A 46,551-nucleotide genomic window follows, 5' to 3' on the forward strand; every position below is an offset into this window, starting at 1 on the left:
CGACATCCCGCGCATCGGTCTGGCCAGCGCACGGGCCGAAGGATTCCTCACGGCACCCGCCCTGCCGGGGCTGCCCGCTCTTCCGGGACGCCGCAGGTCCACACCCTGCCCGTGACCCGCGCCCTGCCCGTGACCGGGGCGGCCGCCCCGAGCGGTTGCCCGAGCGTCCCGGCTGGGCGTAGGGGTCCGGGAAACAACGCTCTCCGGAAGCAGCGGTCGAAGCCGGACGAGCGGCGGCGCGTCCTCGGCCCGGCCCGCGACCGGCCCACCGCGGGCGCCCCTCAGCTCCCGCCGTGCGCCCGGCCCGCGACGCCGCCGCCCACCGTGAACCCGATCACCGAGCCGCCGCCCTCGCGCCGGAAGGCGAACGCTGATCCGCCGTGCGCCATGGCCACCTCCCGCACGATGGACAGACCGAGACCGGAGCCGGGCAGGGAACGGGCGTCGGCGGCGCGGTAGAAGCGGTCGAAGATACGGATGAGGTCGCCCTCTGCGACGCCGGGACCGCGGTCGAGGACCTCGACCCGGACCATGCCGGACCGGGCGGGACCGGCGAGGCTGACCTCGATGGGGGCCTTGCCGTCGCGGTCGAACTTGGCGGCGTTCTCGACCAGGTTCGACATGGCGCGCTGGAGCATGCCGGAACGGCCGTCGGTCGTCGTGTCGCCGCACGCCCGCAGGACGATGTCGCGGCCGGTACGACGCCGGGCCAGACCCACCACGTCCTCGGCGATGTCGGCCAGGTCCACCCGCTGCGGCGGCTCGTTGTCGGACTGCCCGGCGGCCAGATCGACGAGCTCGTTGACCAGGTCGGTCAGCTCGCGGGCCTCCTGGGTGAGGTCGGCGACGAGATCCTCACGGGTGGCGGGCGGAAGCTCGTCGATGCGGCGCAGGAGCGAGATGTTCGTACGCAGGGAGGTCAGCGGGGTACGCAGTTCGTGGCCCGCGTCCTGGACCAGGCGACGCTGGTCCTCCTCCGACTGGGCGAGGCGGCCCAGCATGCGGTCGAAGGCCCGGCCGAGACGGCCCACCTCGTCGTATCCGGCGACGGGCACCTCGATGCCCAGCTGCCGGGTGCGGGCCACGTCCTCGGCGGCCGAGGTGAGGATCACCAGGCGGCGGGTGATGCGGCGGGCCAGCCACCAGCCGAACAGGCCCGCGGCGACCACGACCGCGGACATCAGCGCCAGCGTCCGCTGCTGGAGCGCCCGCAGCAGGTCCTCGGTGTCGCTGAACTCCTGCGCCACCTGCACCGCGCCCCGCCCGTCGCCGAGCGCGACGGTCGCGATACGGAAGAGGTCCTCGCCGACCCGGACGTCCTTGTGTTCCACCAGCTTCCCGGCCGCCGCCGCGCCCGCGGTGCTCCGGTCGCGGGCGGTGACGGGCAGTACGGGGCTGCCGTGGTCGACGATCTCGCCCTCGGCGCCGAGCACCTGGACGTCGGTGCGGGCCGGCCGCACGACGTCGTGACCGGGCCGGGACGAGGAGAAGTCGTCCGGCACCATGTCGTGCTGCCGCACCTCGTCCTGCACGTCCTGCACGACCTGCGTGAACACCGACTGCTGGTCGACGCGGACCAGGCGGGCGGCGGCACCGTAGGACAGGATCCCGACGAGGATCGTGACGGCCGCGGTGACGGCCGCGAAGGACACGGCGAAGGTGGTGCGCAGCGACACCAGCTTGGGCCGGCGCCGGGCCAGCAGCCGCCCGAGGCGGCCCACTCAGTCCTCCCGCAGCACGTAACCGACGCCCCGGACGGTGTGGATGAGCTGCGGCGCGCCGGGCTCGTCGAGCTTGCGGCGCAGGTAGCCGACGTAGACGGCGAGGTTCTTGGAGCCGGGGCCGAAGTCGTAGCCCCAGATGCGGTCGTAGATGGTGGAGTGGTCGAGGACGATGCCCGCGTTGCGGACGAGCAGTTCCAGCAGCTCGAACTCGGTCCGGGTCAGCTCCAGCTCGCGCCTGCCCCGCCAGACCCGGCGGGCCTGGAGGTCCATGCGCAGTCCGGCGGCCTCGATCTGCCGGTCGGAGATCTGGGGGTCGGACTTGCTCACCTCGGGGGCGCCGCCGTTGCCGCCGACGGTGCCCGCGGCGCCCGCGGTCACCGGGCTGGTACGGCGGAGCAGGGCACGCAGGCGGGCGAAGACCTCCTCGACGTCGAAGGGCTTGACCACGTAGTCGTCGGCGCCGGCGTCCAGGCCCGCGATGCGGTCGGCGGTCTCCACCAGCGCGGTGAGCATCAGGATCGGCGTACGGTCGCCCTCGGCGCGCAGCACCCGGCAGACCTGGAGGCCGTCGATGCCCGGCATCATCACGTCCAGGAGGAGGACGTCCGGCGGGGTCCGGTGCGCCTGCGCGAGCGCTTCGACGCCGTCGGCGACCGCCGTGACCTCGTAGCCCTCCAGGCTCAGGGCACGCTCCAGGGCATGACGGATGGCACGGTCGTCTTCGGCGAGCAGCACAGTCTGGGGCACGCCACCAGTCTGCCAAGGCCTCCGGCGGTTCGGCGGGGGCGAGTGGGCGTACGATCACCCTTTTTACCTGGCTCTCACCGTCCGCGAGGCAACCGCCTGGGGGCTGCCGCCCCCAGACCCCCGCTTCGGCCCTGAATGGGCCTCGTCCTCGAACGCCGGACGGGCTGAGCAATCCGGACCCCTCGGGTCAGCCCCGCAGCGCCGCCAGCTGCTCCTCGAACGGCACCACCGCGAGGCCGCCGTCGTCCTCGGCCTCGGCCGGACCGACCCCCGACAGCCCCGCCATCAGCGCGGCCAGCTCCCCGCCGGCCCGTTCGATCCGCTCGGCCAGCCCTTCCGCACCCCAGTCCTCCGAGGCCGCGTACACGGCGGTCGGCACGACCACGGCCCGCAGGTAGGCGAACAGCGGACGCAGCGCGTGCTCCAGGACGAGCGAGTGCCGCGCCGTCCCGCCCGTCGCCGCGATCAGCACCGGCTTCCCCACCAGCGTGTCCTTGTCGAGCACGTCGAAGAAGGACTTGAACAGCCCGCTGTAGGAGGCGGTGAACACGGGGCTGACGACGATCAGACCGTCGGCCGAGGCCACCGCGTCCAGCGCGTCCGCCAGCGCCCGCCCGGGAAACCCGCTGGTGAAGTTGTGCGCGATCTCCACCGCGAGGTCCCGCAGCTCGATCACCCGTACCTCCGCCGAGGTCCGCTCGGCGGTGGCGTTCGCCAGCCGGTCGGCCAGCAGCCGGGTGGAGGACGGGACGCTCAGTCCCGCCGAGACGACTACGAGCTTCATGCGGCGGTCACCTCTTCCGAAGCGGCGGCGAGCAGGGACTGGTGGGTGGGCGCCTCGGGCACCTCGGCCGGGCGGCCGACGGCGAACTCCTTGCGCAGCACCGGCACGACCTCCTCGCCGAGCATGTCGAGCTGCTCCAGCACGGTCTTCAGGGGCAGCCCGGCGTGGTCCATCAGGAACAGCTGGCGCTGGTAGTCACCGGCGTACTCGCGGAAGGACAGGGTCTTCTCGATCACCTGCTGCGGCGAGCCGACGGTCAGCGGGGTCTGCTCGGTGAAGTCCTCCAGCGACGGCCCGTGTCCGTACACGGGGGCGTTGTCGAAGTACGGCCGGAACTCGCGCACCGCGTCCTGCGAGTTCTTCCGCATGAACACCTGGCCGCCGAGGCCGACGATCGCCTGCTCGGGCGTGCCGTGGCCGTAGTGGGCGTACCGGGTGCGGTACAGCTCGACCATCTGCTTGGTGTGGTCGGCCGGCCAGAAGATGTTGTTGTGGAAGAAGCCGTCGCCGTAGTACGCGGCCTGCTCGGCGATCTCCGGGGAGCGGATGGAGCCGTGCCAGACGAAGGGCGGGACGCCGTCCAGCGGACGGGGGGTGGAGGTGAAGCCCTGGAGCGGGCTGCGGAACTTGCCCTCCCAGTTCACCACGTCCTCGCGCCACAGGCGGTGCACCAGGGCGTAGTTCTCGATGGCGAGGTTGATGCCCTGGCGGATGTCCTGGCCGAACCAGGGGTAGACCGGGCCGGTGTTGCCGCGGCCCATCATCAGGTCCACCCGGCCGTCGGCCAGGTGCTGGAGCATCGCGAAGTCCTCGGCGATCTTCACCGGGTCGTTGGTGGTGATGAGGGTCGTGGAGGTGGAGAGGACGAGCTTCTCCGTCCGCGCGGCTATGTAGCCGAGCATCGTGGTCGGGGACGAGGGCACGAACGGCGGGTTGTGGTGCTCGCCGGTCGCGAAGACGTCCAGGCCGACCTCCTCCGCCTTCAGCGCGATGGCGACCATGGCCTTGATGCGCTCGCGCTCGGTCGGCGTACGCCCCGTGGTCGGGTCCGGCGTGACATCGCCGACGCTGAAGATCCCGAACTGCATGGTCGCTCAACCTCCAAGTTGTTGACCGTTCAACTATAACCCTCCAACGAGTCCCAGTGTCCGTGTATTCCTCATGGTCCGGCGGGTCCCCGCGTGCACATCCGGGGGGATCAGACCCGGCCCTCCCGAAGCCGGGCGATCTGCTCCCCGCTCAGCTCCACCGTCCGCCGCATGTGCCGGACGATCAGCGCGAGTTCGGCGTCGTCCAGGTCGTCGAAGAGCGTCTCCCAGGTGCCGCTGAGGCGGTCCCACATCCGCCCGAACTCGGCGACCTTCTCCGGCACGGTGGCCACCAGCACCCGCCGCCGGTCCACCGCGTCCCGCTCCCGGACGACGTACCCCGCCTTCTCCAGCCGGTCCACCAGCCGCGTCGCCGACCCCGTGGTCAGCCCCGTCAGCTCCGCGATACGGCCGGTGGTGACCGGGGCCTCCTCCAGCGTGAGCAGATTCAGGCACTGGAGATCGGTGGGGTGCAGGCCGAGGTGGTCGGCGACGGCCTGGTTGAACAGGGCGTACGACGCCATGTACCGGCGGGAGACCGTGGACAGCTCCGCCAGCAGCCGCGACCGGCCGCCCCCCGCACCGTTCCCGGACATGACCGCCCCTTTCGTCTGCGCCGTGCAGATAGCGTACGGCGCAGCGGCCGCGCCGGCCCGAGCCCGCGGCTCAGAACGCGTAGGTGTCCCCCGTGGCCAGCACCAGCACCCGCGCCACGTCGTGCGCCTTGCCCGCGTCGGCGGCGCCGCCGTTCCACGCCGTCCCGACCTCCATCGTCACCTCCGACGGCTGCCCCTTCAGGCGCACCGAGAGGGCGATCGGCTCACCCAGTCCGTGCGCGGCCAGCGCGCCCGTGCGGCACACCACCGCCCGCTCGTCCGTACGCGCGCACCCCGCCGGGAACTGCTGCACATCGGCGAGCGCCGCCGACCAGTGCAGCCGCACACTCGCGTCCGGGACGGCGGACGGCCCGTCGTTGCGCGGGGTCAGCCACACGTCCACCTGGTCGCCGGTCAGCACCGCGGAACCGTGATAGGCCAGCCCGGCCGAGGGCTCACCGGAACCGGCTCGGGCGGCCCCACCCCCCGCGACCACGGCCAGCCCGGCCAGCCCGGACACGGTGACGCTCCACAGACCCCGTCGACCCCACAGACCCCGCACACCTCGCATGACACCCACTCCTCACATATACGTATCTATGGGATGTATGCCACGAGGAGCGGACGACAGGCGCCGTCCATCAGGTGACGCGGCCGTGCGAAGCTGCCCCCATGCTCGTCCTCCGCTCCGCCGCCCTCTTCGTGGTCGCCGCCCTCTTCGAGATCGGCGGCGCCTGGCTGGTCTGGCAGGGCGTGCGCGAGCACCGGGGCTGGCTCTGGGCGGCGGGCGGTGTGCTCGCCCTCGGCGCCTACGGATTCGTCGCCACCTTCCAGCCCGACGCCCACTTCGGCCGCGTCCTCGCCGCCTACGGCGGGATCTTCATCGCCGGTTCCCTGCTGTGGGGCGTGATCGCCGACGGCTACCGCCCCGACCGCTGGGACATCACCGGCGCGCTCATCTGCCTCACCGGAATGGCCGTCCTCATGTGGGCGCCGCGCGGCGGGGGCTGACCGTTCGGAGGGCGGACGGCCCCGCCGTGGGCGCACCGCGGTCACCTACCCTTGGGCACAGACCGATCATCGTACGCCCGAGGAGCCGCCCCATGGCCACCGCAGCCCCGTCCGCCGCCTCCCGCATCGCCGTCGTCACAGGTGCGAGCAGCGGAATCGGCGCCGCCACGGCCCGGCAGCTCGCCGCGGCCGGGTACCGCGTCGTCCTCACCGCCCGCCGCAAGGACCGCATCGAGGCGCTCGCGGAAGAACTGACGGCGGCCGGCCACTCCGCGACCGCGTACCAGCTCGACGTCACCGACCGCGCGGCCGTCGACGAGTTCGCCACCGCCTTCAAGACCATCGGCGTCCTCGTCAACAACGCCGGCGGCGCACTCGGCGCCGACCCCGTCGCCACCGGCGACCCCGCGGACTGGCGCACGATGTACGAGACCAACGTCATCGGCACCCTGAACCTGACCCAGGCCCTCCTGCCGAAGCTCGTCGCGAGCGGCGACGGCACCGTCGTGGTCGTCTCCTCCACCGCCGGCCACGGCACCTACGAGGGCGGCGGGGGCTACGTCGCCGCCAAGCACGGCACGCACGTCCTCGCCGAGACCCTGCGCCTGGAGATCGTCGGACAGCCGGTCCGCGTCATCGAGGTCGCGCCCGGCATGGTCCGCACCGACGAGTTCGCCCTCACCCGCTTCGGCGGCGACCAGGACAAGGCGGCCAAGGTGTACGAGGGCGTCGCCGAACCCCTCACCGCCGAGGACGTCGCCGACACCATCAGCTGGGCGGTGACCCGCCCCAGCCACGTCAACGTGGACCTCCTGGTCCTCCGCCCCCGCGCCCAGGCCTCCAACAGCAAGGTCCACCGCGAACCGTGACCCCCGACGACGACAGGACACTGGAACGCCGCCGCCTGGCCCAGGAGACCAAGGACGAGCGCAAGGTCTGGTACTTCCTCGCCTACTTCCTCTTCGGCATCCACATCGTGGCCTTCGTCATGATCTACGCGGTGCGGCACGCCCACTGAACGCGGTCGGTTCAGCCCTTCACGCACACGACCTGCTTCAGCTTCGCCACGACCTCGACCAGGTCCCGCTGCTGGTCGATGACCTGCTCGATCGGCTTGTAGGCGCCGGGGATCTCGTCGACGACGCCGGAGTCCTTGCGGCACTCCACGCCCTGCGTCTGCTCTTCGAGGTCCCTGGTCGAGAAGCGGCGCTTGGCCGCGTTGCGGCTCATGCGCCGACCGGCGCCGTGCGAGGCGGAGTTGAAGGACTTCTCGTTGCCGAGACCCTTCACGATGTACGAACCCGTGCCCATGGAGCCGGGGATGATCCCGTACTCGCCGGAGCCCGCGCGGATCGCGCCCTTGCGGGTGACGAGGAGGTCCATGCCCTCGTAGCGCTCGCGACTGACGTAGTTGTGATGGCAGCTCACCTCGGGTTCGAAGGTGACCTTTGCCTTCTTGAACTCCTTGCGGACGACGTCCTTGAGCAGGGCCATCATGATCGACCGGTTGTGCTTGGCGTACTCCTGGGCCCAGTAGAGATCGTGTTCGTACGCCGACATCTGCGGAGTGTCCGCCACGAAGACCGCGAGGTCGCGGTCGACCAGTCCCTGGTTGTGCGAGAGCTTCTGGGCGACGCCGATGTGGTGCTCGGCGAGTTCCTTGCCGATGTTCCTCGATCCGGAGTGAAGCATGAGCCACACCGAACCGGACACATCTATGCACACTTCCACAAAATGGTTTCCCCCGCCGAGGGTTCCCATCTGCGCAGCCGCCCGCTCCCGCCGGAACTTCACAGCATCGGCAACCCCGTCGAACCGCCCCCAGAAGTCCTCCCACCCCGCGGTGGCCAGCCCATGGAACCGCCCCGGCTCGACGGGACTGTCATGCATCCCCCGCCCCACCGGAATGGCCTGCTCGATCTTCGACCGCAGCCGGGACAGGTCCCCCGGCAGGTCGTTCGCCGTCAGTGACGTCTTCACCGCCGACATCCCGCAGCCGATGTCGACGCCGACGGCCGCGGGGCACACCGCGCCCCGCATGGCGATGACCGAGCCGACCGTCGCGCCCTTGCCGTAGTGGACGTCCGGCATGACGGCCAGGCCCTTGATCCACGGGAGGGTGGCGACGTTGCGGAGCTGCTGGAGGGCCACGTCCTCGACCGTCGCGGGGTCGGTCCACATACGGATCGGCACCTTCGCGCCGGGCATTTCCACGTACGACATGTCTTCCTCATTCCCCCGGGGATGCAACAAAAGTCTTAAGAAGTGCAAAACGCAAAAGCAGCGCCAAGGTCGGCGAAAAGGGACGACGGACCGGCGTTCACAGCAGTGCGTGCGATACACATTGTCTCCAGGGGGCTCCCCGCCGCGGCAAGCGAATTACCAGCGGGGACACTGGATGACCGACCTCCCAGGACACCGTCGAGAGGAGCCTGACCGTGCAGCGGAAGGCGTATGTAACCGGCACCGCCGCCCTCCTCGCGGCGCTGCTGGCCGGCTGCACGAGCGGCTCCGGCGACAAGGGCTCGACGGACGACGCGAACCCGGGCGACGCCGGCACGGCGACGGCGGTGGCGCAGCCCGGCAAGTACCGCACGCTCCCCGAGCCCTGCGGCGCGATCGACCGCAGCACGCTCGACTCGCTCCTGCCAGGTGTCAAGCAGATCGCCGACCAGGACCAGCGGGACAAGGCGTACCAGGGCGAGGCGACGCTCACGTATGACACGGATCGCAAGGTCGGTTGCCGCTGGAAGGTCGATTCCACGGACGCGACCGATCATCTCCTGGTCGATTTCGAGCGGGTGGTGTCGTACGACAACTCGGTGAGCGACGACACCCAGGCGGAGAGTCTCTTCGGGGAGCAGCAGACCGCGGCCGACCTTCCGGAGCCGCAGGTCTCGGCGTCGGGGTCCGCGTCGGAGCCGGCCTCCGGGTCCCCTTCCGCCTCGTCGTCCGCGTCGGCCGCCGGCGGGGAGTCGAAGACCACGGTGGCGCCTTCGGCGAGCGCTTCCTCCAGCACCAAACCGTCCGATTCGTCCGGTAATTCGTCCGGTAACCCCTCCGACAGTTCCTCCGGCAGTCCCTCGGGTGACGCCTCGGCCGACCTCCAGCCCCGCGTTCTCGACGATCTCGGCGACGAGGCGTTCCTCGACGACCAGCTGACGAGCTCCGGCTCGACGGCGGAACAGCGAACGGTGACTGTGGTGTTCCGCACGTCCAACGTGATCGTGACCATCGAGTACGCGGAGCAGCCGACCGCGATCGGCGTCGCCCCGGACAGCAAGGAAATGCAGGACAGGGCCCGTAATCTGGCGGCCGAGCTGGATGACGTGCTCAACGGTTAGGGGTGCCGTGCGGACCCCGGGGGGCCGTACGCAAAGCCCGCGAAGGGAAGCCGCACAGCTCGCTCAACGCGTACCGTGACCCATCGGACCCGATCCGACCGCAGGAAACACGAGCGTCATGAGTGAAGGAACCATGCAGCGAGCAGCCCAGCGAGACGACCAGCGTGCCCAGCGAGTCCAGCTCCTCCCCCGCCTTCTTGTCTGTGCGGCGGCGGTCCCCGTGATGCTGGTGGCGGCCGGCTGTTCGTCGGACTCCGGGTCCGGCGATGGCGCGAAGGGGTCGCAGCAGACCGCCCCGGCCGGTGAGGACGCGGGCAGCGCCTCGGCGAGTTCCTCGCCGACGGTGCAGGCGGCCGCGTACGCGAAGTTGCCGGAGCCGTGTGCGGTGCTGTCGAAGTCGACTCTGGGTGAAATGGTGCCGAAGAGTTCGAAGTCGGGCAAGGAGGGCACGTCGAGTGACACCTCGTCCCGGTCCAGCTGCTCCTGGAGCAGCCTCGACAACAACGGGGTGAAGGGCTCGCAGTTCCGCTGGCTCAACGTCTCGCTGCTCCGCTTCGACTCGGACGCCAACCGCGGCACGGGTGAGAAGCAGGCGCAGGTGTACTTCGCGGACCAGGTCAAGGCCGCGCAGTCGGTGTCGGGTGCGAAGAACGCCAAGACGGAGCCGGTCGCCGGGACGGGTGACGAGGCGTCGGTGGTGCACTACGACCTGAAGAAGAAGGAAGGCGGCTTCAAGCAGCAGACGGTGGTCGCGCGGGTGGAGAACGTCGTCGTCACCCTCGACTACAACGGTGCGGGTCTGGCGGGCGAGAAGACCCCGGACGCGAGCGCCCTGACGAAGGCGGCGGAGAAGGCGGCCAAGGAGGCGGTGGCCGCGGTGCCGAAGGCCAACGGCCAGGGTGCGGGCGGCAGTTCGGGCTCGGGCTCCGGCGGGGCGAACTCCTCGCCGTCGAAGTCGGCGTCCAAGTCGGCGTCCCCGTCGTCGTCGGCCTCGGCTTCCAAGAAGGCGTCCGCGAGTGCCTCTCCGTCGAAGTCGTCGGCCTCGAAGGGCTGACCGGCACCACGTTTGCCGTACAGGTGTGCCACCCTATGCGCGCAACAACACGCACTGGGAGGGGAGTAACGAGTGGCCGCGCCACTTCAGCTGACTCGGATGCACCGCGTTCTCATCGGCGTGGTCGTGGCCGGCGCGCTGATCATCGCCGGCATCGGCTTCGCCGGTTCGTACGCGGCCGTCCGTGAGTTGGCCATCAAGAAGGGCTTCGGGAATTTCTCCTACGTCTTCCCGATCGGCATCGACGCGGGTATCTGTGTCCTGCTGGCCCTGGATCTGCTGCTGACGTGGATCCGTATCCCCTTCCCGTTGCTGCGTCAGACGGCGTGGCTGCTGACGGTGGCGACGATCGCCTTCAACGGTGCCGCGGCCTGGCCGGACCCGCTGGGTGTGGGCATGCACGCGGTGATCCCGGTGCTGTTCGTGGTCGCGGTCGAGGCGGCCCGGCACGCGATCGGCCGGATCGCCGACATCACGGCGGACAAGCACATGGAGGGCGTGCGTCTGACGCGCTGGCTGCTCTCCCCGGTGCCGACCTTCCTGCTGTGGCGTCGTATGAAGCTGTGGGAGCTGCGCTCCTACGACCAGGTGATCAAGCTGGAGCAGGAACGTCTCGTCTACCAGGCGCGGCTGCGTTCCCGGTTCGGCCGGGCGTGGCGGCGGAAGGCTCCGGTGGAGTCGCTGATGCCGCTGCGGCTGGCGCGGTACGGGGTGCCGCTGGCGGAGACGGCTCCGGAGGGTCTGGCCGCGGCGGGCATCGAGCCGCCGGTGCTGCCCGCGGCGCGTGCGGTGGAGGTTTCCGCGTCTCCGCGGGCCGTCGAGGCCGCGCCCACGCCCGTACCTCGACAGGCGGCGCCTGCCGAGGAGCACTACCGGCCCGAGCCGGCGGAGGAGCAGAGTCCCTGGTTCAACGTCCCTCAGCAGGTCGAGTACCACGGCGGCTACGACCCCGCGTACGACCCGGCGGAGCAGTACGCCCAGTGGTACGCGGAGCAGCAGGAGGCCGAGCAGTACCAGCAGCAGCAGCAGCAGTTCCAGCAGCTCCAGTACGACGAGCCCTCTCCGGAGGAGACCGGCAGCTTTCCCATCCCGGTGAGCCCCGGCCGTACCCGTGAGCTCGGCGAGGGCGGCGGCACGCCGGAGCCGGACGAGGACGCGTACTACCAGGTCTTCAAGCAGTCGATCAACGGCAGCTACCCGACGCCGCGTGAGTTCGGCGAGAACGTCGAGGCCGAGTTCAGCATCGGCCTCGCGCCGGACGACGCCAAGCGCATGGTCAACCGCTTCACCAACCGCTACAACGCGGAGCTGGAAGAGGACCACATCGCCTAGTCCGCGGCCCGGGGCCCGCCGCCCGACCTCGTGCCGGGTGTCACCGAGAGGATGTCACCGACCTGGATCCGGGCGTAGAACCACTGCGCGTCCTTGGTGCCGAGGCCGATCCAGCCGCCCGTGACGTCGTGGGCGGTGGAGGCGGGGACGGTCCTGGAGCCGTTCAGCAGGGCGAAGGCGGACGAGCCGCTGCGCACACTGCTGAAGAAGGCGGCACCGACCCCGCTGAACATGGCGTCGGCGTACGCGACGGTCGCCGCGGACGGCAGGTACGCCGCCCCGTACACCGTCGCACGCATCACCCGGGACGGCCGCACCGTCTACCGGGCGCGTCCCGACGTGCGGCGCGCGCTGGGCGAGAGGGAGGCGACCCTGGCGGGCGCTCGTATGGGGGCCGGGCGGACGTCTGCCGCCGACGGCTCGGCCGAGTCGGAGGTGTTCACCACCGGCGGGGCGGGGGGCGGGACCACCCGGCGGACCGTGTGGAGCACCGGGTACGACGGCCGACTCGCCCTGACGGTGGCCCTGTTCGCCGACCGGCCGGGGGGCAGGAAGGGCACCACGGTGCCCGCGCAGCTGCCGAACGTGCCGTCACCGACCGAGTTCGCCCAGAGCGCGGCGGCGGGGATCTGGGAGGCGGCGACGAAGAGCGTGCCGGAGAGTGCCGGGAAGAGGTGACGGGCGGCGATGTCCGCGAAAGGCGCCCGGTGCTGGAAAGCACCGGGCGCCTTTCGCCTCACGGCCTGACGGACTCACGGCCTGACGGACTCACGGCCTGACGGACTTACAGCCTTACGGCCTTACTCCCCGAGCAGGGCCCGCACCCTCTCCTGGCCCACCGCCAGCAGCAGCGTGGGCAGCCGCGGGCCGGTGTCGCGGCCGACGAGCAGGTGGTAGAGCAGGGCGAAGAACGACCGCTGGGCGGTCTTGATCTCCGGCGGCAGCTCCTTGGGCGTGGCGTCGGCGGAGAACCCGGCCTGGACCTTGGGCACGCCGTAGACGAGGTGGGTCAGTCCGTCGAGGGACCAGTGGTCGGCGAGCCCGTCGAGGAGCAGCCGGATCGACTGCTGGGAGGACTCGTCGAGGGACTTCAGCAGCTCGGCGTCGGGTTCGTCGCGGACGATGGTGCGCTGGTCGGCCGGGACGTGGGTGTTGATCCAGGCCTCGGCCTTGTCGTACCGGGGCCGGGCCTCGTCCAGGGAGCCGAGCGGGTCGGCCGGGTCGAGCTCGGACAGGATGCGCAGGGCCTGGTCCTGGTGGCCGGCGGTGATGTCGGCGACGGAGGCGAGGGTGCGGTAGGGCAGCGGGCGCGGGGTCTTGGGCAGCTCGCCGGCGGCGATGCCCGTGGCCCGGGTGTACGCGGCGACGTCGCCCGGCAGGGCGGAGCCGTCGGCCACCTTGCCCGCGAGCTTGTCCCACTCGTCGTACAGCCGCTGGATCTCCTGGTCGAAGGCGATCTTGAAGGACTGGTTGGGCCGGCGCCGGGCGTACAGCCAGCGCAGCAGCTGCGGCTCCATGATCTGGAGCGCGTCGGCCGGCGTGGGCACGCCACCGCGCGACGACGACATCTTCGCCATGCCGCTGATGCCGACGAAGGCGTACATCGGGCCGATGGGCTGCTTCCCGCCGAAGATCCCGACGATCTGCCCGCCGACCTGGAAGGAGGACCCCGGCGAGGAGTGGTCGACACCGCTCGGCTCGAAGATCACACCCTCGTACGCCCACCGCATCGGCCAGTCGACCTTCCAGACCAGCTTGCCGCGGTTGAACTCGCTGAGCCGGACGGTCTCGGCGAAGCCGCACTCGTCGCAGGTGTACGACAGCTCGGTGGTGTCGTCGTCGTACGAGGTGACCGTGGTGAGGTCCTTGCCGCAGCCGCCGCAGTACGGCTTGTACGGGAAGTACCCGGCGGAGCTGCTGCCGTCGTCCTCGGCCGCGGCGCCGGAACCCTCCTCGGCCTCCAGTTCGGCCTCGTCCACGGGCTTCTGCTGCTGCTTCTTGGCGGCGGGCTTGGCCTTGGTGCGGTACTGGGCGAGGATCGCGTCGATGTCGCCGCGGTGCTTCATGGCGTGCAGGACCTGCTCGCGGTACACGCCGGAGGTGTACTGCTCGGTCTGGCTGATCCCGTCGAACTCGACGCCCAGCTCGGCCAGCGACTCGGTCATCGCGGCCTTGAAGTGCTCGGCCCAGTTCGGGTACGCGGAGCCCTCGGGGGCGGGCACGGAGGTCAGCGGCTTGCCGATGTGCTGCTTGTAGCCGTCCTCGTCGACCCCGGGGATGCCCTTGGGCACCTTCCGGTAGCGGTCGTAGTCGTCCCAGGAGATCAGGTGCCGGACCTGGTGCCCGCGGCGGCGGATCTCGTCGGCGACCAGGTGCGGGGTCATGACCTCGCGGAGGTTGCCGAGGTGGATCGGGCCCGAGGGGGAGAGCCCGGACGCGACGACGACCACCGGTTTGCCCGGGGCCCGACGCTCCGATTCCTCGATGACCTCATCCGCGAAACGGGAGACCCAGTCGGTGGTCTCGGTGCTCTGAGCCACGATCGGCACGTCCTTCTTTCTGAACGGGGTGACACCCCATTCTCACAGACCCGCTCGCGCCCGGGAAAACGGCTTTACCCACCGTGGGATACTGGCTGGGTCTATCCATCCCCACGAGGAGAACGGCACCCATACCTATGGCCTCGGTCACGTCCCTCAGCGACTCCGTCCAGCAGCAGCTCGCGTCCGCCCTCTCGGCCACCCTGCCGGAGGCCGCCGGCGCGGACCCGCTGCTGCGACGAAGCGACCGGGCCGACTTCCAGGCCAACGGGATCCTGGCGCTCGCCAAGAAGGCCAAGGCGAACCCGCGGGAGCTGGCGACGCAGGTCGTCTCCCAGCTCGTCACCGGTGACGTGATCGAGGACATCGAGGTCTCCGGGCCCGGCTTCCTGAACATCAGGATCGCCGACAAGGCGATCACGCGGAACCTGGCCGCGCGGTACGCGGACGACTCCGGCCGCCTCGGCGTGCCGCACGCCGCGAACCCCGGCACCACGGTGATCGACTACGCCCAGCCGAACGTGGCGAAGGAGATGCACGTCGGCCATCTGCGGTCGGCGGTGATCGGCGACGCGGCGGGCCGGCTCCTGGAGTTCACCGGCGAGAACGTGGTCCGCCGCCACCACATCGGTGACTGGGGCACCCAGTTCGGCATGCTCATCCAGTACCTGGACGAGCACCCGCACGAGCTGGACCACGGGCAGGCCCAGGTCAGCGGCGAGGAGGCGATGTCGAACCTCGACCGCCTCTACAAGGCGGCGCGCAAGCTGTTCGACTCGGACGAGGAGTTCAAGACGCGGGCCCGCCGCCGGGTCGTGGACCTCCAGGCCGGTGAGCCGCACACCCTCGCCATGTGGCAGAAGTTCGTGGACGAGTCGAAGATCTACTTCTTCTCCGTCTTCGACAAGCTGGACATGGAGATCCAGGACCCCGACATCGTCGGCGAGTCGGGTTACAACGACATGCTCGCCGAGACCTGCCGCCTCCTGGAGGAGTCCGGCGCGGCCGTCCGCTCCGAGGGCGCCCTCTGCGTCTTCTTCGACGACGTCAAGGGCCCGGACGGCAACCCGGTCCCGCTGATCGTGCAGAAGTCCGACGGCGGCTACGGCTACGCGGCCACCGACCTCTCCGCGATCCGCGACCGTGTCTTCAACCTGAAGGCGAACACCCTGCTGTACGTGGTGGACGCACGGCAGTCCCTGCACTTCAAGATGGTCTTCGAGACCGCGCGCCGGGCGGGCTGGCTGGGCGAGGACGTCACGGCGCACCACCTGGCCTTCGGCACGGTCCTCGGCAAGGACGGCAAGCCGTTCAAGACGCGTGCGGGCGAGACGGTCAAGCTCCAGGACCTCCTCGACGAGGCCGTCGACCGGGCCACCGCGGTCGTCCGGGAGAAGGCCGAGAAGGTGGGCCTGACCGAGCAGGAGATCACCGAGAACGGCCGGTACGTGGGCATCGGCGCCGTGAAGTACGCGGACCTGTCCACTTCGGCGGTACGGGACTACAAGTTCGACCTGGACCAGATGGTCTCGCTGAACGGCGACACCTCCGTCTACCTCCAGTACGCGTACGCCCGTATCCAGTCGATCCTCCGCAAGGCGGGCGAGGCGAGCCCGGCGGCCCACCCGGAGCTGGCACTGGCCCCGGCCGAGCGGGCCCTCGGCCTGCACCTGGACCAGTTCGCCGAGACGGTGCTGGAGGTCGCGGCGACGTACGAGCCGCACAAGCTGGCCGCGTACCTCTACCAGTTGGCCACGCTGCTCACGTCGTTCTACGACCAGTGCCCGGTCCTGAAGGCCGAGACGCCGGAGCAGATGGAGAACCGCCTGTTCCTGGTCGACGTGACGGCCCGCACGCTGCACCAGGGCATGGCGCTGCTGGGCATCCGGACGCCGGACAAGTTGTGACGGGTACGGCCGGCCCTCATCCCGGGGGCCGGCCGGAACTCGCGCGCGGGTCGTACCCCGGCCGGTCGTACCCCGGCGGCGGGTCGTCGCGGTTGCGCAGCGAGTCGCCCTCGGCCAGGACGTGGCCCAGTACCGCGACGGAGTGTTCGAGGGCGGCCTGATCCGTTGCCAGGCTGTGCAGGTAGTCGTGCACCTGCTCCGGGCTGTATCCCCGGGCCGTCCTGGGAAACGACGGCTTGACCGGCCCCACCCGCGTCTTTTCCGGGAAGATGACGTTCGGGCTCCTGGCCCAGGCCTCGTCCTCCACGGCTTGCAGCGCCTTCCTGCTCCAGGTGCGCGCGCGTGCGTCGGTTTGGTCCGCCAAGCCGGAGACAGTCGTGCTGATGAGTCTCTCCATCCCCCGGATCAGGCTGCGGATCCGGTACTGCTCGGCGAGCAGCCCGCGGACGTGCTGCTGCACGACCTGCGGGTGATAGCCGTCCTCGACCATGGTGAACTGGCTGCGCGTCGCATGGGTTGCGTCCGGTAGCCGCCGGTCTGCGTTCGCGGACCGTTTCCGTGTCTGTGCCAGCAGCTCTCGCGCTGCGCCTTCCGCCTGCGCACGGATCCGCCTGGCCTCCTCGACGGCCTGCTCCCGGGTCCGCTCGGCCTCCTCGGCGGCTTGCCTGCGCAGGCGCTCGGCCTCCTCGGCCTTCGCGGCGCAGTCCGCCTGCGTTTGCCGCCATACCTGCCACGCCTTGGCCACGATCCGTTCGGCGATGCTCCCGGTCTGCGCCAGCTGGGCCACGTCGAACACGTCACTGCCCGCCACGGTGACGGCTTGGTTGACGAGGATGGTGGCCAGGCTGTCGGAGATCGCGGCGGCGTCGGCCGGGCGATCGTCGGGGTGCTTGGCGAGGAGCCGCAGGATGAGGTCGTTCAGTGCGGTGGGGAGTTCGGAGACCAGGGTGTTCGGGGCCGCCGGTGTCGCCTCCGCCTGCATGCGCAGGACGCCGAGGTGGCTGGCGCTGACGAACGGCGGGCGGCCGGTCACCGCGTGGTAGAGGACGCAGCCCAGCGAGTACAGGTCACTGCGGTGGTCGATCTGCCCCGCGTCCTCGGCTTGTTCCGGGGACATGTACGGCGGCGAGCCGAGCAGCGCCCCCTTCGCGGTGTGCTCGTGGATGCTGAGCGTGTCGCCCACGAACTTGGCGACGCCGAAGTCGAGGATCTTCGCCGTGCCCTCGGGCGTCAGCAGGACGTTCGCCGGTGTGATGTCCCGGTGCACCACCCCATGGCAGTGCGCCTCGTCCAGCGCCTGCGCGATCTGCGCCGCCCAGCCCGCCGCCAGCGGCCACGGCGGCCGGCCCTCCTCCAGGCGTCGGCGCAGCGAGACGCCCTGGACGAGCTCCATCACGAGGTAGAAGACCTGCCGCCCACCGACCGACACGTCCCCCCAGTCGTAGGCGGTCACCACGTTCCGGTGGGACAGCCGTGCGGCGAGCTGCACCTCGCGGCGGAACCTGTCCTGTGTCTCCGTCCCCTGCGCCCCGAACGCGGCGTGGACCAGCTTGACCGCGACGTCGCGCCGCATCCGCTCGTCCTGCGCGGACCACACCTCGCCCATGCCCCCGACGCCGAGTCGCGGCCCGATCCGGTACCGCCCGGCCAGCAGTTCGCCCTGCACCGGTCATGTCCCCCCGTTCAGTTCCCACCGTTCAGTTCCCGGCCGAGCTGCCCGAACTGCCGTACGAGCCGCCTGCCAGCCGGCGCAGCCGTCTCGCCTCCTCCTCCAGACGGTGCGCCACCTCCATGCCGTCCGTGAGGCCGCTGGCGGTGAGCTGGGCGGCCAGGGAGGTGAAGTAGTGCGCGGTCGACAGGAGCTGGTCGTTCATGCCGAGCGGGATGCCGTCCGGCGGAAGCGCGTTGAGGTCGTCGAGGACGCGGTTGATCTCCCGGCCGATCTCGTCCCGGGCGTCCTGCGCGAGCGGCACGGCCCGTCCCACCTGGGCGAGGACCGAGTGGCAGGAGCGGACGAGTTCCCGCAGCAGCCGGTCGTCCCGCCGCACCGGACTGATGCCCACCGACGGACCGTTGAACACGTTGCCCTGCACCAGCCGGTCCCGCACCACCACGGGCTCGTACCGGCGCAGGTCGATCGCGCGGGTGGCGCCGAGGGCCTGCCGGAAGCAGGGATGGATGTGGAACTCCGTCTCGTGCGGCTGCACCGGGAGGTGGTCCTGCCAGGCGAACACCACGTCGTGGCCACGTCGTACGCCGAGGAAGCCGACGCCGTACAGGACGTCGACGACTCCGGAGAGAGTCAGCGCGTCGGTGTACGCGGGGAAAAGCTCGTGCAGGGTCTCCTCGGCAGCCTCGAAACGGCTGTGCAGCGCCGCGCGGGACACCACGTACCCGGCGTTCTGGAACAGCGGGAAGAGGTTCTTCAGGAACGGGTGGGCGACGAGGTACTCCGAGGACAGGTCCTTCAGCTTCCACTCGGAGAACTGCCGCTCGGCGTGGAGCACGTCCGCCTCGGTGATCCGGTCCCGGGCGTTCGTCAACCAGGCCGCCTCCTGGCAGGCGTTGAGGAACTGGATGGCGTCCCGCGGCCGGGGCAGACAGCGGCGGAAGACATAGCCCGGCGTCTCCTCTCCGACCACCTCCGGCGGGAAGATCTCCCGCCAGAGCTGCCCGGCGGTCAGCTCCACCCCGGCGGAGGCCCGCGCGCGGGCCAGGGCCAGGTCCCGCAGCGCCGCCTGGGACCAGGTGATCCTCAGTTCGTCGCCGTGGAACTTGTCGCCCTCGCCGAACGACAGCGAGTCGTAGATGTCGGCCCGCAGGAAGAGCAGCAGCCGCACGGAAGGGCCGTAGCGGCTCGTCGCGTACTTGGCCGCGAGCAGCAGTCCGATCACCAGCGAATTACTGTCGGGCTCCGCCGACCAGATCTGCTCCAATTGGTCGACCATGAGCAGCAGCGGTTCGTGCGCACCGTCGCAGCCGAGATCGGCCAGCGCCTGCACCACACCCTGCTCGACGATGCCCAACTGCCGCTGCGCTCGCGCCCCTTCCGACGGCGACTGCGCGAGGTCCATACCCGCTTTGACCCCGAACGCCTCCAGGGACAGCGAGGTCTGCAGGCCCTTGGCACTGGCCGCCAGCCGTTCCCCCAGCCCGTCCCCCGCCAGTTCCCCGTTCTGCTTCAGGAACTTGGCCAGTGCCTTGACCGAGGCGGGTCTGCGGCCGCCGTGCGCACTGCTCCTGGCGTGCGCCACCAGGTGACGGGCCGCGTGCACGGCGAACACGTACCGCCAGATCAGCGCCTTCGCCGAGTCCCCTTGCAGTCCCTGTAACTCGAACCGGCGGATCTCCTCGCCGGCTGCCTCGTCCGGCGTGACCAGCACCCTTCCGGCGCGCTCGCCGCCGTCCGCCCGCAACTGCATGCAGATGGCGCTCTTCCCGGACCCCTTGCGGCCGATGATGAGCATCTTCTTCCCGGCCACCGCGGCCCGGTACGCCGCCGTGGGCTGGAATCCGCCGCGCAGCAGCAAACCGTCGTCGGTCACATCCCGCTCGGCGTCCTCGCGCCCGAAGTGCAGGTGCGCGAGAAGCAGGCCGTCGGCCATCCCGTCCCCCTAGATGTCGCCCGGCAGCCGGGATCCGCAGTACGGATCCCGCTGGTCGACACCGTAGCGGCAAGGCCGGGTCCCGCTCAGCGGATCGGGCCAGAGGCCTGGAGGGCCTTCGCCGCCACGAGGTGACGGCCGCTGTCAGTGGCTCCCCCTACAGTCTGCGGCATGGCGACTCTTCCCAACCCGCTGCCCAAGCTGGCGTCCGACCCTAGCGGACGTTCCCTGGGCCTCCAGCTCCCGCCCGGGAGGCTGGTCGACGCGACGATCGACGGTCCATGGCCGGAGCCGCTGCTGTGGCACGCCGACAAGCAGGCCGCGCCCGGCACTTGGGCCGCGCTCGGCGTGTCCGCCGGCCGGGCGGGCCTGCTGCCCGTGCTCATCGAGGCGCACGGCTCCCAGGGCGGGCCGGAGCGGTGGGAGCTGAGCCCTGACTACGCCTCGTACCCCGGGGACCACGACGCCGAGGAGGTGCTCGCGGAGTACTGGGAGGACGACGGGGCGGAGGAGGACGAGGAGTACGGGCCCGACGAGGAACTCGACGAGCTGCGGGCCCCGTTCGGGCCCGTCTGGCCCGGCCTCGCGCCGGCGGGTTCGCTGACCGTCGAACCCGGCACCTGCGCGGCCCGGCTCGCCGACTCGCTGACCGACGGCTCCGACGCCTGGTTCAAGGATCCGCGGCTCGCGCTCGTCCCGGCCCGGCGGTCCGCCGACATTCCAGCCGCGATCGGCTGGTCCGGCCCGGTGAACCACGACAACGACGTGGCGCGGCTCTGCGCGGTCCTCCGTTCCTGGGAGGACCGCTTCGGCATACGCGTGGTCGGCCTCGGCTTCGACACCCTGGTCGTCTCCGTGGCCGCCCCGCCCACCACCCTCGCCGACGCGGAGGCACTGGCGGCGGAGCACTTCGCGTTCTGCCCGGACAACCTCACGCAGAGCGGACTGGGCGCGCTGGGCGCCTACGCCAAGGAACTGGTCGGCGAGTCCGTCTGGCACTTCTGGTGGGACTGACCCGGAGGCCGGGCCGGCCTCACCCGAGGAGGGTCATGCCCTCCGGGGCGGTGATGCCGAACTCCTCGTCGAGCAGACGGCGTGCCTCGGCCTCGTCCGTCACCTCCCGCTCCGTGACCGTGCCGTCGGCACGCGTCTCGGTCAGGAGGCGGCCGTTGAGCAGCAGATGGCTGTCGCCGGTGACGCGCTGCACGTAGAGGCGCTGGGTGAAGGGGGAGCGCGGGTTGGTGCCGATGTGCCAGTTGATGACCTCGAAGTCGGGCTTCTCGAAGGGCTCCAGGGTGAAGGCGTACTGCCCCACCCAGGACCCTTCCCCGGACGTGCCGCTCTTCGCCTCGTAGGCCTGGAGCACCCACATCTCCAGCGGGCCGTCGTGCGGCACGTGGACGAGGCGGTGGCGGCGCCCCGCGTCGTGGAACTCGACGCCCGTGGTCAGCGGCACGGGTTCCAGCAGCGCACCGATCGCCCCGAAGCCGACGTCCGCCAGATACGGCCGCGGGTCGCCCGGCGCCTCGACCAGCAGCGCCATGTGCGTGCGCGGACGGCTCGCGATGTCGTCCGCGCCCACGACGACGCGCGCCGTCAGCCGGGTCACGCCGTATCCCAGCGCCTCCAGAGCGAGAGCGAGCAGCGTGTTGTGCTCATAGCAGTACCCGCCACGACGGCTGTGCAGGAGCTTGGCCGCGAGATCGGCGGGCTCCAGGGAGGGCGCCGTACGACGCAACGCGTCCAGGTTCTCGAACGGAATCCCCCGCATGTGCGCCAGATGCACCCCCCGCAACGTCTCCGCGTCGGCCCGCCGTTCCCCCTCCCACCCGATCCGCCGAAGGTACGCGTCGAGTTCGAATCCCACATCGGATCCCACTGTGGATCCCACTGTGTCGGCCATGCCCTCACCGTAGACACACCTCTCACGCCCCGTCCTCCCGAACCGTGAGCCGTACATGAATGACCTAGGAGGAAGATGACTCGCACGACCCCGGGCCGGCCGCTGGACATCGAGGCGCGGTTCCCCGAGCTCGTCGGCCACAGGAAGACCTGCACACGGCTGCACCCGCGGCCCGGCGCACCTGATCCCTTCCACAGTTCCGTCGGGGGACCGTTCCTGTGGCCGTCCGACGAGCCGTGGCCCACCTGCCGAGCAGCGCATCCTCGTGACACCGGCCGTCGCATCGAGGACATCCACCAGGAGAGGCGGGTACTCGACGAGGCATGGCGTCGCAGCCCGGAATCGGGTCCTACGGAACAGGAGCGCGAACGGTTGCACGAGCTGCGCCGGGAGTATCATGTTGCCGCGCTCACGGAAACCTCGCCGGTACCCCTCGTCCCGCTCGCCCAGCTGTACGTCCAGGAGGTGCCGGACCTCGTCGCTCCGGAAGGGCCGGAAGGGTACGACCTCCTCCAGGTCCTGTGGTGTCCGTTCAGTGCGCACGGGCGACAAGCGACGCCTGACATCCAGCTTCGCTGGCGCAGGGCAGCCGACTGTGCGCCACTGGCGGATCCGCCCCGGCCGGAAGTGGTGGGCGACGCGGATTATGTGCCGGAGCCTTGTGTTCTCCACCCGGAACAGGTCGTGGAGCATGAATACATCGAGCTGTTGAGTGAAGGCCTCCAAGAACGTATCGAGGAATGGGAAGAGGAGAACGAGGAGGAGGCCGACGGAAGCGACGACTCCCCGACCTATGAAGAGGACTTCTCGATCACGCCGGGCTGGAAGGTCGGTGGCTACGCGACGTGGGGCGTGACGGGCCCTTATGCGATCAGCTGCCCTTCGTGCGGGCAGTCCATGGAACTCCTGTTGGCCATCAACTCCCTTGAGCTGGGTGGAAACACGGGTTGGATTCCGTTGGAGGACCGCGCTCTCATCGGCACGCCCGAGGTGAACACGCCTACACAGGTGAGGGTGGGCAGGGGCGGCTCGCTGAACGTCTTCCGGTGCGCCGCGGACCTCCGGCACGACTACACGGTCGTCCTCCAGTGAGCCGTGCCCGCCTCAGCCACCGAGTCCCCTCCTGAGCCTGCGCAGCCCCTCCGTGATCTCCTCCGGTGTCTGGGTCACGAAGCAGAGGCGGAGGGTCGAGGGGTCGGGGGTGCCGGTGTGGAAGGGGGCGCCGGGGACGTAGGCCACGTCGTGCCGTACGACGTCGGGGAGCAGGGCCGTGGTGTCGTACGGCTCCGGGAGGCGGACCCAGAGGAACATGCCGCCCTCGGGGCGGCTCCAGGTCGAGCCGGCGGGGAGCGCGTGGGGCAGGCCCGCGAGCATGGCGTCGCGGCGGTCGCGGTACGCCCCGGCGACCCGGGCGACGTGGGCGTCCAGGTCGTTGTCGGTCAGGTAGCGGGCCGCGGCGAGCTGGTTGACCGTCGGTGTGTGCAGGTCGGCCGCCTGCTTGGCGATCGCGCAGGCCCGGCGCAGCTCGGCGGGCGCCCGCAGCCAGCCGAGGCGCAGGCCGGGTGCCATGACCTTGGAGAAGCTGCCGAGCAGGACCGTACGGTCCGCGCCGCCGGGGTACGAGGCGATCCACGGCACGCGTTCGCCCTCGAAGCGGAGTTCGCCGTACGGGTCGTCCTCGATGACCCACAGGCCTCGGCGCGCGGCGACGTCCGCGACCGCCGCCCTGCGTGCGGCCGGCATGGTGCGGCCGGTGGGGTTCTGGAAGGTGGGCACGGTGTAGAGCAGCTTGGGGAGTTCGCGTGCCACCAGCTCCTCCAGGGCCTCGGGGTCGACACCGCCGACGTCGGAGGGGACGGGCAGGATCCTCGCGCCCGCGAAGCCGAAGGCCTGAAGTGCCGCGAGGTAGCAGGGGTTCTCGACGAGGATGGTGTCGCCGGGTTCGAGGAGGGCAGTGGCGAGCAGGGACAGCGCCTGCTGGGAGCCGGTGGTGACGAGGATGTCGTCGGGGTCAGTGGGCAGTCCGCGCGCGCTCGTACGGTCGGCGAGCGCGGTCCGCAGCGTGGGCTCGCCTTCCGTGGTGGAGTACTGGAGGGCGCGGGCGGGCAGTTCGGCGAGCACCGCGCGGTACGCCTCCGCGATGCCCTCCGTGTCGAACAGCTCCGGTGCCGGCAGCCCGCCCGCGAAGTTGATGACCTCGGGGCGGGCGGTGACGGCGAGGATGTCCCGTACCGGAGAGCCGCCGATCGAGCGGGCCCGCGCCGCGAGCGGCGGCACGGGGGCGGAGGTGGGGGCGGGGGCGGGCTCGGCGACCGTCATGGCACGGCTCCTTCGGCTGCGGTGACGTCTCGTGCCCGCAGCCTAGGGATGTACGTGCCGTCTACAAGCAGCTTTCCGGGATGCGGACGCGGCGGCGGCCCGTTTCGGGCCTTGTCACCGCCGGCCGGTGCTCAGCGCAGCTTCCGCGCGACCTCGGTCGCCCAGTAGGTGAGGATGTTCCGCGCGCCGGCCCGCTTGATGCCGGTCAGCGTCTCCAGGATCGCCCGGTCGCGGTCGACCCAGCCCTTCTCGGCGGCGGCCTCGATCATCGAGTACTCGCCGGAGATCTGGTAGGCGGCGACGGGCACGTCCACGGCGTCCGCGACGCGGGCGAGGATGTCGAGGTAGGGGCCGGCGGGCTTGACCATCACCATGTCGGCGCCCTCCTGGAGGTCCAGCTCCAGCTCCCGCAGGGACTCGCGCCAGTTGGCGGGGTCCTGCTGGTAGGTCTTGCGGTCGCCCTTGAGGGAGGAGGCGACGGCCTCGCGGAAGGGGCCGTAGAAGGCGGAGGAGTACTTGGCCGTGTAGGCGAGGATCGCGACGTCCTCGCGGCCGATCTGGTCGAGGGCGTCGCGGATGACGCCGATCTGTCCGTCCATCATGCCGCTCGGGCCGACGACATGGGCGCCCGCGTCGGCCTGCACCTGGGCCATCTCGGCGTACCGCTCCAGCGTCGCGTCGTTGTCGACCCGCCCGTGCTCGTCGAGCACCCCGCAGTGCCCGTGGTCGGTCGTCTCGTCGAGGCACAGGTCGGACATCACCAGCAGGTCGTCGCCGACCTCGGCGCGGACGTCACGGATCGCGACCTGGAGGATCCCGTCGGGGTCGGTGCCCGGGGTTCCGAGGGCGTCCTTCTTCGACTCCTCCGGCACCCCGAACAGCATGATCCCGGAGACCCCGGCCTCGACCGCCTCCAGCGCGGCCTTCTTCAGGCTGTCGCGGGTGTGCTGGACGACACCGGGCATGGCGGAGATCGGCACGGGCTCGCTCACGCCTTCCCGGATGAACGCCGGGAGGATGAAGTCGGCGGGGTGCAGCCGCGTCTCGGCGACCATCCGCCGCATGACGGGCGACGTCCGCAGCCGCCGGGGTCGCGTACCGGGGAAGGATCCGTACTTCGTCATGCCCTCTACGCTACGCCCGCCCGGCCCGCGCCTTTGCCGACGGCCTGTCGGGCCAAGCGGGGCATAGCGGAACCCCGATACGAAGTTTTTGCGCGCTCCTGGCCGTACCTGGAATCGCCCGACCACCCACCGTTCTACGCGCGTGGTGTCATGCCCGCGCCACCCCCACCCAAGGCACTCCCAAGGCACCCCCAGGCATCCCCCAGGCACCCCAGGAGACACACATGCTGTGGAAGGTCCTCGGCCGCGCGGGCGTCGCGCTCGCCGCCGGCGCCACCGTCGTCGCCACCGCCCTCCCCGCGAACGCCGCGAGCTACTCCGCGTTCGCCTTCTCCCAGAGCGGCAGCCAGCCCACCATCTACGACTTCATCAACTCGGCCACCAGCACCCTCGACATGACCATGTACGAGCTGGAGGACGCCACCGCCGTCAACGACCTCATAGCCCTGAAGAACAAGGGCGTCACGGTCCGGGTCGTCCTCGACCGCCAGCACCGGAGCGCCAACGGCTCGGCCTACACGTCGCTGACGAACGCGGGCATAGGCGTGGTCTGGTCCTCCTCCGCCTACGTCTACACCCACCAGAAGACGATCACGGTCGACGGCACCAAGTCCCTGGTCCTGACCGGGAACCTCACCGCCCAGTACTACCCGACCGGCCGCGACTACGGCGTCTTCGACGACGACACCCGTGACGTCGCCTCCATCGAGAAGGTCTTCAACGCGGACTACGCGGGCACCTCGATCACCCCGACCGACGGCGACCACCTCCTGTGGTCCCCGACCGACTCCCGCAGCCGCCTGGTGTCCTTCATCAACTCGGCCACCAAGACCCTCGACGTCGAGGAACTGGAGTTCAGCGACAGCACGGTCGTCAACGCCATCGTGGCCCGCGCCAAGGCGGGCGTGGCCGTACGCGTGGTCCTGGAGAGCCCCTCCAGCTACTCCAGCCAGGTCTCGGCCATCAAGGCCGCGGGCGGCAAGGTCGTCGGCTACTCCGACCCGAACGGCTTCTACATCCACGCCAAGGCCATGGTCGCCGACTACGGCCTGACCACCCAGGAGGTGGAGGCGGGCTCGATGAACATCAGCAGCAACTCGCTCAGCAACAACCGCGAGCTGGGCATCATCCTCACGGGCACCGGCGTGGCCCAGCCGGTCACCACCACCATCGAAACGACGTTCAACAGCGACTACGCGGGCGGCACCGCCGCCTGATCGCCGAAGGGCCGGCGGGTGCCCACAGCACCCGCCGGCTCCACTAGCCAGTGCCGTGTCCGCGAACCTTCGCCGAGTTGCTGGGCCGGTGAGACCAATGGGAGGGGTGGATCCTTCCGGTCGCGGTACGGTCCTGCCATGTCCCGATCAGCCGATGTTGACCTCTCCCGGCCCCCCGTCACCGCGGATGACCTCGACCTTGCTGTGCAGCTTGCTGTGAGCGTCCTTCGCGAGGCGCCCCCAGCTGCTTGGGAAGGCAGGGCCGGTTCGCTGGAATGGGACTGCTGGGAAACCGTCGAGCACCTCAGCGACGACCTCTTCGCCTACGCTGCGCAACTGGGCCCCAAAGCACCGCCCTTGGATGGCGAGGTGCCCTTCGTATGCGAGAGCCGACGGCCCGGCGGCCCAGCGAACGCCATTCACGCGGACCGCAAGGCGGGGCCCGCCGGCCTGCTACAGGTGCTGGAGGCAAGCGGCGCGCTGCTGGTCGCCATGGTGCGCACGACGCCTCCGCAAACCCGCGCTCACCACGTCTTCGGCGTTTCGGATCCCGAGGGCTTCGCAGCGATGGGGATCGTGGAGACCCTGGTACACACGCACGACCTGGCACAAGGGCTCGGTCTCGTATGGAGTCCGCCTGCTGATCTGTGCTTTCGAGTGCTCACCCGGCTGTTTCCGGGCGCGCCCTCGTCCACGGATGCCTGGTCGACCCTTTTGTGGGCCACTGGACGCGCCGAACTACCTGGATACCCTCGTCTGACCGCATGGCGCTGGGACGGCACACCCCGGGCATAGGCTCAGGCGTTTCCGCCGAGGTCCAGCTCCGCCCAGACCGTCTTGGCCGGCGGAGGACCGCCGCGTACGCCCCAGCGATCGGCCAGTTCCTCCACCAGCAGCAGGCCGTAGCCGGACTCGCGGGGTGACGCGTCCATCGTCCGCGCGCGCTCCGGCCAGCGGTCACCACGGGTATCGGTGACCTCGATACGGAGCGTGCCCGGCGCGGTGAGCGTGAGGGCGAGTCGGAAGCTCCGGCCGGGGACGCGTCCGTGCAGCGCCGCGTTCGCCGCGAGCTCGGCGACGATCAGCCTGGCCGGGTCCAACGGCATGCCCCATGAGCGCAGTTGCTCCGCTGCCAGCAGCCTGGCCAGCCGGGCTCCGCGTCGGGTTGAGGACAGCGGCACCGAGAAGCGGGGCTCAGTGACCGCGGGCGCGGTAGCGGAAGTGCTGGTTCGGGTGATTTCTTCGACCATGTCACTCAGCGTGTTCACGCATGCCTAATCTGTGAAGAGCTGGCGGCCGTGCGGGGCGTGACCGTCCGGACTCTGTCCGGCTTCCGTCCGGGCTGTCCGTAGTGACGGCGGGCGTGCGGCCGGCGTTGGGCACGAAGGTTCGGTGGAGGGTGGTGACGGGCGTGAACGACTGGTACGCGGAGCCGGAGGACGACGAGGCCGGGGCCGTGATGCGGGCGGTGATCCGGCAGTTGAAGCTGTGGCGGGAGGCCGCCGGGATGACCCAGGTGGAGTTCGGGGCGGCCATCGGGTACGGCGAGGAACTGGTCTCCTCCGTGGAGCGGGGGCGGCGGATTCCTCGGCCCGAGTATCTGGACGCGGCGGACGAAGCCCTGGGTGCGGGCGGCAAGATCGCGGCGATGAAGGGGGACGTGGCGGAGGCGCGGTACCCGAAGAAGGTCCGGGACCTGAAGAAGCTGGAGGGGGAGGCGGTCGAGCTGTGTGCCTACAACAACTCCGTGATCCATGGGTTGTTGCAGACCAAGGAATATGCGCGAGCCGTGTTCAGTGCTCGGCGTCCCCCGTTCACGGCAGAAGAGAGAGAGCAACGAGTAGCAGCTCGCGTGGCCCGTCAGGAGGTTGTTGACGCTACGACCGCTCGGCCCGTCTTCAGCTTTGTCCAGTGCGAGTCGACGCTTCGCCGCCCCATCGGAGGCAAGATGGTCATGCGAGCACAACTCGAACGACTGCTGGAGGTCGCCGAGTTCCTGAACGTTGACCTCCAAGTGCTCCCGCTGGGCCGTGAGGAAAACTCGGGCCTCGCCGGCTCGTTCAGGTTACTCAGGCTCAAGGACGGCACCACGGTCGGGCACGTCGAGGTGCAGCACATCAGCCGTGTGATCGCCGATCCCAAAGAGGTGCAACTGCTTGACATGCGTTATGGAATCATCCGGGCACAGGCTCTCAGCCCACGGGAGTCGATGGCCCTTATCGAGAGAGTGCTTGGAGAGACATGAGCCTCAAGCCCTACGACGCAAAGTGGATAAAAAGCAGCTACAGCACAGACGAAGGCCCAGACTGCGTCGAAGTGGCGGCCATCCCCGACCGCATCCTCATCCGCGACTCCAAGAACCCCCACGGCCCCCGCCTCGCCCTCACCCCCACCGCCTGGGCGACCTTCCTGCCGTACGCCTCCGGACACTGACGGAGCCAACCGGGCGGAAACGCGCGATGGCGGGACGTGCCCACCGGCACATCCCGCCACCCGCTCACGGCGTCACGGCATCACGTCGTCGAGCGACGCCTCCGCGCCCCCGGCCTCCGCTCGCTCGGCCGCGTCACCGGGTCCCCCGCCTCCAGCGCGGCGGTGCGGCGCTTGGTGCCGAAGTCGGCCAGGGCCTCCGCCAGCCTGAGGACGGACGGCTCGGGGGCCATGACGTCGACGCGGAGGCCGTGTTCCTCGGCCGTCTTGGCGGTGGCCGGGCCGATGCAGGCGATGACCGTCACGTTGTGCGGCTTGCCTGCGATGCCGACCAGGTTCCGGACCGTGGAGGAGGAGGTGAAGAGGACCGCGTCGAAGCCGCCGCCCTTGATCGCCTCGCGGGTCTCCGCCGGGGGCGGCGAGGCGCGGACCGTGCGGTAGGCCGTGACGTCGTCGACCTCCCAGCCGAGCTCGATCAGGCCGGCCACGAGGGTCTCCGTGGCGATGTCGGCGCGCGGCAGGAAGACGCGGTCGATCGGGTCGAAGACCGGGTCGTACGGGGGCCAGTCCTCCAGGAGGCCGGCTGCCGACTGCTCGCCGCTCGGGACCAGGTCCGGCTTCACGCCGAAGGCGATCAGGGCCTTGGCCGTCTGCTCGCCCACCGCAGCCACCTTGATACCCGCAAAAGCCCGAGCATCAAGGCCGTACTCCTCGAACTTCTCGCGGACCGCCTTCACGGCGTTCACCGAGGTGAAGGCGATCCACTCGTAGCGGCCGGTCACCAGGCCCTTGACCGCGCGCTCCATCTGCTGGGGCGTGCGCGGCGGTTCCACGGCGATCGTCGGGACCTCGTGCGGGACGGCTCCGTAGGACCGCAGCTGGTCGGAGAGCGACGCCGCCTGCTCCTTGGTGCGCGGCACGAGGACCCGCCAGCCGAACAGCGGCTTGGACTCGAACCACGACAGCTGGTCGCGCTGGGCGGCGGCGGAACGCTCACCGACCACGGCTATCACCGGCCGGCCGCCCTCGGGGGACGGCAGCACCTTGGCCTGCTTCAGCGTCTGCGCGATCGTGCCGAGGGTGGCGGTCCAGGTGCGCTGACGGGTCGTCGTACCGCCGACGGTGACCGTCAGCGGCGTGTCCGGCTTGCGGCCGGCGGCGACCAGTTCACCCGCGGCGGCGGCCACGGAGTCCAGCGTCGTCGACACGACCACCGTGCCGTCGGAGGCGCCGACCTCGGTCCAGCAGCGGTCGGACGCCGTACGGGCGTCCACGAACCGGACGTCCGCGCCCTGCGCGTCCCGCAGCGGCACACCGGCGTACGCGGGCACGCCGACGGCGGTCGCGATGCCGGGGACGACCTCGAAGGGCACCCCGGCGGCGACGCAGGCGAGCATCTCCTCGGCCGCGTACGTATCCAGTCCCGGATCGCCGGGCACCGCACGGACGACCCGCCTGCCGCCCCGCGCAGCCTCCATGACAAGATGAGAGGCATCCCGCAAGGACGGGACGGCCGCGGTTGTTGACGTGCCGTCAACGACCGTCAGCTGGGGCGTGCCTGTGCCCGGATACGGGTCCGCGGAAGGATCCGTGTCCGTACGTAGGACGGAGACGTTTTGCCTGGCGTGTACGCGGATCACGTCGAGCACATCGTGCTCGGCGACCAGGACGTCCGCGTTCGCCAGCGCCTCGACGGCGCGCAGAGTCAGCAGTCCCGGATCCCCGGGTCCGGCACCCAGGAAGGTGACGTGCCCGTGTTCAAGGCCGGTGGGAAGGGTGGTGGGGCTCAATGTGCTCGCTCCCCCATCAGACCGGCCGCGCCCTGGGCAAGCATCTCGGCGGCGAGTTCGCGACCGAGCGCCATCGCCTGGCCGTGTGTCTCGGGCACGGGACCGGTGGTGGACAGCTGCACCATGTGCGTGCCGTCGGTCGTACCGACGACGCCGCGCAGGCGCATTTCGTTGACAATCTGCCCGTCGGCCAGCAAGTCGGCCAGCGCACCCACGGGGGCACTGCAACCGGCTTCCAGGGCGGCGAGCAGTGACCGTTCGGCGGTCACGGCGGCCCGGGTGAAGGGGTCGTCGAGTTCGCCGAGAGCGGCGACCAGCTCCGCGTCGTCCGCGGCGCATTCGATCGCCAGTGCCCCCTGGCCGGGGGCCGGCAGAACTGTGTCGACCGACAGGAAGTCGGTCACCTCGTCGATCCGGCCTATTCGGCTCAGGCCGGCGGCGGCGAGGACGACGGCGTCGAGTTCGCCGCCGTGCACGTACCCGATCCTCGTATCCACGTTGCCGCGGATCGGGACGGTCTCGATGTCCAGCCCGTGGGTGCGCGCGTACGCGTTCAGCTGCGCCATGCGGCGCGGCGAACCCGTGCCGATCCGGGCGCCCCGGGGCAGGTCGGTGAACTTCAGCGCGTCCCGGGCGACGATCACGTCGCGCGGGTCCTCGCGGAGAGGAACGGCGGGCAGCGCCAGTTCCTCGGGCTGCGTGGTCGGCAGGTCCTTCAGCGAGTGCACCGCGAAGTCGACCTCGCCCCTGAGCAGCGCGTCACGCAGCGCGGTGACGAAGACGCCGGTGCCGCCGATCTGCGCGAGGTGCTCGCGGGATACGTCGCCGTACGTGGTGATCTCGACGAGCTCGACCGGCCGTCCGGTCAGCCGGCGTACGGCGTCCGCCACCTGCCCGGACTGGGCCATGGCGAGCTTGCTCCGCCTCGTCCCCAGTCTCAGTGCCCTGGTACTCATGCTGGCCCTCGGTTCCTGGCCTCGTTCTCGGTGCTGTCCCCGGCCCGGGAGACGGCGGCCACCGTCTCGGGGTCGAGGTCGAACAGGGTGCGCAGCGCGTCCGCGTACCCGGCGCCGCCGGGTTCGGCCGCGAGCTGCTTGACCCTGACGGTCGGCGCGTGCAGCAGCTTGTCGACGACGCGGTGCACGGCCTGGCGGATCTCGCCGCGCTGGCGGTCGTCCAGGTCGGGCAGCCGTCCGTCGAGGCGGGCGATCTCACCGGCGACGACATCGGCGGCCATGGTGCGCAGGGCGACCACGGTCGGCGTGATGTGCGCGGCCCGCTGGGCGGCGCCGAAGGCGGCGACCTCGTCGGCGACGATCCGGCGGACCTGGTCGACGTCGGCGGCCATCGGCGCGTCGGCCGAGGCCTCGGCCAGCGACTCGATGTCGACCAGCCGCACCCCGGCCAGGCGGTGCACGGCCGCGTCGATGTCTCGGGGCATGGCCAGGTCGAGGAGGAAGAGGACGGGGGCCGGGCGCGATATCCCGGCCACCGGCTCGGGCTTGCGGCGCTCGGGAACGCGGCCGACGGTGGCGACGGTCGCGGCGAGCGCGGTGATCAGCTCGGCGTCGGCCTCGGGAGTGCGGCGGGCGGCGTCGCGGCGGTCGACGGTGCCGTTGTCCACCCAGGCGCCGTGCTGCTCGAGCGTCGCGGCGTCGATGCCGGCCACGGCGGCCTCGCCCATCACGGAGAAGCCGGTGGCGCCCTGCACGGCGGACACGTCGAGCGGGCAGCCGTCGTCGGTGCCGATGCTGGTGGGCGGCAGCGCGGCGGGGCGTACGCCGGTCCGGGCGGACGTACGGTCGTCGTCGGCCGCTGCCGTGGGCTCGCCGATGCGGCCCTCGACCGCGCCCGCGACGGCGGCGGCCGTCAGGACCAGGCCGGTCGCGCCGGTGCAGGAGACGGCGATGTCGGCACGTGTCAGTTCCAGCGCGACGGCGTCCATCGGCACCGCGCGGGCCCGTACGTCGGTCTCGGCGGCCTCGGTGAGTATCTGGGCCAGGCGCTCGGCGCGGTCCTGGGTGCGGTTGGCGATGACGACCTCGGCGACCCCGGCCCGCGCGAGCGTGGCCGCGGCCAGGGAGGACATCGAGCCGGCGCCGATGACCAGTGCCTTCTTGCGCTTGGCCCAGGCCTGCACGTCCGTGCCCGCGGCCAGCTGCTCCAGGCCGAAGGTGACCAGGGACTGGCCGGCGCGGTCGATGCCGGTCTCGGAGTGGGCGCGCTTGCCGACCCTCAGGGCCTGCTGGAACAGGTCGTTGAGCAGGCGTCCGGCGGTGTGCAGCTCCTGCGCCCTGGCCAGGGAGTCCTTGATCTGGCCGAGGATCTGGCCCTCGCCGACGACCATCGAGTCCAGCCCGCAGGCCACCGAGAAGAGGTGGTGGACGGCCCGGTCCTCGTAGTGCACGTAGAGATAAGGAGTGAGCTCCTCCAGGCCGACGCCGCTGTGCCGGGCGAGCAGCGTGGACAGCTCGGCGACACCGGCGTGGAACTTGTCCACGTCGGCGTACAGCTCGATGCGGTTGCAGGTGGCGAGCACCGCGGCCTCGGTGGCCGGTTCGGCGGCGACCGTGTCCTGCACCAGCTTGGCCTGGGCGTCCGCGGTGAGCGCGGCGCGTTCCAGGACGCTGACCGGGGCGCTGCGGTGGCTCAGCCCCACGACGAGGAGACTCATGCCGGCATCACGGCGGGTACGTCCCCGTCGGGTCCCTGGTCGGCGGACTTCCCGCGGGTGGCGGCGGGCAGCGCGCCGTCGCCGGCGGCGGTCTCCTCGCCGGCCTTGCGCTGCTCGTGGAAGGCGAGGATCTGAAGCTCGATGGAGAGGTCGACCTTGCGCACGTCGACGCCGTCGGGGACGGACAGGACGGTCGGCGCGAAGTTCAGAATGGAGGTGACACCGGCGGCGACCAGGCGGTCGCAGACCTGCTGGGCGGCGCCCGCGGGGGTGGCGATCACACCGATGGACACGCCGTTGTCCTCGATGATCTTCTCGAGTTCGTCGGTGTGCTGCACGGGGATGCCCGCGACGGGCTTGCCGGCCATCGCCGGGTCGGCGTCGATGAGCGCGGCGACGCGGAAGCCACGGGAGGCGAACCCGCCGTAGTTGGCGAGGGCGGCGCCGAGGTTACCGATGCCGACGATGACGACCGGCCAGTCCTGGGTCAGGCCGAGCTCGCGGGAGATCTGGTAGACGAGGTACTCGACGTCGTAGCCGACACCGCGCGTTCCGTAGGAGCCCAGGTAGGAGAAGTCCTTGCGCAGCTTGGCGGAGTTGACTCCCGCGGCGGCGGCCAGTTCCTCGGAGGAGACCGTGGGTACCGAGCGCTCCGACAGAGCGGTCAGGGCTCGGAGGTACAGCGGAAGCCTGGCGACGGTGGCCTCGGGAATCCCTCGGCTGCGGGTCGCCGGTCGGTGAGTTCGGCCAGTTGCCACGGTGCTCCTGCGGGTAGAGCGGGGCTGCGGGCGGTCACACGTCCCCAGACCGCCCCGTCGAATGCAGGCTATGTCTTTGTGAACGCGTGCACAAAGATGGTGTCCGATTTGCCCGCCCAACGTGACCGGGCTCACGCGCCTCAGTGGTGGGGCCACCGGCAGGGGCACTGGTAGGGGCAAAACCGACACACTCCTCAAGAATCCCGCCCCCGAGACCAAGTCGCCGTCGATCCTAAGCCAGGTTCCGCCTGACTTGGACTACTCGGTCAGTTCCTTGCGCAGACGGCCCTCGTCCACGCGCCAGAACGTGTGCTGCCGGCCGTCGACGAGGACCACGGGGATCTGCTCCCAGTACTCGTCGTGGAGCTGCCGGTCCTCGGTGATGTCCTTCTGCTCCCAGGGCACACCGAGATCGCCACAGACTTTCTCCACGACCGCTTGAGCGTCGTCACACAGATGGCAGCCCGGCTTGCGGACGAGTGTGACGAACCGGTCACGCGGGTCGGCCTTACGCCGAAAGAGGGGACTCATGCGGGCCATTCTCGCGCTTCTTTAACGGCCAGGTCGCGGAGAGTTCACAGCCTTCAAACCTCACGACTCCGGAACCACCGAACAAACTGGCTATGCTCACGCCATGGCCGCTCTCGGATGGCTCACTCCCCGTAGGCGCTCCGCCACGGCGCGGAGCGTGTTGGCAGGCGAGGCCTCGGCTGAGGCTGCGCGCAAGTCCTCGCAGGACGCCCAGGACGCACACGACACTCCGGACGCCCAGGACGCTGCGGACCGGGAACCGGAGTTCCCGGTGCTCGGCGACGACAAGGCCGCCGCGTTCTTCGACCTGGACAACACCGTGATGCAGGGTGCCGCGCTGTTCCACTTCGGGCGCGGCCTGTACAAGCGGAAGTTCTTCGAGACCCGGGACCTGGCGAAGTTCGCCTGGCAGCAGGCCTGGTTCCGGCTGGCCGGCGTCGAGGACCCCGAGCACATGCAGGACGCGCGCGACTCGGCGCTGTCCATCGTCAAGGGTCACCGGGTCGCCGAACTGGAGTCGATCGGCGAGGAGATCTACGACGAGTACATGGCCGACCGCATCTGGCCGGGCACCCGGGCGCTGGCCCAGGCCCACCTGGACGCGGGCCAGAAGGTCTGGCTGGTCACGGCGGCCCCGGTGGAGATCGCGCAGGTCATCGCCCGTCGGCTGGGCCTGACGGGTGCGCTGGGCACGGTGGCGGAGTCGGTCGACGGGGTCTACACCGGCAAGCTGGTCGGCGAGCCCCTGCACGGCCCCGCCAAGGCGGAGGCGGTGCGGGCGCTGGCCGCGGCGGAGGGCCTGGACCTGACCCGCTGCGCCGCCTACAGCGACTCCCACAACGACATCCCGATGCTCTCCCTCGTGGGCCACCCGTACGCCATCAACCCCGACGCCAAGCTGCGCAAGCACGCCCGGGACAAGGACTGGCGCCTGCGGGACTACCGCACCGGCCGCAAGGCGGCGAAGGTCGGCATCCCGGCGGCGGCGGGCGTGGGCGCCGTGGCGGGCGGCACCGCGGCGGCGATCGCCCTGCACCGGCGCCGCCGGTAGTCACGCACCTCGGAACACACCTCGGAACACGGCCCGGCACGCGGGTCGAACACGGGTCGGACATGAATACCCGACCCGCACCCCAACACGCCCGCAGTTCGCCGCAACACGCACTTTTCCGATCAACAAGCGTTCAGACTTCGGCACTTGAACGGGCGTCAAACGATTACGTAAGCGACGTAATCGATGTTTTGAGCAACTGGGTGTAGCAGTGCCTGCACGAAGCGTTATTCTCCTGGGACGCAAACCGGCACCCTTCCGTCGCTACGACGGGTGAAAGGTCCGGCACTGCACGTGATGGAAGCTCTGCCTCTGGGAGTCCCGTGTACCCACACGTCGGGGTTGACGCCTCGGGCCTGGCTACGCTCCGGGCGACGGTCGCGACGGTCAAGGCGACGTTGCGCGGCTTCGCCCCCACCGCGTACGCCGTCCCCGCCTTCGCCACGGCCGCGCCCGTAGGCCCGTGCTACGCACTCGCCGAGGGCGGTGCCGCGGTCGGCAGACGGGGGCGCTCGGCGGGCTCGGCCGGCGCGCGCCGGCCGGCCGCGGACAGTGACAGCGCCCGGATGATGGATCTCGTGGAGCGGGCCCAGGCCGGCGAGGCCGAGGCCTTCGGCCGGCTCTACGACCAGTACAGCGACACGGTCTACCGGTACATCTACTACCGGGTGGGCGGCCGGGCGACCGCCGAGGACCTCACCAGTGAGACCTTTCTGCGCGCCCTGCGCCGGATCGGGACCTTCACCTGGCAGGGCCGCGACTTCGGCGCCTGGCTCGTCACCATCGCCCGCAACCTGGTCGCCGACCACTTCAAGTCCAGCCGCTTCCGCCTCGAGGTCACCACCGGCGAGATGCTCGACGCCAACGAGGTCGAGCGCTCCCCGGAGGACTCCGTCCTGGAGTCCCTCTCCAACGCCGCCCTGCTGGACGCCGTACGGCGGCTCAACCCGCAGCAGCAGGAGTGCGTGACGCTCCGCTTCCTCCAGGGTCTGTCGGTCGCCGAGACCGCCCGGGTCATGGGCAAGAACGAGGGCGCCATCAAGACCCTCCAGTACCGGGCCGTGCGCACGCTCGCCCGGCTCCTGCCGGACGACGCGCGCTGACGCCGCTCGCTGACGGCGGTCACCGCGCGGGCACGCTGGGCGACACCCAACTCACGCCCGGTAAAGGCGCGTTGACTTTCCGATCCGGGTGCCCGTCGTCCGTAACCCAAGTGCCGCGCCAGTCGTTGTGCGGGATACAGGCTCCCTGTGGTCACGTCCTGGTCGACCCTGATCACTCGATCAGGTGGATCGGTCGAGGGCGTGCAACCCTCAGGACCCCCTGGGGAGTCGACCGTCATGACGAGAGGAGGTGCCGCCAGTGATCGCGAACGTATCGGCGCACCGGCGGGCGAACGCCTTCGCCCAGGCCCTGGAGGAGCAGTCCGACCGGGACACGGTGGCCGAGCAGACCGAGGGTCCGGCACTGCCGGGCCCGGCCGCCGCGGAACAGACCGAGCAGGGCCGAATGACGGCCCTCGCGGGATGTCTCGGCGTACTGCCCAAGCCGCAGCTCGACCCCGACGTCAAGGTCGTCCAGCGGGCTCAGCTGGTGGCCGCGATGGAGGCCATGCTGCGGGAGGGCACCGCGGGCGAGGCGGCTGACCCTTCGGTTCCCGGTCAGCGTTCCCAGCGGAGCCGTGGGGCCCACCGGGCGAGCCCGCTGGGGAGGCTGCGACCGCGTTCACGGCTGACCAAGGGACTCGCCGCCGGCGGGCTCAGCGTCGGTGTGGCCGCGGGGGCGTTCGGCGGAGTCGCCGCCGCGAGTTCCGACGCCCTGCCCGGCGACTCGCTGTACGGCCTCAAGCGCGGCATCGAGGACTTCAAGCTGAACTACCTGGCCGACGGGGACAACGAGCGCGGCCAGGGCTATCTCGACCAGGCCTCGACCCGGCTGAACGAAGCACGGCGGCTGATGGAGCGCGGCCGCGGCGGCCATCTCGACCACGAGTCGATCGGCGAGATCCGCCGCACGCTGTCCGGCATGCAGCACGACGTCTCCGAGGGCCACCGGCTGCTGCACGCGGTGTACGAGCGCGACCCCGACTCGCTGGGCCCCATCCAGGCCCTCTCCACCTTCTCGCGGTCCCACCGCGAGGCCTGGGGCGCGCTCCGCGACAAGCTGCCCGTCCAGCTCGGGGACGTCAGTCAGCAGGTCTCGTCGGTGTTCGACGCCATAGACGAAGAGGTCGCCCCGCTCCAGTCCCTGCTGCCGCAGCCCGCCCAGCCCGGCGACGGCAAGCGGCACAGCTCCGGCACCACGCCCAGCGGCCCCTCCGGCACGCACCGGTCGACCGCGCCCGGCACCGGCGACGGCTCCGCCTCCGGCCACCAGTCGAGCAGCGGCAGCCCCAGCGGCTCCGCCTCCGGCAGCACCGGCGACGGCCTGCTCGGCGGCAGCACGGGCGGCCTGCTCGACCCCCCGAAGAGCAGCGGCAGCGCCTCCCCGTCCACCAGCAAGTCCCCCACCACCGCCCCGGACGTCACCCTCCCGCCCCTCCTCCCGGGCCTCCTCCCCGGCCTGGGCATCGACGGCGAGGAGAACAACGGCTAGCGGCCAGGCACGAGCACGTCGGCGGGGGCGCCCCTTACACAAGGAGCGCCCCCGCTGCCGTGCACCTCAGAAGGACACCGGCCTCCGCTGCACGAGCAGTCTGGCCCCTCCTGCCGGCTGCACTCGCGCTGCTCCGCAGGCTTCGCGACCGCTGTGCCGGACTCCGTCCGACGGCTCAACACGGCCGGAACCCGGCGCCCTCCGGCGGCCCGTCCCCGAAACCGCCGCCGGCCTCCTCAGAAGAACACCGACCGCCGCTGCACCAGCAGCTTGTAGAGGGTGTGCTGGATCTGTTCCCTGACCTGGTCGGTCAGGTTGAACATCAGCATCGGGTCCTCGGCGGCCTCCGGCGGATAGCCGTCCGTGGGGATCGGCTCGCCGAACTGGATCGTCCACTTGGTGGGCAGCGGGACCGCGCCCAGGGGGCCCAGCCAGGGGAAGGTGGGCGTGAGCGGGAAGTACGGGAAGCCGAGGAGGCGGGCCAACGTCTTGGCGTTGCCGAGCATCGGGTAGATCTCCTCCGCCCCGACGATCGAGCAGGGGATGATCGGAGCGCCCTTGCGCAGGGCCGTGGACACGAAACCGCCCCGGCCGAACCGCTGGAGCTTGTAGCGCTCGCTGAAGGGCTTCCCGATGCCCTTGAAGCCCTCCGGCATCACCCCGACCAGCTCGCCCTGCCCGAGGAGCCCCTCCGCGTCCTCGGCGCACGCCAGGGTGTGGCCCAGTTTGCGGGCGAGTTCGTTGACCACCGGCAGTACGAAGACCAGGTCGGCGGCGAGCAGGCGCAGATGCCGGCCCGCCGGGTGGTGGTCGTGCACGGCGACCTGCATCATCAGGCCGTCCAGCGGCAGCGTCCCGGAGTGGTTGGCGACGATCAGCGCACCGCCCTCCGCCGGGATGTTCTCGACGCCCTTCACCTCGACCCGGAAGTACTTCTCGTACACCGGACGCAGCAGGGACATCAGGACCTGGTCGGTGAGCTCCTCGTCGTAGCCGAAGTCGTCGACCTCGTAGTCCCCGGTGAGCCGGCGGCGCAGAAAGGACAGCCCGCCGGCGATCCGCCGCTCCAGACCGCCGTCACCGCCCTCGGCCCGCGGCTTCTCGAGCGGCGTCTCCTCGCTGGTCACGGGAACATCATCCTGCGCGGGTGCCCGGTTGGGCAGGGTCTGCACCTCGCGGACCAGGCCTCCTTCCCCGTTCTTCAGCCTGTTCCCCGCGCTCCGGCGCCGCGGCGGCCGCTGCACGGCGCCCCCGCGGGACCGGTCGTCGTCGAACGGAATGACCTTGGCGTCAGCCATCGTTGCTGCGCTCCTCAGTTGGCGCTCTGCGTCGGGAGGTGGCCGCTGCCCCGCAGGGTCAGCGCGGCGATCCGGTCGACGGCCCCTTCGAGGGCCTCCGGCGGCAGCAGCCCGGGGCCATGGCTGCGGGCGAAGTCAGCAAACGTTTCCGCAGTCGTGTACTTGGGCTGGAATCCGAGCGTCTCGCGCATCTGGTCGGTCGCCACCACCCGTCCGTGGGTGAGCAGCCGGATCTGCTCGGGTGAGAAGTCCGTCATTCCCAGCGTACGCACCAGGGAGCCGGCCCACGTCACGGCGGGCAGCAGCAGCGGCACCGTGGGGCGGCCCAGCCTCCTGGAGCACTGCGAGAGCAGCAGGACGCCGTCCCCGGCGATGTTGAAGGTGCCGCTGTTGAGCGTGCCGCGGTGCGGCTCGTGCGAGGCGATCCGCAGCACCTCGATCACATCGTCCTCGTGCACGAACTGGAGCCGGGGGTCGTAGCCGAACACGGTCGGCAGGACCGGCAGCGCGAAGTACGAGGCGAGCGGGGTGTCCGCGGTCGGCCCCAGGATGTTGGCGAACCTCAGCACGCACACGGCGACGTCCGGCCGCCGGCGCGCGAAGCCCCGCACATATCCCTCGACCTCGACCGTGTCCTTCGCGAAACCACCGCTGGGCAGGGACTTCGGCGGGGTCGTCTCGGTGAACACCGCCGGATCGCGGGGCGCGGACCCGTACACGTTCGTACTGGACTTCACCACCAGCCGCTTGACCGTCGGGGACTTCTGGCAGGCGCCGAGCAGCTGCATGGTGCCGATGACGTTGGTCTCCTTGACCGTGGTCCGGCTGCCGGTGCCCAGCGCGGTGCCCGTCACGTCCATGTGGACGACCGTGTCGGCGCCCGTCTCGGCGAGCACGCGCGCGATGGTGGGCTGCCGGATGTCGGCCTGGATGAAGTCGGCGCCGCCCAGGTGGTGCTCGGGCTGCACCGCGTCCACGGCCACGACTCGGTCCACCTCGGGGTCACGCTGGATCCGTCGTACGAAACGGCCCCCCAGTTGACGGGCCACTCCGGTCACGAGCACGACCTTTCCCAAGATCAGCGCCTTCCTTCCAGCCCTCGTCACAGACTTCGCCCAGCCCGCATTCCCCGTGTGCGGCCAACTTAGCGGGTCGATGTTGCGCTGTGATGACCGCCCGACGCGGCAGGTGACGGAAATTCCCCCTTCGGAATATGACTGTGGCCCCCCACCGGTTTCCCCGTGGGAGGCCACAAAGCCACGCTCTCGGCGTCGCCTACTTCTTGTTGCGACGCTGAACGCGCGTGCGCTTGAGCAGCTTGCGGTGCTTCTTCTTGGCCATCCGCTTGCGCCGCTTCTTGATAACAGAGCCCACGACTACCCTCGCTCACTTCTCATCACTCGGTGTTGGGCGCCATGGGCCCATACGACCTACGAGGGGCTAGCCTACCCGCCCGAGCGCCGAGGTCGTAAATCGAGGGGTTCCGGAGGGTTCTCCGGCGGTCGCCGTCAGGCGGTTTCCACCCCCACATAGCTCTCTCGGAGGTACTCGTGGACCGCTTGCTCCGGGACACGGAACGACCTCCCGACCCGGATCGCGGGCAGATGACCGCTGTGCACCAGCCGGTACACGGTCATCTTCGACACTCGCATCACCGAGGCGACTTCCGCCACGGTAAGGAACTGAACCTCGTTCAGAGGCCTCTCGCCAGCTGCAGCCATGACACACCTGAACCTTCCGCACTCGACGGCCACCGGCTTCCCCTTCCGGTGACTCTTCGTCGTTGCGTGCTCACTCCCCAATGTAGGGGCGGGTGATGCGAGTGGGGAAGAGGTGCACCCATCGGCGGCCTACTGTGACAGACACGCTCGATTGAGTACGTAGCGGGTAATCGGACGGTAGTAAGGAGACCGCACACCGTCATCAAGTGGAACGACGACCGACACCGACCCCTCGGCCTCTCCCACGAACAGCGCCGGGTCGTCCGTATCGGCCAGCCCGATGGCCTCGAACCCCAGCTGACCTGCCCCGCAGACCCAGCCGTGATCCCCGATCACCAATTCCGGCAGGGGGCCTCCCGCCTCGGCCGCCGCCGCCAGCACGGTCCGAACCGGGAGCGGTGAATGTGTGTGTGCGCCGGGCTCACAACCGGGGCGTTCGGCCTCCGGATCTCGCATCAGCCCGACGCCTCGTACGTAATCAAGGTTGTGCGTGCGTAGGCCGAACCGGGTCGTTATGTCGACACAGCGACCCTGCGCCGGTGTGAGGACCTCACATCCCACCGCCGACAGGGCGTCCGCCAAGGCGGCGTAGAAACCGAGCAGCCGATGCGGGTGCCCGGTCCCCAGCAACACCGGTCCCCGCCGTCGGGCGACCGCCCCGACCCGCTCCGCGAAGGCATCCAGCGCGGCCAGCGTACGCTCCGGGTCGATCACATCATGCCCTGAAGTGTGCGCCGGATCGGCCGAAACCCCACACTTGTCCGCCATTAACGCGATCAGATCCCGCTCCCCCCAGGTCCACTCCGGATCTATCCCGATCAACACCCGTGGATCGCGAGCCGCGAAGAGCCGATAACTGCGCAGGCTCACCTCCCTGGAGGTCGCCACGGTCCCGGCCAGCCGGGCCGCCAACAGATGCGCGCGGAGCGCTCCCCTGCTCAACACGGGAGCGATGCTGACGGACGAGCCGTCCGGGAAGCCGCGGAACAGGGGAAGTCCCCACGGTTGGCCTAACGGTTCCGCCGACGCGATCCACGCTGTGCTGGGGGCTCCGCCCCCAGGCCCCCGGGGCCCATGCCCACCCACCACCCGTGCGAGTGGGCTGGGAGGCGCGGCCCCCCTCCCCCGCTACGGCCGACTACAAGGCGCGGCCTGCTCTTATCAGCCCGTCTGGGGGTGCCCCCTCTGGGGGAGTTTGAGGACGAGGCCGTTCAGGCCGACGGGGTCCGGGGCGGAGCCCCGCAGGGGTGCGGGGGCGCAGCCCCCGGGCGGGGTGCAGGGGCGGAGCCCCGCAGGGGTGCAGGGGACGGCAGCCCCCGGCGGGGTCGAAGGGGCGGAGCCCCTGGAGGACGGGAAGGGTAGGGGCGGCGGGGGCGGAGAAAGGTCCGTCGGGGCCACCTACGCCAACAACCCCCGCAACGGGAACACCGCCCGCCGCGTGGCCAACACGGCCTGATCCAGGCGATCAGCCGGGTCGTACCCGTCCTCCCAAGCCGCCCACCCCACCGGCCACCGCCCATCAGTCATCCGCGCCGGCGCCAACTGCCGCGTCCGCGCGAACACTTCCTGCCGCCACCCGTCAGGGATCACCGCCTCCGGCGCGACCTCCCGCCCCGCCGCGACCCCCACCAGATGCGTCCACGACCGCGGCACCACCTCCACCACGGCGTACCCGCCCCCACCGAGGGCGACCCACTTCCCCCCGGCGTACTCGTGCGCCAGCGAATGACACGCCACCTGCACGGCCCGCTGCGCGTCCAGCGACACCGCGAGATGAGCGAGCGGATCCTCGAAATGCGTGTCGGCCCCGTGCTGAGTCACCAGCACCTGCGGCCGGAACCCGGCGATCACCTCCGGCACCACCGCATGGAACGCCCGCAACCACCCCGCGTCCCCGGTCCCCGCCGGCAGGGCCACGTTCACGGCCGACCCCTCCGCCGCCCCCGCCGCCCCGGTCTCCTCCGGCCACCCCGTCTGGGGGAACAGGGTACGGGGATGCTCGTGCAGCGAGATCGTCAGAACCCGCGGATCCTCCCAGAACGCCGCCTGCACCCCGTCCCCGTGATGCACGTCGACGTCCACGTACGCGACCCGCTCCGCGCCCAGCTCCAGCAGCCGCGCGATCGCCAGCGCCGCGTCGTTGTAGATGCAGAACCCCGAGGCGCCCCCGGGCATGGCATGGTGCAGCCCGCCCGCGAAGTTCACGGCGTGCTCCGCGTCCCCCCGCCACACGGCCTCCGCCGCCCCCACCGACTGCCCCGCGATCAGCGCGGACACCTCGTGCATACCGGCGAAGGCGGGATCGTCCGTCGTCCCCAGCCCGTACGCCCCGTCCGCCGACCGCGGATCCGCCGACGCGGCCTTCACGGCCTCGATGTAGTCCTCCCGGTGGACCAGCCGCAGCGTCGACTCCCCGGCGGGCTTCGCCGCGACGACCTCCACCTCACGGTCGAGCCCGAAGGCACCCACCAGTCGCCGGGTCAGCTCCAGCCGGACCGGATCCATCGGATGGTCCGAGCCGAAGTCATAGCCCGTTACTGCCTCGTCCCACATCAGCCGTGCGCGCCCGCTCATGCTCGCCACCGTATCGGTCCGGTTGAGCGGCGAACGACCTGGCGTACACCAACGTCACCAGCACCAACACCATCGGGACCAGCATCGCCCCGCGATAGCTCCAGGCGTCCCCCAACGCCCCCACCAACGGCGAACCGACCAGGAAGCCCACGTAGTTGAAGATGTTCAGCCGCGCGATGGCCGCGTCCGACGCCCCCGGGAACAACCGCCCCGCCGCCGCGAAGGTCTGCGGCACCAACACGCACAGCCCCAGCCCCAGCAGGGTGAACCCGAGCATCCCGACCCACGCCCCCGGCGCGCCCGCCACCACCGCGAACCCGAGCGCCGCCACCAGGGCCCCCAGCCGCACGACCGTCGCGGCCCCGAACCTCCGCACCCCGAGGTCCCCGATGGTCCGGCCCAGCAGCGTGGTCACCATGTACACGTTGTACGGAACGGTCGCCAGCTGCTCCGAACTGCCCAGCGTGTCCTGAAGATACTTCGCACTCCAGTTGGAGACGGTCGAGTCACCGATGTACGCGAACGTCATCACCAGGCACAGCGGCAGCAACAGCTTGAAGACGACGCCCCCGCCGCCCTCCTGTTCCCGCTCTCCCTGACCGTCCGCAGGACCACTCACGGGACCACTGACGGAACCACTCACGGAACCGTCCACGGCAGCCGGGCCACCATCGACGTACCACCGGCTGCCCACGAGCGCCGCCGGCAGCAGCACCGCCACCACCGGCAGATACGACACCCACAGCGCCAGGTGCCAGTGCGCCCCCACCCAGGCCAGCGAGGCCCCGACGATCCCGCCCAGGCTGTACGCCGCGTGGAAGCTGAGCATGATGCTGCGCCCGTACGTCCGCTGGAGGCTCACCCCGAGCATGTTCATCGAGGCGTCCAGCGCACCGACCGCGAGCCCGAACGCGGCCAGGGCCACCCCCAGCTCGGCCATCTCCCCGCCCGCCCCGACGCCCAGCAGCGCCAGCAGCACCACGGGCTGGGACCAGCGCAGCAGCAGACTGGGCCGTATTCGCTTCACCAGCTGCTCGGTGGTCACGCTGCCGGCTCCGGCGAGGATCGGCACGGCGGCCAGGAAGACGGGCAGCAGCCCGTCGGAGACGCCGTACCGGTCCTGGATGCCGGGGATGCGCGTCACCAGCAGCGCGAACGTGGCGCCCTGCGCGAAGAAGCTGAACGCCAGCGAGGCCCTACCGCGCCGCAGCACATCTGTCATGGCGGCGAGCGTAGGGCCCCGGCGTACCGGTGGGTAGATCAAGTAGAAGGTGAATTCCGCTCAGCTTTACTCCTGGCGTCAGCCGGCGAGCACGACCTCACGCTTCTCGGCCGCGTTCTTCGCCTCGGCCCGCACCAGCTCCTCCATCGGCCCGGCGGCCAGCGCACCGCTGACCAGCATGCCGAGGAGGATCGCGACGGCCATGATGACCCCGCCCAGCCAGACCATGGTGTCGACGGGGATCGTGTAGGCGCCCACGATCCGCACGACGCACTCGGTGAGCAGCACCCCGCCCCAGACGATCGAGAAGACCCGCTCCTTGCGCAGGAAGTCCACCGAGTTCACCGCGGCGCCCGAGGCCAGCCGCTGCCAGGCGGCCTCCTTGGCCGCGTCGCCCTTCACGAGGAACGGCTTCAGGCCCGCGGTCATCATGGGCTTGCCGAGCGCCACGGAGACCAGGATGCCGATCGCGACCGTGCTGCTGACCGCGCTGTCCTTGGCGAGCATCAGCCGCGGGTCACCGGAGACGAAGCTGAGCAGGAGGGAGACGACGTTCACCACGAGGATGAGCCCGGCGAGGCCGTTGGTCTTCCGCTCCTTGACCGCGCTCCACGCGGTCCGCACGGCCGGCACCACGCTGCTCCAGGCGAGCGCCGCGAACGTGCTCATCCCGAAGGCGTCCTTGAAGAGGTAGTACGAACCGAGAGGCACCGCCACGTCCACGATCAGCGGGGCGAAGGGGTTCTTCTTGCTCGTCTTCGTCGTCATGCCCTTAGCTTCGCCCGGCGGGCCCGTACCGCAGTAGAAACGATCGTCCAGGGCTCGGCATGACATTTGTCAGGCCAGCAGGGATGACAACTCACGCATGTCGGCGAAGAGTTGACCGGCGCCCGCGAGCTTCGCGGGAGGCGTCATCGCGGTGAACCCGTACACGTCCATCCCGGCCGCCTGGGCCGCCTGAACCCCCAGCGGGCTGTCTTCCACGACCACACACCGCTCCGGCGCGACGCCCATCCGCTCGGCCGCGTACAGGAACAGATCCGGCGCCGGCTTGCCCCGCCCCACGTCCTGGGAACTGAAGATCCGCTCGTCCTCGAACCACCGGTCCAGGCCGGTCGTCCGATGCCCCACCCGGATCCGCTCATGACTCCCGGACGAGGCCACGCAGTACGGCACCCCGTCGGCGGCCAGCTTCTCGAGTACGTCGCCCACCCCCGCCACAGGCTTCAACTCCCGTGCGAACGCGGCGAAGACGCGGCCGTGGAAGACGTCGTCGAACTCGTCCGGCAGCCGCTGCCCCGTGCGCTCCAGGACCAGATCGTGGATCCGGTGCATCGCGGACCCCATGTAGTCACGGATGGAGTCCTCGTAGGTCGTCGGGTGCCCGAGCTCGGTCAGATAGGCGGCCAGCAGCCGGTTGGAGATCGGCTCGCTGTCGACGAGGACGCCGTCATTGTCGAAGATGATCAGGTCATAGCGCATGCCGTCGAGCCTAAACGGCCCAAACGGCCGGAAAAGCAGAAAGCCCCCGCACCGTGAGGTGCGGGGGCTTTCCCAATATTTGTTCGGCGGTGTCCTACTCTCCCACAGGGTCCCCCCTGCAGTACCATCG

General features: G+C 70.6%; 47 protein-coding genes (1 of these 47 cut by a window edge). 18 read left to right on the plus strand and 29 right to left on the minus strand.

Annotated elements, in window-relative coordinates:
• Nucleotides 1–115, plus strand: partial view of a phosphatidylglycerol lysyltransferase domain-containing protein gene (locus ABZ915_RS36600; RefSeq protein ID WP_361812432.1) — the final stretch only. 1,700 nt of this gene lie to the left of the window's left edge; only the last 115 of its 1,815 coding nucleotides appear in the window; its start codon lies beyond the left edge, outside the window; its stop codon occupies nt 113–115.
• A 166-nt stretch (nt 116–281) separates the two neighbouring features.
• On the opposite strand, the gene ABZ915_RS36605 is transcribed toward ABZ915_RS36600, so the two are convergent.
• From ABZ915_RS36605 to ABZ915_RS36630, 6 genes are all read right to left on the minus strand, one after another.
• Nucleotides 282–1,721, minus strand: coding sequence for a HAMP domain-containing sensor histidine kinase (locus ABZ915_RS36605; RefSeq protein ID WP_361812434.1), 1,440 nt, complete (start codon nt 1,719–1,721; stop codon nt 282–284).
• A complete protein-coding gene (locus tag ABZ915_RS36610; RefSeq protein ID WP_361812436.1) occupies nt 1,722–2,471 on the minus strand; it encodes a response regulator transcription factor in 750 nt (249 codons plus the stop codon). It abuts the gene before it with no gap.
• 187 nt (nt 2,472–2,658) lie between these two features.
• On the minus strand, nt 2,659–3,255 hold the full coding sequence (locus ABZ915_RS36615; protein ID WP_361812438.1) for an FMN reductase: 597 nt from the start codon (nt 3,253–3,255) through the stop codon (nt 2,659–2,661).
• Entirely contained in the window at nt 3,252–4,343 is a 1,092-nt protein-coding gene (locus ABZ915_RS36620; RefSeq protein ID WP_361812439.1) for an LLM class flavin-dependent oxidoreductase, read from the minus strand. Before ABZ915_RS36620 ends, ABZ915_RS36615 begins: the two co-directional genes overlap by 4 nt.
• A 110-nt stretch (nt 4,344–4,453) precedes the next feature.
• Nucleotides 4,454–4,939 carry a MarR family winged helix-turn-helix transcriptional regulator gene (locus ABZ915_RS36625; protein ID WP_361812441.1) on the minus strand — a complete coding sequence of 162 codons (486 nt, stop codon included), beginning with the start codon at nt 4,937–4,939 and terminating at the stop codon, nt 4,454–4,456.
• A 70-nt stretch (nt 4,940–5,009) separates the two neighbouring features.
• The gene (locus ABZ915_RS36630; protein WP_361812442.1) at nt 5,010–5,510 is read right to left on the minus strand and encodes a hypothetical protein; all 501 of its coding nucleotides are present in this window, start codon (nt 5,508–5,510) and stop codon (nt 5,010–5,012) included.
• A 101-nt stretch (nt 5,511–5,611) separates the two neighbouring features.
• Here ABZ915_RS36630 and ABZ915_RS36635 point away from each other — a divergent pair, with 101 nt between their 5' ends.
• The 3 genes from ABZ915_RS36635 (at nt 5,612) to ABZ915_RS36645 (ending at nt 6,968) form a co-directional block, all read left to right on the plus strand.
• Nucleotides 5,612–5,950 carry a YnfA family protein gene (locus ABZ915_RS36635; RefSeq protein WP_361812444.1) on the plus strand — a complete coding sequence of 113 codons (339 nt, stop codon included), beginning with the start codon at nt 5,612–5,614 and terminating at the stop codon, nt 5,948–5,950.
• A gap of 92 nt (nt 5,951–6,042) precedes the next feature.
• A complete protein-coding gene (locus ABZ915_RS36640; protein ID WP_361812446.1) occupies nt 6,043–6,819 on the plus strand; it encodes an SDR family NAD(P)-dependent oxidoreductase in 777 nt (258 codons plus the stop codon).
• Nucleotides 6,816–6,968, plus strand: coding sequence for a hypothetical protein (locus ABZ915_RS36645; protein ID WP_361812448.1), 153 nt, complete (start codon nt 6,816–6,818; stop codon nt 6,966–6,968). Before ABZ915_RS36640 ends, ABZ915_RS36645 begins: the two co-directional genes overlap by 4 nt.
• An 11-nt stretch (nt 6,969–6,979) precedes the next feature.
• On the opposite strand, the gene ABZ915_RS36650 is transcribed toward ABZ915_RS36645, so the two are convergent.
• Nucleotides 6,980–8,173: an RtcB family protein gene (locus ABZ915_RS36650; RefSeq protein WP_361812450.1), complete on the minus strand. Its 1,194-nt coding sequence runs from the start codon at nt 8,171–8,173 to the stop codon at nt 6,980–6,982.
• Nucleotides 8,174–8,388: 215 nt separating this feature from the next.
• On the opposite strand from ABZ915_RS36650, the gene ABZ915_RS36655 reads away from it, so the two are divergent.
• The 3 genes from ABZ915_RS36655 to ABZ915_RS36665 all read left to right on the plus strand — a co-directional run bounded on the left by ABZ915_RS36655 (nt 8,389) and on the right by ABZ915_RS36665 (nt 11,680).
• Complete coding sequence (locus ABZ915_RS36655) at nt 8,389–9,294, plus strand: DUF3558 domain-containing protein (protein ID WP_361812452.1); 906 nt, start codon at nt 8,389–8,391, stop codon at nt 9,292–9,294.
• Between the two features lie 118 nt (nt 9,295–9,412).
• Complete coding sequence (locus ABZ915_RS36660; RefSeq protein ID WP_361812453.1) at nt 9,413–10,348, plus strand: DUF3558 domain-containing protein; 936 nt, start codon at nt 9,413–9,415, stop codon at nt 10,346–10,348.
• Nucleotides 10,349–10,447: 99 nt separating this feature from the next.
• The gene (locus tag ABZ915_RS36665; protein ID WP_361812454.1) at nt 10,448–11,680 is read left to right on the plus strand and encodes a DUF2637 domain-containing protein; all 1,233 of its coding nucleotides are present in this window, start codon (nt 10,448–10,450) and stop codon (nt 11,678–11,680) included.
• On the opposite strand, the gene ABZ915_RS36670 is transcribed toward ABZ915_RS36665, so the two are convergent.
• Entirely contained in the window at nt 11,677–11,913 is a 237-nt protein-coding gene (locus tag ABZ915_RS36670) for a hypothetical protein (RefSeq protein ID WP_361812455.1), read from the minus strand. The genes ABZ915_RS36665 and ABZ915_RS36670 overlap by 4 nt on opposite strands.
• Here ABZ915_RS36670 and ABZ915_RS36675 point away from each other — a divergent pair.
• The gene (locus ABZ915_RS36675) at nt 11,912–12,358 is read left to right on the plus strand and encodes a hypothetical protein (RefSeq protein ID WP_361812457.1); all 447 of its coding nucleotides are present in this window, start codon (nt 11,912–11,914) and stop codon (nt 12,356–12,358) included. The two genes, ABZ915_RS36670 and ABZ915_RS36675, sit on opposite strands and share 2 nt — an antisense overlap.
• Before the next feature lie 122 nt (nt 12,359–12,480).
• Here ABZ915_RS36675 and lysS read toward each other — a convergent pair whose 3' ends face one another.
• Nucleotides 12,481–14,229 carry a lysine--tRNA ligase gene (gene lysS, locus ABZ915_RS36680; protein ID WP_361812458.1) on the minus strand — a complete coding sequence of 583 codons (1,749 nt, stop codon included), beginning with the start codon at nt 14,227–14,229 and terminating at the stop codon, nt 12,481–12,483.
• 128 nt (nt 14,230–14,357) lie between these two features.
• On the opposite strand from lysS, the gene argS reads away from it, so the two are divergent.
• On the plus strand, nt 14,358–16,127 hold the full coding sequence (gene argS, locus ABZ915_RS36685; RefSeq protein WP_361812459.1) for an arginine--tRNA ligase: 1,770 nt from the start codon (nt 14,358–14,360) through the stop codon (nt 16,125–16,127).
• Between the two features lie 16 nt (nt 16,128–16,143).
• Here the strand turns inward: argS and ABZ915_RS36690 are convergent, their stop codons facing one another.
• Nucleotides 16,144–17,793, minus strand: coding sequence for a protein kinase (locus tag ABZ915_RS36690; RefSeq protein ID WP_361812460.1), 1,650 nt, complete (start codon nt 17,791–17,793; stop codon nt 16,144–16,146).
• 31 nt (nt 17,794–17,824) lie between these two features.
• Nucleotides 17,825–19,732 carry a hypothetical protein gene (locus tag ABZ915_RS36695; RefSeq protein WP_361812461.1) on the minus strand — a complete coding sequence of 636 codons (1,908 nt, stop codon included), beginning with the start codon at nt 19,730–19,732 and terminating at the stop codon, nt 17,825–17,827.
• Nucleotides 19,733–19,903: 171 nt separating this feature from the next.
• On the opposite strand from ABZ915_RS36695, the gene ABZ915_RS36700 reads away from it, so the two are divergent.
• Nucleotides 19,904–20,746: a DUF4253 domain-containing protein gene (locus tag ABZ915_RS36700; protein ID WP_361812462.1), complete on the plus strand. Its 843-nt coding sequence runs from the start codon at nt 19,904–19,906 to the stop codon at nt 20,744–20,746.
• A 19-nt stretch (nt 20,747–20,765) separates the two neighbouring features.
• On the opposite strand, the gene ABZ915_RS36705 is transcribed toward ABZ915_RS36700, so the two are convergent.
• On the minus strand, nt 20,766–21,635 hold the full coding sequence (locus ABZ915_RS36705; RefSeq protein ID WP_361812463.1) for an arylamine N-acetyltransferase: 870 nt from the start codon (nt 21,633–21,635) through the stop codon (nt 20,766–20,768).
• Between the two features lie 372 nt (nt 21,636–22,007).
• Between ABZ915_RS36705 and ABZ915_RS36710 the strand changes: the two genes are divergently transcribed.
• On the plus strand, nt 22,008–22,727 hold the full coding sequence (locus ABZ915_RS36710) for a hypothetical protein (RefSeq protein WP_361812465.1): 720 nt from the start codon (nt 22,008–22,010) through the stop codon (nt 22,725–22,727).
• A 12-nt stretch (nt 22,728–22,739) separates the two neighbouring features.
• On the opposite strand, the gene ABZ915_RS36715 is transcribed toward ABZ915_RS36710, so the two are convergent.
• Nucleotides 22,740–23,954, minus strand: coding sequence for a PLP-dependent aminotransferase family protein (locus ABZ915_RS36715; RefSeq protein ID WP_361812466.1), 1,215 nt, complete (start codon nt 23,952–23,954; stop codon nt 22,740–22,742).
• Nucleotides 23,955–24,085: 131 nt separating this feature from the next.
• A complete protein-coding gene (hemB, locus tag ABZ915_RS36720; RefSeq protein ID WP_361812467.1) occupies nt 24,086–25,078 on the minus strand; it encodes a porphobilinogen synthase in 993 nt (330 codons plus the stop codon).
• A gap of 224 nt (nt 25,079–25,302) precedes the next feature.
• Here hemB and ABZ915_RS36725 point away from each other — a divergent pair, with 224 nt between their 5' ends.
• Nucleotides 25,303–26,295 (plus strand): phospholipase D-like domain-containing protein, encoded by a 993-nt coding sequence (locus tag ABZ915_RS36725; RefSeq protein WP_361812469.1) that lies wholly within the window; start codon nt 25,303–25,305, stop codon nt 26,293–26,295.
• Nucleotides 26,296–26,433: 138 nt separating this feature from the next.
• Complete coding sequence (locus ABZ915_RS36730; RefSeq protein ID WP_361812471.1) at nt 26,434–27,090, plus strand: maleylpyruvate isomerase N-terminal domain-containing protein; 657 nt, start codon at nt 26,434–26,436, stop codon at nt 27,088–27,090.
• Nucleotides 27,091–27,092: 2 nt separating this feature from the next.
• Here the strand turns inward: ABZ915_RS36730 and ABZ915_RS36735 are convergent, their stop codons facing one another.
• Nucleotides 27,093–27,545, minus strand: a complete 453-nt coding sequence (locus ABZ915_RS36735) for an ATP-binding protein (RefSeq protein ID WP_361812473.1) — start codon at nt 27,543–27,545, stop codon at nt 27,093–27,095.
• 161 nt (nt 27,546–27,706) lie between these two features.
• On the opposite strand from ABZ915_RS36735, the gene ABZ915_RS36740 reads away from it, so the two are divergent.
• On the plus strand, nt 27,707–28,540 hold the full coding sequence (locus tag ABZ915_RS36740; protein ID WP_361812474.1) for a helix-turn-helix transcriptional regulator: 834 nt from the start codon (nt 27,707–27,709) through the stop codon (nt 28,538–28,540).
• Nucleotides 28,537–28,728: a DUF397 domain-containing protein gene (locus ABZ915_RS36745; RefSeq protein WP_361812476.1), complete on the plus strand. Its 192-nt coding sequence runs from the start codon at nt 28,537–28,539 to the stop codon at nt 28,726–28,728. The genes ABZ915_RS36740 and ABZ915_RS36745 overlap by 4 nt, the downstream gene beginning before the upstream one ends.
• Nucleotides 28,729–28,808: 80 nt before the next feature.
• Here ABZ915_RS36745 and ABZ915_RS36750 read toward each other — a convergent pair whose 3' ends face one another.
• From ABZ915_RS36750 to ABZ915_RS36770, 5 genes are all read right to left on the minus strand, one after another.
• The gene (locus ABZ915_RS36750; protein ID WP_361812478.1) at nt 28,809–30,515 is read right to left on the minus strand and encodes a uroporphyrinogen-III synthase; all 1,707 of its coding nucleotides are present in this window, start codon (nt 30,513–30,515) and stop codon (nt 28,809–28,811) included.
• On the minus strand, nt 30,512–31,471 hold the full coding sequence (gene hemC, locus ABZ915_RS36755; RefSeq protein WP_361812480.1) for a hydroxymethylbilane synthase: 960 nt from the start codon (nt 31,469–31,471) through the stop codon (nt 30,512–30,514). Before hemC ends, ABZ915_RS36750 begins: the two co-directional genes overlap by 4 nt.
• On the minus strand, nt 31,468–33,189 hold the full coding sequence (locus tag ABZ915_RS36760) for a glutamyl-tRNA reductase (RefSeq protein WP_361812482.1): 1,722 nt from the start codon (nt 33,187–33,189) through the stop codon (nt 31,468–31,470). The genes hemC and ABZ915_RS36760 overlap by 4 nt, the downstream gene beginning before the upstream one ends.
• Complete coding sequence (locus ABZ915_RS36765; RefSeq protein WP_361812484.1) at nt 33,186–33,947, minus strand: redox-sensing transcriptional repressor Rex; 762 nt, start codon at nt 33,945–33,947, stop codon at nt 33,186–33,188. The genes ABZ915_RS36760 and ABZ915_RS36765 overlap by 4 nt, the downstream gene beginning before the upstream one ends.
• Nucleotides 33,948–34,205: 258 nt before the next feature.
• A complete protein-coding gene (locus tag ABZ915_RS36770) occupies nt 34,206–34,487 on the minus strand; it encodes a glutaredoxin family protein (protein ID WP_361812486.1) in 282 nt (93 codons plus the stop codon).
• 94 nt (nt 34,488–34,581) lie between these two features.
• Here ABZ915_RS36770 and ABZ915_RS36775 point away from each other — a divergent pair, with 94 nt between their 5' ends.
• The 3 genes from ABZ915_RS36775 to ABZ915_RS36785 all read left to right on the plus strand — a co-directional run bounded on the left by ABZ915_RS36775 (nt 34,582) and on the right by ABZ915_RS36785 (nt 38,124).
• Complete coding sequence (locus ABZ915_RS36775) at nt 34,582–35,529, plus strand: HAD-IB family hydrolase (protein ID WP_361812488.1); 948 nt, start codon at nt 34,582–34,584, stop codon at nt 35,527–35,529.
• 323 nt (nt 35,530–35,852) lie between these two features.
• The gene (locus tag ABZ915_RS36780; protein ID WP_361812490.1) at nt 35,853–36,632 is read left to right on the plus strand and encodes an ECF subfamily RNA polymerase sigma factor, BldN family; all 780 of its coding nucleotides are present in this window, start codon (nt 35,853–35,855) and stop codon (nt 36,630–36,632) included.
• 259 nt (nt 36,633–36,891) lie between these two features.
• Nucleotides 36,892–38,124 carry a DUF5667 domain-containing protein gene (locus ABZ915_RS36785; protein WP_361812492.1) on the plus strand — a complete coding sequence of 411 codons (1,233 nt, stop codon included), beginning with the start codon at nt 36,892–36,894 and terminating at the stop codon, nt 38,122–38,124.
• A gap of 236 nt (nt 38,125–38,360) precedes the next feature.
• Here the strand turns inward: ABZ915_RS36785 and ABZ915_RS36790 are convergent, their stop codons facing one another.
• The 9 genes from ABZ915_RS36790 to ABZ915_RS36830 form a co-directional block, all read right to left on the minus strand.
• Nucleotides 38,361–39,422: a lysophospholipid acyltransferase family protein gene (locus ABZ915_RS36790; protein WP_361812494.1), complete on the minus strand. Its 1,062-nt coding sequence runs from the start codon at nt 39,420–39,422 to the stop codon at nt 38,361–38,363.
• A gap of 14 nt (nt 39,423–39,436) precedes the next feature.
• Nucleotides 39,437–40,498, minus strand: a complete 1,062-nt coding sequence (locus tag ABZ915_RS36795; RefSeq protein WP_361812496.1) for an NAD-dependent epimerase/dehydratase family protein — start codon at nt 40,496–40,498, stop codon at nt 39,437–39,439.
• Nucleotides 40,499–40,697: 199 nt separating this feature from the next.
• The gene (locus ABZ915_RS36800; protein ID WP_003948845.1) at nt 40,698–40,796 is read right to left on the minus strand and encodes an AURKAIP1/COX24 domain-containing protein; all 99 of its coding nucleotides are present in this window, start codon (nt 40,794–40,796) and stop codon (nt 40,698–40,700) included.
• Nucleotides 40,797–40,930: 134 nt separating this feature from the next.
• Entirely contained in the window at nt 40,931–41,143 is a 213-nt protein-coding gene (locus ABZ915_RS36805) for a helix-turn-helix domain-containing protein (RefSeq protein WP_004984898.1), read from the minus strand.
• A 129-nt stretch (nt 41,144–41,272) separates the two neighbouring features.
• On the minus strand, nt 41,273–42,088 hold the full coding sequence (locus tag ABZ915_RS36810; RefSeq protein WP_361812498.1) for a phosphatase: 816 nt from the start codon (nt 42,086–42,088) through the stop codon (nt 41,273–41,275).
• Between the two features lie 453 nt (nt 42,089–42,541).
• Complete coding sequence (locus ABZ915_RS36815; RefSeq protein ID WP_361812500.1) at nt 42,542–43,717, minus strand: acetoin utilization protein AcuC; 1,176 nt, start codon at nt 43,715–43,717, stop codon at nt 42,542–42,544.
• The gene (locus ABZ915_RS36820; RefSeq protein ID WP_361812502.1) at nt 43,668–44,939 is read right to left on the minus strand and encodes an MFS transporter; all 1,272 of its coding nucleotides are present in this window, start codon (nt 44,937–44,939) and stop codon (nt 43,668–43,670) included. Before ABZ915_RS36820 ends, ABZ915_RS36815 begins: the two co-directional genes overlap by 50 nt.
• A gap of 78 nt (nt 44,940–45,017) precedes the next feature.
• Entirely contained in the window at nt 45,018–45,707 is a 690-nt protein-coding gene (locus ABZ915_RS36825; protein ID WP_361812504.1) for a VC0807 family protein, read from the minus strand.
• Nucleotides 45,708–45,776: 69 nt separating this feature from the next.
• Nucleotides 45,777–46,421, minus strand: a complete 645-nt coding sequence (locus ABZ915_RS36830; protein WP_361812506.1) for an HAD family hydrolase — start codon at nt 46,419–46,421, stop codon at nt 45,777–45,779.
• Between the last annotated feature and the right edge of the window lie 130 nt (nt 46,422–46,551).

It is taken from the genome of Streptomyces sp. NPDC046915, from assembly GCF_040644935.1.
GTDB lineage: Bacteria > Actinomycetota > Actinomycetes > Streptomycetales > Streptomycetaceae > Streptomyces.

What these genes read in the sequence shown, in the direction of transcription:
- ABZ915_RS36625 (WP_361812441.1), bottom strand. Translation starts at nt 4,939, where the DNA reads ATGTCCGGGAACGGTGCGGGGGGCGGCCGGTCGCGGCTGCTGGCGGAG.
- ABZ915_RS36790 (WP_361812494.1), bottom strand. Translation starts at nt 39,422, where the DNA reads ATGGCTGACGCCAAGGTCATTCCGTTCGACGACGACCGGTCCCGCGGG.
- argS (WP_361812459.1), top strand. Translation starts at nt 14,358, where the DNA reads ATGGCCTCGGTCACGTCCCTCAGCGACTCCGTCCAGCAGCAGCTCGCG.
- ABZ915_RS36675 (WP_361812457.1), top strand. Translation starts at nt 11,912, where the DNA reads ATGGCGTCGGCGTACGCGACGGTCGCCGCGGACGGCAGGTACGCCGCC.
- ABZ915_RS36730 (WP_361812471.1), top strand. Translation starts at nt 26,434, where the DNA reads ATGTCCCGATCAGCCGATGTTGACCTCTCCCGGCCCCCCGTCACCGCG.
- ABZ915_RS36760 (WP_361812482.1), bottom strand. Translation starts at nt 33,189, where the DNA reads ATGAGTCTCCTCGTCGTGGGGCTGAGCCACCGCAGCGCCCCGGTCAGC.
- ABZ915_RS36715 (WP_361812466.1), bottom strand. Translation starts at nt 23,954, where the DNA reads ATGACGGTCGCCGAGCCCGCCCCCGCCCCCACCTCCGCCCCCGTGCCG.
- ABZ915_RS36725 (WP_361812469.1), top strand. Translation starts at nt 25,303, where the DNA reads ATGCTGTGGAAGGTCCTCGGCCGCGCGGGCGTCGCGCTCGCCGCCGGC.
- ABZ915_RS36770 (WP_361812486.1), bottom strand. Translation starts at nt 34,487, where the DNA reads ATGGCCCGCATGAGTCCCCTCTTTCGGCGTAAGGCCGACCCGCGTGAC.
- ABZ915_RS36650 (WP_361812450.1), bottom strand. Translation starts at nt 8,173, where the DNA reads ATGTCGTACGTGGAAATGCCCGGCGCGAAGGTGCCGATCCGTATGTGG.
- hemC (WP_361812480.1), bottom strand. Translation starts at nt 31,471, where the DNA reads ATGAGTACCAGGGCACTGAGACTGGGGACGAGGCGGAGCAAGCTCGCC.
- ABZ915_RS36640 (WP_361812446.1), top strand. Translation starts at nt 6,043, where the DNA reads ATGGCCACCGCAGCCCCGTCCGCCGCCTCCCGCATCGCCGTCGTCACA.
- ABZ915_RS36635 (WP_361812444.1), top strand. Translation starts at nt 5,612, where the DNA reads ATGCTCGTCCTCCGCTCCGCCGCCCTCTTCGTGGTCGCCGCCCTCTTC.
- ABZ915_RS36805 (WP_004984898.1), bottom strand. Translation starts at nt 41,143, where the DNA reads ATGGCTGCAGCTGGCGAGAGGCCTCTGAACGAGGTTCAGTTCCTTACC.
- ABZ915_RS36820 (WP_361812502.1), bottom strand. Translation starts at nt 44,939, where the DNA reads ATGACAGATGTGCTGCGGCGCGGTAGGGCCTCGCTGGCGTTCAGCTTC.
- ABZ915_RS36620 (WP_361812439.1), bottom strand. Translation starts at nt 4,343, where the DNA reads ATGCAGTTCGGGATCTTCAGCGTCGGCGATGTCACGCCGGACCCGACC.
- hemB (WP_361812467.1), bottom strand. Translation starts at nt 25,078, where the DNA reads ATGACGAAGTACGGATCCTTCCCCGGTACGCGACCCCGGCGGCTGCGG.
- ABZ915_RS36745 (WP_361812476.1), top strand. Translation starts at nt 28,537, where the DNA reads ATGAGCCTCAAGCCCTACGACGCAAAGTGGATAAAAAGCAGCTACAGC.
- ABZ915_RS36615 (WP_361812438.1), bottom strand. Translation starts at nt 3,255, where the DNA reads ATGAAGCTCGTAGTCGTCTCGGCGGGACTGAGCGTCCCGTCCTCCACC.
- ABZ915_RS36630 (WP_361812442.1), bottom strand. Translation starts at nt 5,510, where the DNA reads ATGCGAGGTGTGCGGGGTCTGTGGGGTCGACGGGGTCTGTGGAGCGTC.
- ABZ915_RS36735 (WP_361812473.1), bottom strand. Translation starts at nt 27,545, where the DNA reads ATGGTCGAAGAAATCACCCGAACCAGCACTTCCGCTACCGCGCCCGCG.
- ABZ915_RS36775 (WP_361812488.1), top strand. Translation starts at nt 34,582, where the DNA reads ATGGCCGCTCTCGGATGGCTCACTCCCCGTAGGCGCTCCGCCACGGCG.
- ABZ915_RS36815 (WP_361812500.1), bottom strand. Translation starts at nt 43,717, where the DNA reads ATGAGCGGGCGCGCACGGCTGATGTGGGACGAGGCAGTAACGGGCTAT.
- ABZ915_RS36665 (WP_361812454.1), top strand. Translation starts at nt 10,448, where the DNA reads ATGCACCGCGTTCTCATCGGCGTGGTCGTGGCCGGCGCGCTGATCATC.
- ABZ915_RS36825 (WP_361812504.1), bottom strand. Translation starts at nt 45,707, where the DNA reads ATGACGACGAAGACGAGCAAGAAGAACCCCTTCGCCCCGCTGATCGTG.
- ABZ915_RS36700 (WP_361812462.1), top strand. Translation starts at nt 19,904, where the DNA reads ATGGCGACTCTTCCCAACCCGCTGCCCAAGCTGGCGTCCGACCCTAGC.
- ABZ915_RS36660 (WP_361812453.1), top strand. Translation starts at nt 9,413, where the DNA reads ATGAGTGAAGGAACCATGCAGCGAGCAGCCCAGCGAGACGACCAGCGT.
- ABZ915_RS36695 (WP_361812461.1), bottom strand. Translation starts at nt 19,732, where the DNA reads ATGGCCGACGGCCTGCTTCTCGCGCACCTGCACTTCGGGCGCGAGGAC.
- ABZ915_RS36705 (WP_361812463.1), bottom strand. Translation starts at nt 21,635, where the DNA reads ATGGCCGACACAGTGGGATCCACAGTGGGATCCGATGTGGGATTCGAA.
- ABZ915_RS36670 (WP_361812455.1), bottom strand. Translation starts at nt 11,913, where the DNA reads ATGTTCAGCGGGGTCGGTGCCGCCTTCTTCAGCAGTGTGCGCAGCGGC.
- ABZ915_RS36830 (WP_361812506.1), bottom strand. Translation starts at nt 46,421, where the DNA reads ATGCGCTATGACCTGATCATCTTCGACAATGACGGCGTCCTCGTCGAC.